At 63.9% G+C, this 57,671-nt stretch carries 44 protein-coding genes and 2 pseudogenes (2 of these 46 cut by a window edge); 22 read left to right on the plus strand and 24 right to left on the minus strand.

The annotated features are described in order from the left end of the window. The 3 genes from ACVJGD_RS33915 to ACVJGD_RS33925 form a co-directional block, all read right to left on the minus strand. Positions 1 to 1,607: the 5' portion of a molybdopterin cofactor-binding domain-containing protein gene (locus ACVJGD_RS33915; RefSeq protein ID WP_456638281.1), read on the minus strand. The gene continues 583 nt to the left of window position 1, outside the view; 1,607 of the gene's 2,190 nt are visible here — the first part of the coding sequence; it begins with the start codon at positions 1,605 to 1,607; its stop codon lies off the left edge, out of view. Between the two features lie 10 nt (positions 1,608 to 1,617). Beyond that, complete coding sequence (locus tag ACVJGD_RS33920) at positions 1,618 to 2,082, minus strand: (2Fe-2S)-binding protein (protein WP_027579314.1); 465 nt, start codon at positions 2,080 to 2,082, stop codon at positions 1,618 to 1,620. 383 nt (positions 2,083 to 2,465) lie between these two features. Then, positions 2,466 to 4,229 (minus strand): methyl-accepting chemotaxis protein, encoded by a 1,764-nt coding sequence (locus ACVJGD_RS33925; RefSeq protein WP_456638282.1) that lies wholly within the window; start codon positions 4,227 to 4,229, stop codon positions 2,466 to 2,468. A gap of 200 nt (positions 4,230 to 4,429) precedes the next feature. Between ACVJGD_RS33925 and ACVJGD_RS33930 the strand changes: the two genes are divergently transcribed. Further along, entirely contained in the window at positions 4,430 to 5,176 is a 747-nt protein-coding gene (locus ACVJGD_RS33930; RefSeq protein WP_456638283.1) for a YebC/PmpR family DNA-binding transcriptional regulator, read from the plus strand. A 97-nt stretch (positions 5,177 to 5,273) separates the two neighbouring features. Here ACVJGD_RS33930 and ACVJGD_RS33935 read toward each other — a convergent pair whose 3' ends face one another. Further along, a complete protein-coding gene (locus tag ACVJGD_RS33935; RefSeq protein ID WP_456638284.1) occupies positions 5,274 to 5,882 on the minus strand; it encodes a TetR/AcrR family transcriptional regulator in 609 nt (202 codons plus the stop codon). A gap of 229 nt (positions 5,883 to 6,111) precedes the next feature. Between ACVJGD_RS33935 and ACVJGD_RS33940 the strand changes: the two genes are divergently transcribed. Next, a complete protein-coding gene (locus tag ACVJGD_RS33940; protein ID WP_456638285.1) occupies positions 6,112 to 7,170 on the plus strand; it encodes a hypothetical protein in 1,059 nt (352 codons plus the stop codon). Beyond that, a pseudogene (locus tag ACVJGD_RS33945) lies at positions 7,167 to 8,365 on the plus strand (hypothetical protein). Before ACVJGD_RS33940 ends, ACVJGD_RS33945 begins: the two are co-directional and overlap by 4 nt. 45 nt (positions 8,366 to 8,410) lie before the next feature. On the opposite strand, the gene ACVJGD_RS33950 reads toward ACVJGD_RS33945, so the two are convergent. Both ACVJGD_RS33950 and ACVJGD_RS33955 read right to left on the minus strand, forming a co-directional pair. Next, a complete protein-coding gene (locus ACVJGD_RS33950) occupies positions 8,411 to 8,959 on the minus strand; it encodes a hypothetical protein (RefSeq protein WP_456638286.1) in 549 nt (182 codons plus the stop codon). A 197-nt stretch (positions 8,960 to 9,156) separates the two neighbouring features. Next, positions 9,157 to 10,003, minus strand: a pseudogene (locus tag ACVJGD_RS33955) (SDR family NAD(P)-dependent oxidoreductase). A 205-nt stretch (positions 10,004 to 10,208) separates the two neighbouring features. Between ACVJGD_RS33955 and ACVJGD_RS33960 the strand changes: the two are divergent. The 4 genes from ACVJGD_RS33960 (at position 10,209) to ACVJGD_RS33975 (ending at position 15,716) form a co-directional block, all read left to right on the plus strand. Continuing rightward, on the plus strand, positions 10,209 to 11,705 hold the full coding sequence (locus ACVJGD_RS33960) for an aldehyde dehydrogenase family protein (RefSeq protein WP_456638287.1): 1,497 nt from the start codon (positions 10,209 to 10,211) through the stop codon (positions 11,703 to 11,705). Between the two features lie 295 nt (positions 11,706 to 12,000). Further along, a complete protein-coding gene (locus ACVJGD_RS33965; RefSeq protein WP_456638288.1) occupies positions 12,001 to 13,128 on the plus strand; it encodes an alkene reductase in 1,128 nt (375 codons plus the stop codon). 109 nt (positions 13,129 to 13,237) lie between these two features. Next, positions 13,238 to 13,720, plus strand: coding sequence for a GFA family protein (locus ACVJGD_RS33970; RefSeq protein WP_456638289.1), 483 nt, complete (start codon positions 13,238 to 13,240; stop codon positions 13,718 to 13,720). A 331-nt stretch (positions 13,721 to 14,051) separates the two neighbouring features. Then, the gene (locus ACVJGD_RS33975) at positions 14,052 to 15,716 is read left to right on the plus strand and encodes a thiamine pyrophosphate-binding protein (RefSeq protein WP_456638290.1); all 1,665 of its coding nucleotides are present in this window, start codon (positions 14,052 to 14,054) and stop codon (positions 15,714 to 15,716) included. Positions 15,717 to 15,922: 206 nt separating this feature from the next. On the opposite strand, the gene ACVJGD_RS33980 is transcribed toward ACVJGD_RS33975, so the two are convergent. Beyond that, positions 15,923 to 17,311, minus strand: coding sequence for an LLM class flavin-dependent oxidoreductase (locus ACVJGD_RS33980; protein WP_456638291.1), 1,389 nt, complete (start codon positions 17,309 to 17,311; stop codon positions 15,923 to 15,925). Between the two features lie 150 nt (positions 17,312 to 17,461). Here ACVJGD_RS33980 and ACVJGD_RS33985 point away from each other — a divergent pair, with 150 nt between their 5' ends. Together ACVJGD_RS33985 and ACVJGD_RS33990 are read left to right on the plus strand one after the other, a co-directional pair. Further along, on the plus strand, positions 17,462 to 18,847 hold the full coding sequence (locus ACVJGD_RS33985) for a M20 family metallopeptidase (protein ID WP_456638292.1): 1,386 nt from the start codon (positions 17,462 to 17,464) through the stop codon (positions 18,845 to 18,847). A 90-nt stretch (positions 18,848 to 18,937) separates the two neighbouring features. Then, on the plus strand, positions 18,938 to 20,224 hold the full coding sequence (locus ACVJGD_RS33990) for an MFS transporter (protein WP_456638293.1): 1,287 nt from the start codon (positions 18,938 to 18,940) through the stop codon (positions 20,222 to 20,224). Positions 20,225 to 20,233: 9 nt separating this feature from the next. Here ACVJGD_RS33990 and ACVJGD_RS33995 read toward each other — a convergent pair whose 3' ends face one another. The 3 genes from ACVJGD_RS33995 to ACVJGD_RS34005 all read right to left on the minus strand — a co-directional run bounded on the left by ACVJGD_RS33995 (position 20,234) and on the right by ACVJGD_RS34005 (position 23,284). After that, complete coding sequence (locus ACVJGD_RS33995; protein WP_456638294.1) at positions 20,234 to 21,742, minus strand: tripartite tricarboxylate transporter permease; 1,509 nt, start codon at positions 21,740 to 21,742, stop codon at positions 20,234 to 20,236. Between the two features lie 7 nt (positions 21,743 to 21,749). After that, positions 21,750 to 22,235 (minus strand): tripartite tricarboxylate transporter TctB family protein, encoded by a 486-nt coding sequence (locus tag ACVJGD_RS34000; protein WP_456638295.1) that lies wholly within the window; start codon positions 22,233 to 22,235, stop codon positions 21,750 to 21,752. Positions 22,236 to 22,312: 77 nt separating this feature from the next. Then, on the minus strand, positions 22,313 to 23,284 hold the full coding sequence (locus ACVJGD_RS34005; RefSeq protein ID WP_456638296.1) for a tripartite tricarboxylate transporter substrate binding protein: 972 nt from the start codon (positions 23,282 to 23,284) through the stop codon (positions 22,313 to 22,315). Between the two features lie 420 nt (positions 23,285 to 23,704). On the opposite strand from ACVJGD_RS34005, the gene ACVJGD_RS34010 reads away from it, so the two are divergent. The 5 genes from ACVJGD_RS34010 to ACVJGD_RS34030 all read left to right on the plus strand — a co-directional run bounded on the left by ACVJGD_RS34010 (position 23,705) and on the right by ACVJGD_RS34030 (position 28,050). Beyond that, on the plus strand, positions 23,705 to 24,616 hold the full coding sequence (locus ACVJGD_RS34010; protein ID WP_456638297.1) for an amino acid ABC transporter substrate-binding protein: 912 nt from the start codon (positions 23,705 to 23,707) through the stop codon (positions 24,614 to 24,616). 208 nt (positions 24,617 to 24,824) lie between these two features. Then, a complete protein-coding gene (locus ACVJGD_RS34015) occupies positions 24,825 to 25,556 on the plus strand; it encodes an amino acid ABC transporter permease (protein ID WP_456638298.1) in 732 nt (243 codons plus the stop codon). 1 nt (position 25,557) lies between these two features. After that, a complete protein-coding gene (locus tag ACVJGD_RS34020) occupies positions 25,558 to 26,250 on the plus strand; it encodes an amino acid ABC transporter permease (protein WP_456638299.1) in 693 nt (230 codons plus the stop codon). A 10-nt stretch (positions 26,251 to 26,260) separates the two neighbouring features. Next, positions 26,261 to 26,992 carry an amino acid ABC transporter ATP-binding protein gene (locus ACVJGD_RS34025; RefSeq protein ID WP_456638300.1) on the plus strand — a complete coding sequence of 244 codons (732 nt, stop codon included), beginning with the start codon at positions 26,261 to 26,263 and terminating at the stop codon, positions 26,990 to 26,992. A 200-nt stretch (positions 26,993 to 27,192) separates the two neighbouring features. Beyond that, entirely contained in the window at positions 27,193 to 28,050 is an 858-nt protein-coding gene (locus ACVJGD_RS34030) for a D-amino-acid transaminase (protein ID WP_456638301.1), read from the plus strand. A 206-nt stretch (positions 28,051 to 28,256) separates the two neighbouring features. Here ACVJGD_RS34030 and ACVJGD_RS34035 read toward each other — a convergent pair whose 3' ends face one another. Both ACVJGD_RS34035 and ACVJGD_RS34040 read right to left on the minus strand, forming a co-directional pair. Beyond that, a complete protein-coding gene (locus ACVJGD_RS34035; protein ID WP_456638302.1) occupies positions 28,257 to 29,870 on the minus strand; it encodes an MDR family MFS transporter in 1,614 nt (537 codons plus the stop codon). Positions 29,871 to 30,055: 185 nt separating this feature from the next. Beyond that, complete coding sequence (locus tag ACVJGD_RS34040) at positions 30,056 to 31,207, minus strand: HlyD family secretion protein (protein WP_456638303.1); 1,152 nt, start codon at positions 31,205 to 31,207, stop codon at positions 30,056 to 30,058. Positions 31,208 to 31,350: 143 nt separating this feature from the next. Here ACVJGD_RS34040 and ACVJGD_RS34045 point away from each other — a divergent pair, with 143 nt between their 5' ends. The 3 genes from ACVJGD_RS34045 to ACVJGD_RS34055 all read left to right on the plus strand — a co-directional run bounded on the left by ACVJGD_RS34045 (position 31,351) and on the right by ACVJGD_RS34055 (position 34,949). Beyond that, positions 31,351 to 32,262, plus strand: a complete 912-nt coding sequence (locus ACVJGD_RS34045) for a LysR family transcriptional regulator (RefSeq protein WP_456638304.1) — start codon at positions 31,351 to 31,353, stop codon at positions 32,260 to 32,262. A 196-nt stretch (positions 32,263 to 32,458) separates the two neighbouring features. Further along, positions 32,459 to 33,733 (plus strand): serine hydrolase domain-containing protein, encoded by a 1,275-nt coding sequence (locus tag ACVJGD_RS34050; protein WP_456638305.1) that lies wholly within the window; start codon positions 32,459 to 32,461, stop codon positions 33,731 to 33,733. Positions 33,734 to 33,764: 31 nt separating this feature from the next. Further along, positions 33,765 to 34,949, plus strand: a complete 1,185-nt coding sequence (locus tag ACVJGD_RS34055) for an acyltransferase family protein (RefSeq protein WP_456638306.1) — start codon at positions 33,765 to 33,767, stop codon at positions 34,947 to 34,949. On the opposite strand, the gene ACVJGD_RS34060 is transcribed toward ACVJGD_RS34055, so the two are convergent. Continuing rightward, the gene (locus tag ACVJGD_RS34060) at positions 34,946 to 38,386 is read right to left on the minus strand and encodes an indolepyruvate ferredoxin oxidoreductase family protein (protein WP_456638307.1); all 3,441 of its coding nucleotides are present in this window, start codon (positions 38,384 to 38,386) and stop codon (positions 34,946 to 34,948) included. The two genes, ACVJGD_RS34055 and ACVJGD_RS34060, sit on opposite strands and share 4 nt — an antisense overlap. A gap of 150 nt (positions 38,387 to 38,536) precedes the next feature. Here ACVJGD_RS34060 and ACVJGD_RS34065 point away from each other — a divergent pair, with 150 nt between their 5' ends. After that, entirely contained in the window at positions 38,537 to 39,016 is a 480-nt protein-coding gene (locus ACVJGD_RS34065; protein ID WP_456638308.1) for an Lrp/AsnC family transcriptional regulator, read from the plus strand. A 94-nt stretch (positions 39,017 to 39,110) separates the two neighbouring features. On the opposite strand, the gene ACVJGD_RS34070 is transcribed toward ACVJGD_RS34065, so the two are convergent. Genes ACVJGD_RS34070 through ACVJGD_RS34080 form a run of 3 tightly spaced genes read right to left on the minus strand, consistent with a single transcriptional unit; the run spans position 39,111 to position 42,345 of the window. Then, positions 39,111 to 39,896, minus strand: a complete 786-nt coding sequence (locus tag ACVJGD_RS34070; RefSeq protein WP_456638309.1) for a fumarylacetoacetate hydrolase family protein — start codon at positions 39,894 to 39,896, stop codon at positions 39,111 to 39,113. 12 nt (positions 39,897 to 39,908) lie between these two features. Continuing rightward, entirely contained in the window at positions 39,909 to 41,276 is a 1,368-nt protein-coding gene (locus ACVJGD_RS34075; RefSeq protein ID WP_456638310.1) for an LLM class flavin-dependent oxidoreductase, read from the minus strand. Positions 41,277 to 41,292: 16 nt separating this feature from the next. Next, positions 41,293 to 42,345, minus strand: a complete 1,053-nt coding sequence (locus ACVJGD_RS34080) for an Ldh family oxidoreductase (protein ID WP_456638311.1) — start codon at positions 42,343 to 42,345, stop codon at positions 41,293 to 41,295. A gap of 374 nt (positions 42,346 to 42,719) precedes the next feature. On the opposite strand from ACVJGD_RS34080, the gene ACVJGD_RS34085 reads away from it, so the two are divergent. Beyond that, positions 42,720 to 46,283: a bifunctional diguanylate cyclase/phosphodiesterase gene (locus tag ACVJGD_RS34085; protein ID WP_456638312.1), complete on the plus strand. Its 3,564-nt coding sequence runs from the start codon at positions 42,720 to 42,722 to the stop codon at positions 46,281 to 46,283. Here ACVJGD_RS34085 and ACVJGD_RS34090 read toward each other — a convergent pair. Next, positions 46,257 to 46,598 carry a hypothetical protein gene (locus ACVJGD_RS34090; RefSeq protein WP_456638313.1) on the minus strand — a complete coding sequence of 114 codons (342 nt, stop codon included), beginning with the start codon at positions 46,596 to 46,598 and terminating at the stop codon, positions 46,257 to 46,259. The genes ACVJGD_RS34085 and ACVJGD_RS34090 overlap by 27 nt on opposite strands. A gap of 65 nt (positions 46,599 to 46,663) precedes the next feature. Then, positions 46,664 to 46,903, minus strand: coding sequence for a DUF2171 domain-containing protein (locus ACVJGD_RS34095; RefSeq protein ID WP_028168725.1), 240 nt, complete (start codon positions 46,901 to 46,903; stop codon positions 46,664 to 46,666). Between the two features lie 259 nt (positions 46,904 to 47,162). On the opposite strand from ACVJGD_RS34095, the gene ACVJGD_RS34100 reads away from it, so the two are divergent. Beyond that, entirely contained in the window at positions 47,163 to 47,756 is a 594-nt protein-coding gene (locus ACVJGD_RS34100) for a 3-keto-disaccharide hydrolase (RefSeq protein WP_456638314.1), read from the plus strand. 336 nt (positions 47,757 to 48,092) lie between these two features. Here the strand turns inward: ACVJGD_RS34100 and ACVJGD_RS34105 are convergent, their stop codons facing one another. From ACVJGD_RS34105 to ACVJGD_RS34125, 5 genes are all read right to left on the minus strand, one after another. After that, positions 48,093 to 50,399 (minus strand): exopolysaccharide transport family protein, encoded by a 2,307-nt coding sequence (locus ACVJGD_RS34105; RefSeq protein WP_456638315.1) that lies wholly within the window; start codon positions 50,397 to 50,399, stop codon positions 48,093 to 48,095. Positions 50,400 to 50,555: 156 nt separating this feature from the next. Next, positions 50,556 to 51,308 carry a polysaccharide deacetylase family protein gene (locus ACVJGD_RS34110; RefSeq protein WP_456638316.1) on the minus strand — a complete coding sequence of 251 codons (753 nt, stop codon included), beginning with the start codon at positions 51,306 to 51,308 and terminating at the stop codon, positions 50,556 to 50,558. Between the two features lie 4 nt (positions 51,309 to 51,312). After that, complete coding sequence (locus ACVJGD_RS34115) at positions 51,313 to 52,119, minus strand: class I SAM-dependent methyltransferase (protein WP_456638317.1); 807 nt, start codon at positions 52,117 to 52,119, stop codon at positions 51,313 to 51,315. Positions 52,120 to 52,125: 6 nt separating this feature from the next. Continuing rightward, positions 52,126 to 53,568 (minus strand): lipopolysaccharide biosynthesis protein, encoded by a 1,443-nt coding sequence (locus tag ACVJGD_RS34120; RefSeq protein WP_456638318.1) that lies wholly within the window; start codon positions 53,566 to 53,568, stop codon positions 52,126 to 52,128. Further along, on the minus strand, positions 53,562 to 54,515 hold the full coding sequence (locus tag ACVJGD_RS34125) for a DUF6492 family protein (RefSeq protein WP_456638319.1): 954 nt from the start codon (positions 54,513 to 54,515) through the stop codon (positions 53,562 to 53,564). Before ACVJGD_RS34125 ends, ACVJGD_RS34120 begins: the two co-directional genes overlap by 7 nt. A gap of 395 nt (positions 54,516 to 54,910) precedes the next feature. On the opposite strand from ACVJGD_RS34125, the gene ACVJGD_RS34130 reads away from it, so the two are divergent. Further along, positions 54,911 to 55,897 (plus strand): glycoside hydrolase family 26 protein, encoded by a 987-nt coding sequence (locus ACVJGD_RS34130; protein ID WP_456638320.1) that lies wholly within the window; start codon positions 54,911 to 54,913, stop codon positions 55,895 to 55,897. A gap of 15 nt (positions 55,898 to 55,912) precedes the next feature. On the opposite strand, the gene ACVJGD_RS34135 is transcribed toward ACVJGD_RS34130, so the two are convergent. After that, positions 55,913 to 57,046, minus strand: a complete 1,134-nt coding sequence (locus ACVJGD_RS34135) for a radical SAM/SPASM domain-containing protein (RefSeq protein ID WP_456638321.1) — start codon at positions 57,044 to 57,046, stop codon at positions 55,913 to 55,915. A gap of 403 nt (positions 57,047 to 57,449) precedes the next feature. Between ACVJGD_RS34135 and ACVJGD_RS34140 the strand changes: the two genes are divergently transcribed. Continuing rightward, positions 57,450 to 57,671: the 5' portion of a glycosyltransferase family 2 protein gene (locus ACVJGD_RS34140; protein WP_456640460.1), read on the plus strand. The gene runs 780 nt beyond the window's last position; only the first 222 of its 1,002 coding nucleotides appear in the window; its start codon is at positions 57,450 to 57,452; the stop codon falls past the right edge of the window.

The raw sequence follows: 57,671 nt of genomic DNA on the forward strand, positions 1-57,671 counted from the left end.
TCCATCGCGCATTCGACCGCGAACACGTTGTTGTTCGGGCCGACGCCGCGCCAGAAGCCGGTCGGCACCGCCAGCGGCTCGGCGCGGACATATTCGACATGGAAGTTCGGGATGTCGTAGGGCGCGTCGACGGCGGCATCGACCGCGTCGATGTCGATGCCCTTCTGGAACGCCGGCGGCAGCCAGCGCGCCAGCACCGCCGAGCCGGCGACCTTGTATTTCCACGCCGCCACCTTGCCGTCGACCAGCGTCGCGGTGACGGTGTCGCGATAAATAGGGCGGTAGACGTCGTGCTGGATGTCCTCCTCGCGCGTCCACACCACCTTCACGGGATAATCGACCTGCTTGGCGATCTTCACTGCGGCGACAACCATGTCCGGCTCCAGCTTACGGCCGAAGCCGCCGCCGAGCAGATGGTTGTTGACGATCACTTTCTCGACCGGAAGTCCGGCGGCCTTCGCCGCTTCCGATTGCACCCGGGTCATGATCTGCGTGCCGGTCCAGATCTCGCAGGAGTCCGGTTTCACATGGACGGTGGCGTTGATCGGCTCCATCGACGCATGCGCCAGGAACGGCATCTCGAAGCTGGCTTCGAACTTGTCGCCGGTGGCAAGCCCCTTGGCGATGTCGCCGACGGATTTCGCAACGGCGCCATCCTTTTCGCTGGCGGTGCGCAGATGCTGCCAGATTTCCTTCGAGTCGATCTTGGCGTTCGGCCCTTCGTCCCACTCGATCTTGAGTGCCTCGAGGCCCTTCTTCGCCGCCCACATGTGATCGCCGATCACGCCGACCATATCGTCAAGCACGACGATCTTGCGGACACCAGGCACTTTCTTCGCAGCGGTATCGTCGACCTTGGCGACCTTGCCGCCGAATACGGGACAGGCCGCGACGGTCGCGAACTTCATGTCGGGCAGCAGCGCGTCGATGCCGTAGACCGCCTTGCCGTTGACCTTCTCCGGCGTATCCAGCCGCTTCAAGGACTGGCCGATATAGACGAAGTCCTTGGGGTCCTTGAGCGGGACGTCTTTCGGCGGCGTCTGGCTCTGCGCGGCGAGCGCCAGCGTGCCATAGCCGAGCTTGCGCCCGCTGGCGGTATGCGTGACCTCGCCCTTGGATGTCGTGCAGCTTGCCGGATCGACCTGCCATTCGGCGGCTGCGGCCTGCACCAGCATCGCGCGGGCGCTGGCGCCGGCGGTGCGCAGCGGCTTCCACCAGGCGCGGATCGAATTGGAATTGCCGGTCACCTGCAGGCCGAAGGTCGGATTGCCGTAGAGCTTGTCGTCCGGCGGCGCGTGCAGCAGCGCGACCTTGCTCCAATCGGCATCGAGCTCCTCGGCGAGGATCATCGAAATCGAGGTGTAGGTGCCCTGGCCCATCTCGACCTGCGGCATGATCAGCGTGGTGTTGCCGGTCTCATCGATGCGGATGAAGGCGTTCGGCGCGAACTTGCCCGCGGTCACGTCGGGCGGCTGCACCGGCTCGTTCATGGCATAGCTCGCCGCGCGCAGCGGCAGATGGAAGGCGAGCAGGAAGCCGGTGGCCAGCCCACCGGTGAGAAGCGCGCGTCGCGAGACGCCGTCGGAATTCTTTTCAATCGTCAGCATGATGCGCCCCTTACGACTGACGTCCCGAGGCGGCCTGCTTGATGGCCTCGCGAATCCGCACATAGGTGCCGCAGCGGCAGATATTGCCGGCCATCGCTGCATCGATATCGGAATCATCGGGGTTCGGCGTCGCGGCCAAGAGCGCGGCCGCCGCCATGATCTGGCCCGACTGGCAATAGCCGCATTGGATCACTTCGAGATCGAGCCAGGCCTTCTGCACCTTCGCGCCGGCAGGCGAATTGCCGACCGCCTCGATCGTCGTCACAGCGCGGTCGCGCACCGCACTCACCGGCAGCACGCAGGAGCGCACTGCCTTGCCGTCGATATGCACCGTGCAGGCGCCGCATTGCGCGATGCCGCAGCCGAACTTGGTACCGGTCATCCCCAAGATGTCACGCAGGACCCAGAGCAGCGGCATTTCGGGCGGCGCATCGAAGGATTTCTGTTCGCCATTGATGGTGAGTGTCGTCGCCATAAGCATTCCCCAGATCGAGCGGCCGCGCACAGCGGACGCGTCAACGAAACCGTATCGCATCGCAACGAGCTAGGAAGCGAAGACATGATTCGCAATGCCAATTCGTGCTAACGATACATAAAATGACGATCATCATGGTATCATCGTGTATGTCATTCTAGGGTGCGGGTGTCGAAAATCGATGACGATCGCACGACAGAACCGTGCGTTTTTGAAAAGATAAAGTCGATTGAGGGCGCCTCACCTCCCCGCTTGCGGGGGAGGTCGGCGCGTAAGCGCCGGGTGAGGGCTCTCTCCACGCAAAAGAACAGCGCGACTCGTTGAGAAACGCTCACTCCAACCCTCTCCCGCAAGCGGGAGAGGGAGCGCAGATCCGATCAGACTCAGAGTTTGTAGGCCGTGCGGAAGCCGCCCCAGTGTCGGCCGCGCACGCGGACCGGCACGTCGATCTCGCGCATCATCACCATGTTGCCGTTGCCCATGTCGCGGGCGTAACTCTGAATCAGATAGGCGCGCTGGTTGCGCCCGGCGGCGAGCCCCGCCGCGTCGTTGAAGATGCGGCGGTTGCGGCTGTTGGCGGTGTTGAAGGCGACATCGCCCGGCCGCTGCGGATGCGAGTAGACGCGATTGTGCACCGGCAGGTAACCGTTGCGGTCGATCATGGCGCAGAACGCCGTCCGCGGATCCTTGGCGAGGAAGGCTTCCTGGAATGGCGGCAGCGCGCGGTCGGCCCAGTCGAGTATTTTCGTGCGGTACTGCACCGGATTGGTGCCGGATATCTCGACGTAGTCGGTGTCGAACATGTCCTCGATCGTAACAGCGCCGCTCGCGATCCCGTCCTCGAAAATCCTGGTCAGCGCCACGCCGGCTTCCATCGCACGCATGACGAACTCGGTGTTCTCGTCGCGGATTGCCCACAACTTGTCTTCGATCTTTTCGCGCAGCCCCAAGGTCAACGCCTCGAACCGCGCCTGCGCGCCGGCCTTGGTCTTGTCGACGATCCGGATCTTGACGGCGCCGACATCCTCCAGCGTGGCAGTAAGGCTCTGGTGCAGTTGCAGCCGTTCGGCCTCCGGCCCCGAGATCAGGAAGCCGTCCATGGCTATCTCGTAGACCGGCGCCGTGATGAGGCCGCCGCGTGCTGCCATCTCGAGCTTGAGGCTGCAGGGCAGCCGCTCGCCTTTGCGCGGGTCCTCACGCTCGCCCTGCCGCAGCAGCACCGCGCAGCGCGATTTCAGTTTCTGCGCAAAGCTGGTCACCGCCCGGCCCGCCTGGGCGACGTCTTTGCCATGCGCTTCGGCGTCCCTGGTCGCTTGGTCGATCTCGACGGCGCTGTCGCCGACGGCGACGATGAAGCTCGAGGCAGAGGCTGCGTTCTGCGCGATCTCTCCAGTGGTCTGGTGCTGCTCGGCCACTGCGCCGCTGACATGCTCGAACACCGGGCGGATCGCCTCGATCGCCTGCGCGATGCGGTGCACGGCGTCGGCCGAGCCTGCGGCGTCCTTCTGCAGCGCCTCGATCTTTTTGGTGATCTCTTCGGTCGCGCCCTGGGTCTGCACCGCCAGCGCCTTCACTTCGGTTGCAACCACAGCAAACCCCTTGCCGGCGGCGCCGGCGCGCGCGGCCTCGATGGTCGAGTTCAAGGCAAGCAGGGTAGTCTGCCGCGCGATCTGCGCGATCAGGTTGACCACGTTGCCGATCGCGGCGGAGGATTCGCGCAGGCGGTCGACATTGGCGCGGGCCTCGCGCGCCGCAGCTCCGGCCTCGTCGGCGAGTCGGCCGGCGTCGCGCACCTGCGCGCCAATCCCTTGCGCCGAATCGGTGAACTTGTCCGCGGCCTGCGAGAAGGTCTCAGCCGTAGTCTGCGCCGCATTGGTGCGGCCGGTCAGCGCGTCCGTGCGCTCGCGGATCGTCGCAAGCGTGGCCGCCGTTGCCTCCGCCCCGCCCGCCACCGATTGGGCGGCGCGCTCAAGCTGCCGGATCATGCCGCCGAGCTCGAGTTCCAGCAATTCCAGGATCTCTTGGGCCGAGCCGGTATCCGGGGAGGCGCTATCGACTGGCATTGCCGCGGCGGCGGCCGGAGCCTTCGACTCGACAGCCGCTGCGACCGGCTCCGGCACTCGCTTACGAAACAAACCGAAGGCCATGGTTGCTCTTGAAAGTTGAAATGGATGGGTAGATTCTCTCATCAGGGGATGAAATCGCGGTTAACAACTGCCTGATTTTCCGGCAGGCGGTACGACCGGCGGGGCGACACGGCGCCGCAAGTCTTTGATTTCGGGCCGTCGGGGGCCTATAAGGCCGCGCTTCACCCCCTATTTTAGAGACGATTCCCAAGGGACCTCGCATGGCCGGCCATTCCCAATTCAAGAACATCATGCACCGCAAGGGCCGGCAGGATGCCCAGAAGTCGAAGCTGTTCGGCAAACTGGCCCGCGAAATCACCGTCGCGGCCAAGCTCGGCACCCCCGACCCTGCCATGAACCCCCGGCTGCGCGCCGCGATCGTTGCCGCGCGGGCGGAAAACATGCCGAAGGACAATATCGAGCGCGCCATCAAGAAGGCGGCCGGCAACGAGGGCGAGAACTATGACGAGATCCGCTACGAGGGCTATGGCCCCGGCGGCGTCGCCGTGATCGTCGAGGCGCTCACCGACAACCGCAATCGCGCTGCCTCCGATATCCGCTCCTACTTCACCAAGTCCGGCGGCAATCTCGGCGAAACCGGCTCGGTGGCCTTCATGTTCGACCGCACCGGCATCATCGAATATGACCACAGCGTCGCCTCCGACGACGCGATGCTGGATGCCGCGGTCGAAGCCGGCGCCGACGACGTGGTGTCGAGCGAAAGCGGCCACGAGGTCTATGCTTCGCAGGAATCCTTCCGCGAGGTCGCCAAGGCGCTGGAAGCGAAGTTCGGCGAGCCGCGCAAGGCGGCGCTGACCTGGAAGCCGCAAAACACCGTCGCCGTCGACGACGAGACCGGCGAGAAGCTGTTGAAGCTGATCGACATGCTGAACGAGCACGACGACGTGCAGAACGTGTTCGCCAATTTCGAGATCTCGGATGCGCTGATGGCGAAGATGGGCGGGTAGCTCCATCCTCTCGTCGTCCCGGCCTTGAGCCCGGGACGAAGAGGTCGTCATTGCTGTGCAATGACGGGGAGCCGTGAATGCGACCACCCCATAGGATCTACGCGGTCTTCGCTGTCAATCCATCCACCATTGCGCGGACGACGGTGGCGACTTCGCTGCGCAAGGCATCGATGGGTACGGCGATCAGCTTGTGCTCCAACCCCAGCGCGACCATGCCGTGGACGGCGGAGAACAGGCTGCGCGCGGCGATGGCGAGCTGCTGTGATGAGCGCTCGGGAAAGAGCGCGGCGAGCGGGCGGTAGATGTGGCGGAACAGGTCCATCTGCTCGGAGATGGCCCAGTCCGGGACCGGCTTGCCCGGCGCCATCCGGTGCTCGAACAATGCGCGCCATAACTCGAGATTGTCGGCAGCGAAATCGCAATAGCCGACCGCGACGCGGACCAGCGTGTCGGCCGGATCCGCCGGGCCGTCGCGCTCTGCCGCGGTGAGAGCCGCGTCGAGCCGCGCCAGCGTGCGCGATCCGACCCGCAGGATCAGTTCGTCGACATCCTCAACCAGATTGTAGACCGCGCCATTGGCGATGCCGATTTCGCTGGCGAGATCGCGCGTCTTCAGGCCGGCCAATCCGGTCGCGGCGATCGATCGCTCTGCCGCCTCGATCAGCCGTTCGCGGTTTTTTGCTCGTCGTTCCAGGGCCTTGGACATCTGCTAACCAATTTCTTGCGCGTTGTTCGCAATATTGAGCCGCATTGAACCGCGCCCAAGCCGGCGCTACAAAGACATTGTGAGCAATGCTCATAACAGGGAGCAGGCGAATGTTCAAAGCCGTTTTCACGCTTTTCCGCGGGGCGTGTTCGTCCTGCTGTCGATCCCTGGATGGAAGGCTATCTCACTGCGAGCGTTGATTGGTGGAGCCCGATAACGGGCAGGCGGCATGGCGTCCTCTCGGAGTGCAATTTCAGCCTCGCGCTTGCGCGAAGGTTTTGGCAGAGCCGGCGCGGCACTGGTGCGCCTGCCCGGCCACGCCATCTTCTGGCTCAAGGCGTTGTCGCAGCCGAACATCGATCTCACCTTGCGCACGCACGCGGGGCTGCGCACGCGGATCGTCGAACGTCCGGGCATCTCGCTGCCGCCGGAAGATCTGGAGGCGCTGGTCTCGCAGCTGCGCGCCGTCGCCGCCAAGACGCTGCCGCAGCAGAGCCTGACCTACGGCATCTTCTCCGGCGAGCCCGAGCGTCTCGCGCGCGCCATTGTCACGCTGATCTGTGAGGAGGACACCGGGCGGCCGATCGCCTTCAATGCACTGTCGGTGATGGAGGTCGAACTCGACGGTGCGCCGATCGATGTGACGCATCTGGGCCTCGTCATGGTCGACCCCGACGTGCGCGGGCAGGGGCTGTCCTGGGTGCTCTATGGACTGACCGCACTGGTGCTGTTCGCGCGCGACGGGTTGCGTCCGAAATGGATTTCCAATGTCACGCAGGTGCCCGCGGTGGTCGGCATGGTCTCTGAGACATTTTCCGATGTGTATCCGTCGCCCCTGTCGGGCGCGCGGCGGAGCTTCGCGCATCTGCAACTCGCACGCGGGATCATGGCGCATCACCGCGCGGTGTTTGGTGTCGGCTCTGAGGCCGGCTTTGACGAAGAACGGTTCGTCATCACCAACGCCTATACCGGCGGCTCGGATGCGCTGAAGAAGAGCTTCGACATCGCGCCAAAGCATCGCAACGAAATCTATGGCGAGTTCTGCGCCCGCGAGCTCGACTATGCGCGCGGCGATGACGTGCTGCAGCTCGGCCGCATCGATCTGGCCGGTGCCCGGCGCTATCTCATGAGCGAGGTACCGGCGGGCTCGCTGCCGGCGCTGATTGCCGCCTCCGCCATGCTGGCGCTGCAGCGGCTGGTGTTGCCGTTCTTCTATTGGATGGACGATACGCGTGCGTTCGGCTCGCTGCGGCCGCGTGGGCGCGACCAAAAGGGCAGGCGCCGATGAATCCCGGGATCATCGCCGATTCCATCGTCAATCTCTGCGGCGCGATCGGGCTCTGCGTCGCGATGATGACGTTCTACTGGCGCGACCCGAACAGCCCGCTGACGCGGCGTCTCTTGTTCGCGCTCGGCGTGATCGCGCTGCTGTTCCTGGTGCGTGGCGTGGCGTGGTGGAGCGGCAGCGACGTGCTGGATCGCCTCTCGCTCATTCCGGCGGCGCTGATCCCGCTCGGCGCGCTTGTCGTGACCGAGGGCATGCTGCGGCGGCATGCGCCGCGCGCGGTGAAGATGCTGGCCGTCTTCGGCGGCATCCTGCTCGGCCTTGGGGGCGCGCTCGGGCTCACGCAGTTCACGACGGCCCATGCCGTCTCGCTGTCGCTGTTCCAGCTCGCCGGCTTTATCGTGTGCGCGTGGCTGCTCGCGAGCCGCGATCGCGCTTCGCTGATGGCATCGGAGAACCGCAGCATCGGGCGCCTTGCGGCCGGTGCGCTGATCGTGATTCCATTCGTGATCACGGATTTCCGCACGCTGTTTCCGGACATCCCGGTCCGGCTCGGTGCAATCGGCGCGCTCCTGACCGTGACCGTGATCCTGATTGAAGGCGGCGGCGCCGAGACGCGGCGTCACGGGCTTGCGCTGATGGCCTTGCGGCTTGGCAGCTCGGCGCTGCTCGGCATCGCCGCCGCCTTCATTGCTGGCGATGTCGATGCAGCGCAGATCGTGCGCTTCTGTGCGGTGGCGATCGCCGGCGTGCTCACGATCGCCCTGATGACGGATACGCTGCGCGCGCTGTTCGAGGCGCAGGAACCGGGGTGTTGAACGCGGCCGCGCTGTCGCGGGCGAGGACACGCGACGAGCTGATCGCCGAGCTTGCGCGGCATCCGATCTTCGAGCACGCGCGGCGCTACCGCGAGATCGAGCTTGCCAATTACGATCCGCCGCTATTGCGGGAATTCTTCGCGGCGCAGCGTGTGCTGCGCCGGTCCGACGCGCCCTGGGGATATCAACCTGACGACGCTGTGGTCGAGCGCGTGCTGTCGCTGATCACGGCCAACAGCGCCACGCATCTGATCGTGCTGTCGCATGATCCGGTCGACCTGATCGTACTCGCCGTGCCCGTCACGTCAGCCGACCCCGCCACCGAAACCGCGCTCGCACTGGTGCGGCGGTTGCTGGCGCTGACGCCGGAAACAGTTTGAGGTCCGGCGGAGATCCGCCGGCCTCCTTAGGTGCGCGTTGGCTTATCAGCCGCAGACCTGCACCGGCTGCGTGCGCCAGCCATGAGTGGTGTGGACGCGACGATTGACGACGTAGCAATTGCCGTTGTCGTAGTAGGTGTCGCCATAGCCGTAGTACGGATAGTCGTAGCCGTAGTACGGATAGTCGTAGGCATAGTCGTCGTAATAATATGGGTCGTACAAACCGAGCCCGAAGCCTGTGCCGAAGGCGAAGCGCCGTCCGTGGAAGCCGTGGCCGTGGAATCCGCCGAAGCCGTGGTGAATGCCGCCGAAGCCGTTGTGGAAGCCTCCGCCGGCAAAGCCGCCGTGGAAACCACCGAAGCCGCCATGGAATCCACCACCGCCAAATCCGCCACCGTGGAATCCACCGCCGCCAAAGCCGCCGCCATGGAATCCGCCGCCACCAAATCCACCGCCGTGGAAGCCGCCGCCTCCACCAAAGCCGCCACCATGGCCGCCGCCGCCTCCGCCACCACGCGCCAACGCCACCGTCGGCGCAGCCGCAAGACCAACCGATGCAGCCGCCAACAATGCGATAACCATCTTGCGTAACATCACACGACACTCCGTCAGAATCGCACCCAGCCCGCGACACTGTTCAGGTGGCGATCATTTGCTAGATCGCGATGCGCACGCCGCTCAACTCCGTGAGAGCGGTGTTTAAATTCTAGTTTAGAGATACTTGCTGCACGTCATTCGTGGCGTACAGTTCGAGTGCGGTATTACATCCGAAACAAAAACGCCCGTGTCGGCTATTTTCCCTTCACGAACGCGGCAAAAGCATCCGCATAATCCGGATGCCAGCGCGACAGCGCGGGACGGTTCTCGACGATGTCGCCGACGGCCCAGAGGATGCGACGTTCGTCGAGCTGCCGCGGCACGTCATTGTCGGGGCAGAGGATGTAGAAGTCGCCGGCGTCCAGCCGCTCGATCATGAAGTCGATCGTCTGCTCAGCCGTCCAGGCGCTGGCCGGCTTCTCGGCGCGGCCGCGCGCGGTCAGGCCGGTGAAGACGAAGCCGGGGATGAGCAGATGCGCGGTGAGGCGGCAGCCCGGTGTGTTGCGCAATTCATGCTGGAGCGCCTCGGTGAAGGCCTTCGCGCCGGCCTTGGACACGTTGTAGGCGGGATCGCCCGGCGGCGTCGTGATGCCCTGCTTCGAACCGGTGTTGATGACGAGGCCCTCGCGCCCGCGCTCGATCATCCGCGGCACGAAGGCCTGCGTGCCATTGATGATGCCCCACGAGATTGACGCCGAGAATCCGCTGCCAGTTCTCGCGCGGACCGAACATCTGGCTGCCCGGCTGAATGCCGGCATTGTTCATCAGGATGTCGGTGCCGCCGAACCGCTGTTGCACTGCGCTTTCCAGCTTCACGAGATCCTCAAACCGGCTGACGTCGACGGTTTCGGTCATGATGCCGTCGGCGGGCGCGATCGATGACAGTTTTGTGGCGGCTTCCTTGAGACTGTCGGCACTGACGTCGGCGACACAAACCTTCATGCCCGCAGCAGCGAAGCGCATGGCGGCGGCAAGCCCGATGCCGGACGCGCCTCCGGTGATCACGGCGACATGATTTGGCGACATGGCGGGATGGGGCATGGTTTCTCTCCGACAAATATGTGGCAGGCATCTCTACGTTAGCATGGCGGGCGCGCCACGTACGAAGGCGCATGGGAGGTCTTCGTTGCCGCGCTGCCCGCTATGAGGCTGGCTGCTTTACGGTTGCGCGCAACCGTTGTAGAGTTCCGCATATAACGATTTTGGAACCTTTCGAAATCCGAGGCAACATCAAGGGAGTGCAAACATGGCTGTCACGCAGGCGATTCCGATCACACGCCATCCCTATGCGGACGGTTCCTACAAGAAGATGCTGATCGACGGCCAATGGGTCGATGCCGCCTCCGGCAAGAAGTTCGAGACTCACAATCCCGCGACCGGCGAATTGCTCGCGACCGTGGCCGAAGGCGACGCGGAAGACATCGACCGCGCGGTGGCGGCGGCGCGCCGTGCCTTCGAGGGTCCGTGGAGCAAGGTCAAGCCGTTCGAGCGGCAGAATATGCTCCTGAAGCTCGCCGATCTGGTGGAGAAGAATTTCGAGGAGCTGTCGCAGCTCGATACGCTCGACATGGGCGCGCCGATCAGCCGCACCCGCGGCAACCGCCTGCGCGTGCTCGGCATGCTCCGTTACTACGCAGGGCAGGCGACCGCGCTGCATGGCGAGACTATCGAGAACTCGCTGCCGGGCGAGATCTTTTCCTACACCTTGAAGGAGCCCGTCGGCGTGGTCGGCGCGATCATTCCCTGGAACGGACCGCTGGCGGCGAGCGTCTGGAAGATCGGCCCGGCGATCGCAACCGGCTGCACGGTGGTGCTGAAGCCTGCGGAGGAAGCGCCGCTGACGTCGCTGCGGCTTGCCGAGCTCTGCATGGAAGCCGGCATTCCGCCCGGTGTCGTCAATGTGGTGCCCGGCTATGGCGAGACTGCAGGCGCAGCGCTCGCCTCGCATTCCGGCGTCGACAAGGTCGCCTTCACCGGCTCACACATCACGGGGCAGGCGATCGTGCGGGCGTCGGCCGGCAACCTCAAGCGCGTCTCGCTCGAACTCGGCGGCAAGTCGCCCGACATCGTGTTCGCCGATGCCGATCTCGACCAGGCGGTGCCGGGCGCGGCGATGGCGGTGTTCGCCAATTCCGGGCAGATCTGCAGTGCCGGCACGCGCCTCTTTGTCGAACAGAAGGTCTATGACGAGTTCGTCGGCCGCGTCGCCGAGTTTGGCAAGAAGCTGCAGGTCGGCAACGGCATCGATCCGAACACGCAGATCGGCCCCTTGGTGTCGCAGCAGCAGATGGACCGCGTCTCCGGCTATCTCGAGATCGGCCAGAAGGAGGGCGCGAGGGCGGTAGCAGGCGGCGCGCGGCTGACCGAAGGACCGCTCGCTAAGGGTTATTTCGTGCAGCCCACGGTATTCGCCAATGTGCAGGACAATATGCGCATTGCGCAGGAGGAGATATTCGGGCCCGTCATCTCCGCGATAGCCTTCAAGGACACCGACGAACTGATCAAGCGCGCCAACGCCACGATGTTCGGGCTCGGCAGTGGAGTCTGGACCACCAATGTCAGCAAGGCGCACCAGGTTGCGCGGGCGCTGCGCGCCGGCTCGGTCTGGGTCAACTGTTACCAGGCGATGGACCCGGCTGTGCCGTTCGGCGGCTACAAGATGAGCGGCTATGGCCGTGAATCCGGCAAGCAGCACCTGGAGGAATATCTCAACGTCAAGGCGGTCTGGATCAAGACGGCCTGAACTCAGCTTTGTCCACGTGTTCACCTCTCCTGCTTGCGGGAGAGGCGTAGGCCGCCTTCGGCGGCCGTTCTTAGAGAACGCCGAAGCGAAGCTTCGGCTATGGCAAAGCGCCGGGTGAGGGCTCTCTCCCCACGGGGAGTCCCGATGCGGAAACACCCTCACCCCAGCCCTCCCGGAGCGAGCTATGCTCGTCTCCTCCCGCAAGCGGGAGAGGGAGTCCACTCGCCACTTGCTTTTCAGCGGCGCGCGCCTCCCCTATAGTGCCGGCAACGACAACACAAAATCCGGGGCAGGCATGAAATTCCCGTCGCTTTTCTCTCCTCTCAAGATTGGTCCCTACCAGCTCCAGCACCGCGTGGTGATGGCGCCGCTCACGCGGATGCGCGCGGAAAAGCCATCGCTCGCGCCGCGCCCCTTGAACGTGGAATATTATGCCCAGCGCGCCACCCCTGGTGGGCTGATCATCGCGGAAGCCTCGCCTGTGGTGAATACCGGGTTCGGCAGCCCTGGCATTCCCGGCATCTACAGCGAGCAGCAGATTGCCGGCTGGCGGAAAGTGGTCGACGCCGTGCATGCCAAGGGCGGCATCATCTTCCTGCAGCTCTGGCATGTCGGGCGCGTTTCGCATTCCTCGTTCCAGCCCGGCGGCGCGCTGCCGGTCGCGCCTTCGGCGGTGGCGATCTCCTCCGAGTTCAAGGCGATGACGGCGGATGGCAAGGTGGTCGACTACGAGACGCCGCGGGCGCTCGAGACCTCTGAGATTCCCGGTGTCATCGAGGCTTACCGCGAGGGCGCGAAGAACGCGCTGAAGGCCGGGTTCGACGGCGTCGAGATCCACGGCGCCAATGGCTATCTGATCGAGCAGTTCCTGCAGTCGCGCAGCAACCTGCGCACCGACCAGTATGGCGGGTCGATCGAAAACCGTGTGCGCTTCCTGATGGAAGTGACCAAGGCCGTGATCGAGATCTGGGGCGCCAGCCGCGTCGGTGTACGGCTGTCGCCTTATGGTATCGCAAACGGCAGCGGCGAGGCCGACCCGATGCCGCTCTACAGCCACGCGATCAAGTCGCTCGATCCGCTCGGGCTTGCCTATCTGCACTTCATCGAGCCGCGCTCCTCTGGCGCCGGCCGCGCCGAGGTGAACCACCAGAACGTGCCATCGGCGATGGTGCTGTACCGCCCGATGTGGAGCGGCGTCCTGATCACCGCCGGCGGCTTCACCGGCGAGACGGCGGATGCCGCGCTCGCTGCCGGTCATGCCGATGCAATCGCCTTCGGCCGCATCTTCATCTCCAATCCGGATTTGCCGCGTCGGCTGCATCGTGGCTATCCGATAACGCCGTATAACCGCGCGACGTTCTACGGCGGCGAGGAGAAGGGATATACGGATTATCCCGCACATGACGAGATGGCGCAGGCTTGAGACGTTTGTCATTGCGAGCGAAGCGAAGCAATCCATGCCTCCGCGCGCGGAGAGATGGATTGCTTCGTCGCTTCGCTCCTCGCAATGACGAAGGAGACGGAAGACGACAATGGCCAAAGCAGCCGCTGCAGGAGGTATCGCGTCGGGCCAATGCCTGTGCGGCGCAGTTCGGCTCGAGATCGATGTGCCGGCGCGCTGGGCCTGGCACGATCACTCCGCACTAAGCCGCCGTGCGCATGGCGCGGCCTATGCGACCTATGTCGGGAGCTGGCGCAAGCGGTTCCGCATCGCCGCCGGCGAGGATGCGATCACGCGCTACGAGGATGAGGCGACGAAGACCGTGCGCAGCTTCTGCGCGACCTGCGGCACGCCATTGTTCTATGAGCGTGCGCGGTCGCCGCACATGGTGAACATTCCGCGCGCGCTGTTTTCGGGGCGTACCGGCCGGCAGCCGCTCTATCACATCGCGATCGAAGAGCTGCAGGAGTGGGCCTATACCGGCGAACCGCTGGTGCCGCTGAAGGGTTATCCTGGCGTGGTCTGGCATCGCTCGAAAAAGAAGAAGCGATCCGATCGCGAGGGGATGTTTTAGAACGTGATGCGATAGGTCAAGTACATCCGCGATGGACACTGCGCTCCCTCTCCCGCTTGCGGGAGAGGGTTGGGGTGAGGGTGTCTCCACGATGGGACTTTCCGTGGGGAGAAAGCCCCCACCCGGCGCTTACGCGCCGACCTCCCCCGCAAGCGGGAGAGGTGAAGTAAACTCGCGGCGAGACCGATTCAACTGGTTGACACAGCTATAACCCGCTCCGCCATTCCGCGCGCAAGGCTGCCATGAGCGCAGGCGCGATTGCCCCTCGCGTGCAAGTTTGGTCATGATGCTCCCATCCCGCGCGCCAACGAGCCCGAGGGTAGGAGGAGACATGAAGAATCGCATTACCGGTCGCTCGGCGTTCCTGGCGCTGTTGAAGGACGAGGGCATCACGCATCTGTTCGGCAATCCCGGCACCACCGAATTGCCGATCATGCACGCGCTGAAGGACCATCCCGACCTCACCTATGTGATGGCGATGCAGGAAAGCCTGGTGGTGGCGATGGCTGACGGATTCAGCCGCGCTTCCGGCAAGCTCGTCGCCTGCAACGTCCATGTCGCGCCCGGGCTTGGCAACGCGATGGGCTCGCTGTTCAACGCCAAATTCACCGGCACGCCGTTGATCCTCACCGCCGGCCAGCAGGAGCAGGGCCACGGACTGACGGAGCCGGTGCTCTACGGCCCGCTGGTGCAGATGGCGGAGCCGCTGGTGAAATGGGCGGTCGAGGTGACGCGCCTGGAAGACCTGCCGCGCATCGTGCGCCGCGCCGCGAAGGTCGCGACCACGCCGCCGACCGGGCCGGTGTTCATCTCGCTGCCCGGCGATATCCTCAATTCCGAAGCCGGCATCGAGCTCGGCTGGGCGACCCGCGTCGACACGCGGGTGAAGCCGTCGGATGAATCGCTGCAGGCCCTCGTCGCGCGCATCCTGAAAGCGGAGCGGCCGGTGATCGTCACCGGCGACGAGATTGTCAAAAGCGATGCGCTCAAGGAAGCGGCCGAACTCGCGGAAACGCTGGGCGCGCCGGCCTATCAATCGTCGACGCCGTACGGCGCGCACTTCCTGTCCGAAAGCCCGTGCTTCATGGGCGCGATCGCGCGGGTGCAGAAGCTCGCGCGCGAGACGTTGGCCCCTTACGACCTCATCATCGCGCTCGGCGGCGATCCGCTGCGGATGTCTGTTTATAGCGAGATCGATCCGCTGCCGGATGGGCTCGGGATCGTGCAGGTCGGCCTGGTCGACTGGGACCTCGCCAAGAACTACGGCGCGGAGATCGCGCTGAAGGCGGACGTGAAGGAAACCTTGCGCGCGTTGATCCCGGCGCTCAAGGCGGCCGGCGGCAGTGCGCTGGAGGCGCGGGCGAAGCAGGGCGTTGCGGCGCTGGTTTCGAAGAACTGGACCACGAAGCGCAAGGCGCTGGTCGAGCAGATTTCGAAAGCGGAGGGCGCCTCGCCGATCGATCCGGACTGGCTGGCGCTGCAGGTGGTCGAGGCGATGCCTGACAATGCGATCCTGGTCGACGAAGGCCTGACCTCGTCGCGCCAGATGATCGCGCTGCGGCCGCACCGCGATCGCTATGGCTATCACGCGCTCGCCTCCGGCGGCATCGGCTGGGGACTGCCGGCCTCGGTGGGCGTCAGCCTCGCCAATCCGCAGCGGCCGGTGGTGTGCTTTTCCGGCGACGGCAGCGCGATGTATTCGATCCAGTCGCTGTGGACCGCCGCCAACCACAAGCTGCCGCTGACATTTGTGATCGTCAACAATGGCGGCTACCGCATCATCAAGCAGCGCCTGCTCGCCTTCCACGGCGACGATCATTACGTCGGCATGGATTTCGTCGATCCGCCGGTTGACTTCACCGGGGTGGCGAAGTCGCTTGGATTGGAAGCGATACGGATCACTGATCCCCGCGAGTTGAAGGGCGCGATGCGCTCGGCATTCGGCCGGCCCGGCACGAAGCTGATCGAAGTGGTGGTGAGTAATTCCGTGAATTGAGCCACGATTTGTAGGGTGGGCAAAGCGAAGCGTGCCCACCATTGCGAGTGGAGTGCTTGATGGTGGGCACGCTGCGCTTTGCCCACCCTACGATTTGATGTCGTCATTGCGAGCGAAGCGAAGCAATCCATCTCTCCGCGTATATGGAGGCATGGATTGCTTCGTCGCTTCGCTCCTCGCAATGACGGTGTGAGACGCTGTCGCTCCTACTCCGCCGCCGCAGTGTGCGGCTTGATGCGGTAGCGGCTTGCGGGGTGCTCGTCCGTCAGCCGCGCGCGGCCTGCGCCGAACAGTTTCTCGCGCAGCGTGCCTTGCGCATAGTCCTGCTTGTATCGGCCGCGGCGGGTCAGCTCGGGCACCAGCATGTTGGCGATATCCTCGAAATCGCCGGGCGAGATCGCAAAGGCGACATTGAGGCCGTCGACATCGGTCTGGTCGAACCAGCGCTCGATGTCATCGGCGACCTTTTCCGGCGTGCCGACCACCACGGGGCCGATGCCGCCGATGCCGACATGCTCGGCGACCTCGCGCACGGTCCAGTTGCGATCGGGATCGGCGCGGGTGATGTTGTCCATCGCAGTGCGGCCGGCGTCATTGTGGACGTGGCGGACCTCCTGGTCGAGGCCGTAGGTGGAGAAATCGACGCCGGTCCAGCCGGACATCAGTGTCAGCGCGCCCTCGTGGCTGATGTGGCGGCGATAGTCGGCATGTTTCGCTTTCGCCTCGGCCTCCGTGCGGCCGAGGATGACGGTCATCATGCTGAACATCAGGATCTCGGCCGGGTTGCGGCCGTGCTGCTGGGCAAGCTCGCGAATGGCGGAGACCCGCTGCGCGATCACCTTGGCCGAAGGTCCTGACATGAACACGCATTCGGCATGCTCCGCGGCGAACTGCCGGCCGCGCGGCGACGTGCCGGCCTGGTAGAGCACGGGCGTGCGCTGCGGCGACGGCTCGCTCAGATGCAGCGCGTTGAGGCGGAAGTTCTTGCCCTCGTGCTTGACCGGATGCACCTTGGTGGGATCGGTGAAGATGCTGCGCGCGCGATCGCGGATCGCGGCGTCGTCTTCCCAGCATCCTTCCCAGAGCTTGTAGACCACTTCCATATACTCGTCGGCGACGTCGTAGCGGTCGTCATGCGCCGTCTGCCTGTCCTTGCCGGCGCCACGCGCGGCCGAGTCGAGATAGCCGGTCACCACGTTCCAGCCGACGCGGCCTTCGGTCAGATGATCGAGCGTCGACATCCGCCGCGCGAATGTGTAGGGCGGCTCGAAGGAGAGATTGCTGGTGATGCCGAAGCCGAGATGCTTGGTCACCGCGGCCATCGCCGGAACCAGCAGCAGGGGATCGTTCACCGGCGTCTGCGCGGCGTTGCGCAGCGCAGCGTCGGGGCCGCCGCCGAACACGTCGTAGACCCCGAGCACGTCGGCCAGGAACAGGCCGTCGAACCGGCCGCGCTCCAGCGTCCTGGCAAGATCGAGCCAATAGGGCAGCCGGTTGTACTCGGCGGTGCGGTCGCGCGGATGGGTCCACAATCCCGGCGACTGATGCGCCACGCAGTTCATAGCAAAGGCGTTGAGCCGGATCTGTTTCGTCATTTGGAGGGCTTTCGATATTTATTTTTGTGGCGTGCCGGATGCAATTTTAGCAGAGCCCGACGTCGCTGCGCCACTTCCAGCATACGGCGTATCCCGATAATGAGGTCGGGAGAATAATTCGGTCGACAAGGCGCGACGAAAGGGAAAGTTATGGCCGACAGAAGCGATGCGATTGCTCGCGTTCGACAAGATTTTCAATCGGGCGAGTTCCTGCGCGAACTCGACCAGCGTGTCGGCTACCGGACCGAAAGCCAGAATGCCGCCAGCGGCGCCGCGCTGCGTGCTTATCTGACCGAAAACCTTCAGCCCGCGCTGGCCGCGCTCGATTTCACGACGCGGTTGATCGAGTCGCCGACAGGCAAAGGGCCGTATCTGCTGGCCGAGTATCTCGAGGACCCCTCGCGCCCGACCGTGCTCACCTACGGCCATGGCGACGTCGTCGATGGCATGGTCGGCGAATGGCGCGACAAGCTCGATCCCTGGAAGACCACGATCAAGGGCGATCGCGTCTATGGCCGCGGCACCGCCGACAACAAGGGCCAGCACAGCATCAACATCGCGGCGCTGCGTGCGGTGCGGGAGACCCGCGGCGGCAGGCTCGGCTTTAATGCAAAATTCATCATCGAGACCGGGGAGGAAATCGGCTCGCCCGACCTGCGGGCGGTCTGCGAAGCTCACCGTGAGGAACTCAAGGCCGATCTGTTCCTGGCATCCGATGGGCCGCGGCTTTCGGCCGAGCGGCCGACGATCTTCCTCGGCTGCCGCGGCGGCAACCGTATCCATCTCGACGTCAATTTGCGCGAGGGCGGGCATCATTCCGGCAATTGGGGCGGCGTGCTTGCCAATCCCGCCACCATCCTGGCGAACGCGATTGCGAGCCTGGTCGACGGCAAGGGGCGGATGAAGCTGGAGGCATTGAAGCCGCCGCCGATCTCGAACCGGGTCCGCGCGGCGCTGGCGGACGTGAAGATCGAGCCCACGGCCGATGAGCCGGCGCTATCGCCGGACTGGGGCGAGGATGGGTTGTCGCCAGCGGAGCGGCTCTATGCCTGGAACACGCTGGAAGTGCTGGCGATGTCCTCGGGCAATATCGCAAGCCCGGCAAATGCGATTCCGGGCCATGCAAACGCGGTGCTGCAACTTCGCTTTGTCGTCGGCACCAAGCATCAGGAGATCATCGACGCCGTGCGCGCGCATCTGCACGCCAACGGTTTTCCGATGGTCGAAGTCAGCGGCGCCCAGCGCTTTGCGGCGTCGCGGACCGACATGGACAGTCCCTGGATCGACTGGACCGCGGAGTCGATCCACAAGACCACGGGCAAGGCGCCGGCGATCCTGCCGAATTTCGGTGGCTCGCTGCCGAACGACGTGTTTTCGGAAGGCCTTCGCCTGCCGACGATCTGGGTGCCGCATTCCTATCCCGGCTGTTCGCAGCACGCACCCGACGAGCACATCCTGCTGCCGGTCACCGAGGAGGCACTCGCCATCATGACCGGCCTGTTCTGGGATCTCGGCGAGATGGCGCAGAAGTTCTAGCGGGACGGTTCCACTTGCGTAGTGCCCGGGACAAGTCCGGGCATGGCGAGTTGCGAAGCAACACCCAATTCCCTCAGAAAGGCCGTGGTGATGACCGTATCTGCGTCGCTTGACTCGCGTGCTGGCATTGAAGCGAGAAAGAAGAACATCACGCGCCTGATCGTCGCGACCTCGATCGGCAACGCGCTGGAATGGTATGACATCTCGGTCTACGCCTATTTCGCGGTGTACGTTTCAAAGGCATTCTTCCCGAACGACGATCCGACGACATCGCTGCTCCTGACCTTCGGCACCTTCGGGTTGTCGTTCCTGATCCGGCCGATCGGGGGCGTCATGCTTGGCACCTATGCCGACCGCCATGGCCGCAAGGCATCGCTGATGGTGTCGATCATGCTGATGACGGCGGGCACGCTCACGCTGGCCTTGATGCCGACCTATGACAAGATCGGCATCCTCGCGCCGATCGGGGTCCTGCTCGCCCGCCTGGTGCAGGGCTTTTCGGCCGGCGGCGAGTTCGGCAGCTCGACGGCGTTCCTGGTCGAGCATATGCCGGAGCGGCGCGGTTTCGTCGCGAGCTGGCAGTTCGCCAGCCAGGGATTGAGCGGGTTGCTCGGAGCAGGCTTCGGCGCGCTGCTGACGTTGTGGATGACTCCGGCCGATTTGCAGTCCTGGGGCTGGCGGCTGCCGTTCCTGTTCGGCGTGCTGATCGGGCCGGTCGGCATCTACATCCGCAATCATATCGATGATGCGACGCCGCCACCGGCCGGTGAGCAAACCTCGCCCGTGAGCGAAGTCTTGCTGCGTCAAAAGCTGCCGGTGCTGCTTGCGATCGGCGCGCTCGCGGTCTCGACTGCCGTCAACTACCTCATCGTCTACATGCCGACCTATGTGGTGAAGACGCTCCATCTGCCGCCATCGGTCGGGTTCATCGCCTCGCTCGCCGCGCAGACGGCCGTGATGCTGCTGGCGCCGATCGCCGGCTTGGTCTCCGACCGGATCGGGCGCACCACGCATATGATCGCGTTCGGCGTATTGCTCCTGGTCTCGATCTTTCCGGCATTCCTGCTGCTGACGGGAAGCCCGACGCCGGGCTTCATCCTGCTCGGCGTGCTCTGGCTCGGCATCTTGAAGGCGCTCTATTACGGGCCGCTCGCCGCGTTGATGTCGGAACTGTTCCCGCCGGCAACGCGCGCCACCGGTCTTGGCCTCAGCTACAACATCGGCGTCACCGCATTCGGCGGGATGGGGCCGGCGATCATGACCTGGCTCGGCGGGTTCGCGCTGATCGGCGAACTGGCGCCGGGATATTATCTCACGGCCGTTGCCGTCCTGAGCCTTGCGGCGCTGGTGACGACACGCCGGTTGGCGCTGGCGTAGCGTTGTGTGTCACGCGCCCTCATCCAGTGCGACCAGTTCACGCTTCCTGCGCAGCGCCGGCAATAATGGCCCGATCAGCAGCACCAGTGCGAACGCGAGACATGCCGCCGAGATCGGCCGCTCGACGAACGTCATCAGGTCGCCTTGCGAGAGGATCAGCGATTTGCGCAGATTGTTCTCCAGCATCGGCCCGAGCACGAAGGCGAGCACCAGCGGTGCCGGCTCGTAGCCGAGCTTGCGCATGAAATAGCCGATCACGCCGAAGGCGATCATCACGTAGACGTCGAAGACACTGTTGCTGGAGCAATAGACGCCGATGATGGTGAACAGGATGATCAGCGGGAACAGGACGTTGTAAGGCAGCTTTAGTAGCTGCACCCACATGCCGATCATGGGCAGGTTGAGCACGAGCAGCATCAAATTGCCGATATACATGCTGGCGACGATGCCCCAGAACAGTCCGGGGTTCTGCGTGATCAGGAGCGGGCCCGGCTGCAGGCCGTGAATCACAAAGGCGCCGAGCAACAGCGCCATCACCACGTTCGGCGGGATGCCGAGCGTCATCAGCGGAATGAAGGCGCCGCCGGCCGCCGCATTATTCGCCGATTCCGGGCCGGCGACGCCCTCGATGGCGCCCTTGCCAAACCGCTCCGGCGTCTTGGAGAGGCGCTTCTCCAGTGCGTAGGATGCAAAGGACGAGATCACCGCGCCGCCACCCGGCAGGATGCCGAGGAAGAATCCGAGGACTGTCCCGCGCGACACCGGCCCGGCGCTGGCCTTCCAGTCCGCCTTGTTCGGCAGAAGGTGCGTGATCCTGGTGTTGATGACATCGCGCTTGATCACCTGCTCGGTGTTGAGCAGCACTTCGGCGATGCCAAACAGGCCCATCACGACCGGAACGAGCCCGATGCCGTCGATCAATTCCAGGCGGCCGAACGTCAGTCTCGGCTGAGCGGTGATACTGTCGAGACCAACCAGGCCAAGCACGACGCCGATGCAGGCCATCAGCAGAGCCTTGGCCATCGATCCCTGGGTCAGGAAGGTCAGGACCACCAGCCCCAGCACCATCAGCGAAAAATATTCGGCCGGACCGAATGCAATCGCGATGCTGGCGAGCCTTGGCGCGACCAGCATCAGTGCGATCAACGCAAATGTGCCGGCGATGAACGAGCCGAACGCAGCAATGCCGAGCGCGGGGCCGGCGCGGCCCTGCTTGGCCATCTCGTGGCCATCGATGCAGGTGACGACGGAAGCGGCTTCGCCGGGAATGTTGACCAGGATCGAGGTCGTGGAGCCGCCGTACATCGAGCCGTAGTAGATGCCGGCCATCATGATGATGCCGGATTCCGGCGTGCCTGACAGCGTCACCGGCAACAACAGCGACATCGCAGAGATCGGGCCGATGCCGGGCAGCACGCCGACCAAAGTGCCGATGAAGACGCCGATGAAGCAATAGAGCAGGTTGATCGGCAAAAGCGCGACGCCGAACCCATGGGCGACATTGAGGAGCGTTTCCATGACGCGCTCAGCCGATCTCGAACACGCCCGCGGGCAGTTGAATGCCAAGCAGGTGCTTGAGTATCCACCACATGCCGAGCGGGGCTAGAATCGACAGCGGAATGGTCAGCGACCAGCGCACGGGATCGATCACGCGCAGCAGCAGCGCCATCAGCGGGATCGCCGAGAGCAGAAAGCCGAACGTGTCGAGCGCGAAGGCAAACAGCGTGAGGCAGGCGATGATCAGAAGCGGCTTGGTCCAGCGCGTGTTCTCCCAGCGCGAGGCAAGGGTCGGCCCGCCCTCGGTGACGGCAGAGACAATGATCGTGACGGCGAACAGGCAGATCAGCATGCCGGTGTAGAACAGCACGTAGCCGGAGCCGGGATCGTTGATGGTGCCGAGCTTAAGCTTCAGGCCCGACCAGATCACGAAGCCGCCGAAGGCCAGGCCAACCACCCCGCCCCAGAGTTCGGAATTGCTGAGGCGGAATTTTACGTTCGCGTCGTTGCTCATGTGCCGTTCTTCCAGATGCATCCTTCGAGGCGCGCAGGCGCGCGCCTCATGACGATGCTGCTGCCCTCCGGCAGGACCTAGTTCGTCTTCTTGGCGAGACCGAGCGACTCGATCACCTTGCGCTCTGACGCGGTGACCTCGACGACGAACTTCTTGTAGTCCTCGGTGCTCTTGTAGTTCGGGACCATGTCGTACTTGGCGAGCGTTGCGATCACCGCCGGATCCTCGATCGCCTTCTTGAACGCGTCGTGCAGCTTGGCCACGATCTTGGGATCCATGCCCTTCGGTCCGGCGATGCCGAACGGGGAGTCATAGACCATGGGATAGCCGAGTTCCTTGAGCGTCGGCACGTCGGGATAGTTCGGCGAGCGCGCGGCGGTCCACACCATCAACAGGCGCAGCTTTCCGGCGTCGACCAGCGGCCGCCAACCGGTGGAATCCGCCTGCAGCATGGTGTGCTGGCCGAGCACCGCGGCGTTGGTCTCCGCACCGCCCTTGAACGGCACCTGCGTCAGCTTGATGCCGGCCAGCGCTGCGATCTGCTCCATCCCAATGTGCAGCGAGGTTCCGGCGCCCGGCGTCGCGTAGGTGACCTTGCCGGGATTCTTCTTGGCAAAATCGATCACGTCCTGCCACGTCTTGAACGGCCCTTCGGCGCTGGTCGTGACGCCAAAGGTGTAGCCGGTGAGGTGGACGATATAGGTGAAATCCTTGGCCGGGTCCCATGACACTTCCTGCATCAAGGGCAGGCGGAATACGGTGATCGGAATCTGGGCGATGGTGTAGCCGTCCGGCTTCGCGGCGGCCGCCATGGTGGCCGGGCCGACCGTGCCGGCGCCGCCGGCCTTGTTGTCGATCGCGATCGGCTGGCCCAGGACCTTCGAGGCGCTGTCGGCGATGGCGCGCATCGAGATGTCGGTCGATCCTCCCGCCGGCCACGGCACGATCAGCGTGATCGGCTTTGTCGGATAGTCCTGGGCGGTGGCGTGGGTTGCCATCAGCATCCCGATGGCCGCGACGGCAAACAGCAAACGATTGATACCAGGCATCTTCAACTCCCTCTGCGGTCCCGTTGGCGCCGGGCCGGATTTGTTTTGTCTTTTGATGCGGCGATCTTTCCCGAAAACGAAACAGAAGAAAAGCGTGTTGGAGGAAAGGTTTGTCGATGCCGCCGGTTGAAACGGGGCGTGCGACAATTCGCCTATCAAGGTATACCGAGCCGCGGAATTGGAGCGGCGGCCGGTCGCGGGGCGAATGCCGGCAGGCGGCGGCAACCTGTGCGGGCGGGGGAGACAATCGAGACTAAAGTAGGCCCGCTCTATTCTCTCGCGGGCGAGTATGATTTCCTTTGCACGCTGGGGACATGGGCGGGACGGCTGCGGCGACAGCGGGCGCGCGGCCACGTTGCGCCGGTGCCAGCCAAGAGACATTCTGACACAATCGAACCTATCCAAACGAGGAGACCACGCATGAAACGCCTTCTTTCGATCGGCTTCGCGCTCGCCACCGCGCTCGGCGCGGCTGAGGCCGGCGCCCAGGAGCTGACGGGGACGTTGAAGAACATCAAGGAGACCGGCACGATCACGCTCGGCCACCGCGACTCCTCGATCCCCTTCTCCTATCTCGACGACAACCAGAAGCCGATCGGCTATGCGATGGACATCTGCTACAAGATCGTCGATGCCGTGAAGAAGGAACTGAAGCTCGACAAGCTCGAGGTGAAGCTCAACCCGGTGACGTCATCGACCCGCATCCCGCTGCTCGCCAACGGCACTATCGATCTCGAATGCGGCTCGACCACCAACAATGCCGAGCGCCAGAAGCAGATTTCCTTCACCAACACCCATTTCCTCACCGCGAGCCGCTACGTCTCGAAGAAGTCGAGCAAGATCAACTCGATCGACGATCTCAAGGGCAAGCCGGTGGTCTCGACCGCCGGCACCACCAACATCAAGCAGCTTACCGAGGCCAACGCCGCGCGCGGGCTGAACGTCAACATCATCCCGGCCAAGGACCATGCGGAAGCGTTCCTGATGGTCGAGACCGACCGCGCGGTTGCTTTCGTGATGGACGACATCCTGCTCGCAAGCCTGGTTGCGGGGTCGAAGACGCCCAACGACTACGTCATCTCCAAGGATGCGTTCTCGAAGCCCGAGCCCTACGGCATCATGCTGCGCAGGGACGATCCGGCCTTCAAGAAGGTGGTCGATGCGGCAACCGCCGCGCTCTACACCGGCGGCGAGGGCCAGAAGATCTACGACAAATGGTTCACGCAGAAGATCCCGCCGAAGGGACTGAACCTCAATACGCCGATCGCGGCCGAGTTGAAGAACGAGTTCGCAAAGCCGTCGGACTCGCCGGATCCGGATTCGTATAAGTAGGTACACTGTCGCCCCTCATGGTGAGGAGCGCGTAGCGCGTCTCGAACCATGAGGCCCGGCCGGTGGCCTCATCCTTCGAGACGCGGCGAAGGCGCCGCTCCTCAGGATGAGGGGTGAGAACGTCAGGATGAGAGACTAGCAAGGCCCGGCCATCCTAGGTGGCCCGGCCATTGCATGGGCGGGCCCGCGGGTGGCGTATGGGGGACCTGTGAACTACCACTGGAACTGGCAGATCTTCTTCGAGCCGAACCCGACGGGCAGCGGCACCTACCTGGACATGCTGGTGTCGGGGCTGGCGCTGACGATCAAGACCGCGCTCATGGCCTGGATCATCGCGCTGGTCTTCGGCTCGGTGATCGGCGTGCTGCGGACGCTGCCGTCGAAGGCCGCAGGCTGGATCGGCTTCGCTTACGTCGAATTCTTCCGCAACATGCCGCTATTGGTTCAGCTCTTCCTCTGGTTCTTTGTGCTGCCGGAACTGCTGCCGCGCGCGGCAGGCCTGTGGCTGAAGCAGATGCCGAACGCGCCGTTCTGGACGGCGTCGATCGGCGTCGGGCTGTTCATGTCGGCGCGTGTCGCCGTGCAGCTTGCGGCCGGCGTCGCCTCATTGCCGCGAGGCCAGAAACAGGCAGCCACCGCGTTGGGGCTGACGACCGCGCAGACCTATCGCTACGTGCTGCTGCCGATGGCCTATCGCATCATCCTGCCGCCGCTGACGTCGGAATTCCTCAACACCGTGAAGAACACGGCCGTTGCGATCACGATCGGCCTGATCGAATTGACCGGGCAGGCGCGCGCCATGCAGGAATTCTCCTTCCAGGTGTTCGAGGCCTTCACCGCCGCGACCATCATGTATCTCCTGGTCAACATCGTCGTCGTCACCGGCATGCGCTTCCTGGAGCGCAAGGTCGCGATCCCCGGCTATATTGCGGGGAAATAGCATGCTCGGCAGCTTCGATTTCGACGTCATCCGCCGTTCGCTACCCTATCTCTTCGTCGACGGCATGACGTTCACGCTGACGCTGACGGCGCTGTCGGCGCTGGGCGGACTGGTGTTCGGCACGCTGATCGCGCTGATGCGCTTGTCCGGGTTCAAGCTGCTCGGCCGCATCGCCGGGCTTTATGTTGACTTCATGCGTTCGCTGCCGCTGGTGCTGGTGATCTTCTGGTTCTATTTCCTGGTGCCCTATATCGGGCAGTGGCTGACCGGCGCGTCGCGGCCGATCAGCGTCGGCGCGTTTGCCTCCTCGCTCATCACCTTCATCATGTTCGAGGCGGCGTATTTCTCCGAGATCATGCGCGCCGGCATCCAGTCGATCCCTCGCGGCCAGCCGGCGGCGGCGAGCGCGCTCGGCCTGACCTATGCGCAGAGCATGCGCTACGTCGTGCTGCCGCAGGCGTTCCGCAACATGCTGCCGGTGCTGCTGACCCAGACCATCGTGCTGTTCCAGGACACCTCGCTGGTCTACGTCCTGTCGATCCCGGATTTCCTCGGCGCCGCCAGCAAGGTGGCGCAGCGCGACGGGCGGCTGGTCGAGATGTACCTGTTCGCGGCAGCGGTCTATTTCACCATCTCCTGCCTTGCCTCCTACGGCGTCCGCCGCCTCCAGGCGCGCATCGCCATTGTCCGTTGAAGAGTGTTGCATGATCGAACTTCGCCACGTCGACAAATGGTATGGGCCGACTTTCCAGGTGCTGAAGGATTGCACCACCAGCGTCGCCAAGGGCGAAGTCGTGGTGGTCTGCGGCCCCTCCGGATCGGGCAAGTCGACGCTGATCAAATGCGTCAACGCGCTGGAGCCGATCCAGGGTGGCGAGATCATCCTCGACGGCATCAAGGTCAACGACCCCAAGACCGACCTGCCGAAACTGCGTGCGCGTGTCGGCATGGTGTTCCAGCATTTCGAGCTGTTTCCGCATTTGCGGATCATCGACAATCTCTGCCTGGCGCAGGAGAAGGTGCTGGGCCGCAAGCACGATCAAGCGGTGGCAAAGGCCATCAAGCTGCTCGATCGCGTCGGGCTGAAGGGGCACGCGAAGAAATATCCGGCGGAGCTTTCCGGCGGGCAGCAGCAGCGCGTCGCTATTGCCCGGGCGCTCGCCATGGACCCGGTCGCGATGCTGTTCGACGAGCCGACCTCGGCGCTCGATCCGGAAATGATCAGCGAAGTGCTTGACGTGATGGTCGACCTGGCGCGCGAGGGCATGACGATGATGGTCGTCACCCACGAGATGGGCTTTGCCAGCAAGGTCGCCCATCGCGTGATCTTCATGGACCAGGGCGAGATCGTCGAGGATGCGCTGAAGGCGGATTTCTTTGGCAAGCCGCGCAGCGACCGTGCGCAGAAGTTTCTGTCGAAGATCTTGCAGCATTAATACCGCTGTCATTCCGGGGGCACGCGAAGCGTGAGCCCGGAATCCATTGGGCCACTTGCGCTGGCGGAAAGATGGATTCCGGGCTCGATGCTGCGCATCGCCCCGGAATGACGGCGAGGGTTGATGGGATAGAAGGCCTATCGGCATCAACGAATTGCGTATAGAAACCTGATCGCATCATCACGTCCGGGAGACTTCGCTTGGAAAAGATCGCTTACGTCAACGGCTCCTATGTGCCCCTTTCGGAGGCCAAGGTTTCGGTCCTCGACCGCGGCTTCCTGTTCGCCGATGGGATCTACGAGGTGGCCGCCGTGCTTGATGGCAAGCTGGTCGACAACGCCTCGCATCTGGCGCGACTGGAGCGCTCGGTCGGCGAGATCAGGCTGGAGCTGCCGGAAACCATCGCGCGCATCCAGGAGATCCAGAAGGAACTGGTAGCGCGCAACAAGGTCGTCAACGGCCTGGTCTATCTGGAGGTGACGCGCGGCGCTGACACCGGTCGTGACTTCGCCTTTCCGAAAGGGGTGAGGCCGACGCTGGTGATGTTCACGTCGGAAAAGGACATCATCGGCGCGCCTTCGGCGAAGACCGGGATCAATGTCATCACGGTGCCCGACATCCGCTGGGAGCGACGCGACATCAAGAGCGTGGCGCTGCTCGCGCAGGTGCTGGCCAAGCAGGCGGCGGCTGAAGCCGGCGCCGGCGAAGCCTGGATGATCGAGGACGGCAAGGTGACTGAAGGTGGCTCGTCCTCCGCTTTTATTCTGACCCAGGACGACGTCATCGTGACCCGGCAGAACGGCAGCGAGATTTTGCCGGGCTGCACCCGCAAGGCGGTGGTCGCGCTCGCCGAGGAGCGCCAACTCCGTGTCGAGGAGCGCGCCTTCTCGATCGAGGAGGCGCTGGCCGCCAAGGAAGCCTTCGTCACCAGCGCCAGCCTGTTCGTGCAGGCGGTGGTCGCGATCGACGGCAAGAAGGTCGGCAATGGCAAGCCCGGCCCGATGACGGACCGCCTGCGCGAGATCTATGTGGAGTTCGCCAAGGCGACCGCGGTGTAGGCGCATTCCAACCTATCCCCTCACCCTGAGGAGACCGCGCAGCGGTCGTCTCGAAGGGCGAGGCCACCGGCGGGGCCTCATCCTTCGAGACGCGGCCAAACGGCCGCTCCTCAGGATGAGGGTCTAGCAGACGCCCGCGCTTAAGCCGAGAGGCTGCGGCTTACTGGATGCCCGCCTGCGCGGGGCATGACAGCCGAGAACCAACGTCAATGCGCGCCGCCGCCGGCAAGTGCACCCGGCTTCTTCAGCAGCGCCGCGGCGAACAGGGCGACGATCAGCGCAACGCCCATCACGTAGAAGGTATCGCTGAAAGCCAGGATGTAGGCTTGCTTCTGCACGATCCTGCCGATCGCGACGATGGCACGGTGGGCGGCATCGGCATGATCGGCGACGCCATGGCTCATGAAATATTGCGTGAGCTGCTCGATCCGGGTGCGGGTCGCCTGCTCCAGCAGGGAGACCGACTGCATCAGCACGTTGGAGTGATACTGCTCGCGTTTGGTCAAGAGCGTCTGCAATAGCGCGATGCCGACGGCGCCGCCGAGGTTGCGCATCATGTTGAAAAGCCCCGACGCCGAGCCGGCGTTCTCGGCTTCGATGCCCGCTGTCGCGACCGCCGACAGCGGCGCCATCACCAGCGCCTGGCCGATGGCGCGCACGATGTTCGGCCAGAACAACTGGTCGGTGGCGTAGTCGTTGCTCATGTAGATGTTCATGAAGTTCGAGGCGGCGAACAGCGTGAAGCCGACGCCGATGATGATGCGCGGGTCGAAGCGCTGCATCAGCCGTGGCACCAGCGGGATCAGCACGAGCTGCGGCAGCCCGGTCCACGCCAGCACCATGCCGATCTGCTCGGCGTTGTAGCCCTGGATCCGTGACAGATATTGCGGCAGGATGAACACCGAGCCATAGAGCGCGGTGCCAAGCAGGAAATTGGCGAGCATGCCGAAGCCGAAATTGCGGCGGAGCAGCAGGCGCAGGTTCAGTAGCGGCTTGTTCGCGGTCAATTCGATCACGATGAAGGCCACAAGCGCCACCGCCGCGATGACGGAGAGGCGGACGATGAAGGGCGAGCCGAACCAGTCGTCCTTGTTGCCTTCCTCCAGCACCGTCTGCAGCGCCGACAGGCCGATCGCCATGGTGATGATGCCGGGCCAGTCGCCCTCGCGCAAAAGCGAAAGCTTCATCGGCTTTGCTTCCAGCGAGAAATAGAGCATGCCGACCATGATCGCGCCGGGCACCAGGTTGACATAGAAGATGTACTGCCAGCCCCAGTTCTCGGTGAGATAGCCGCCGATGGTCGGGCCGATCGCCGGCGCAAAGGTCGCCGACAGCGCGAACAGCGCCAGTCCTATCGGCTGCTTTCCCTTCGGCAGCAGCGTGATGATCAGCGTGAACGCCATCGGGATCAGCACGCCGCCGGTGAAACCCTGCACCGCGCGCAGTGCGATCATCTGCGGCAGGTCGTGCGCCAGCGCGCAGGCCGCGGAGAAGACGAGGAACAGGACAGCATTGGTCAGAAGATAGCGGCGGATCGAGAACACCTGCGCAAGCCAGCCGCTCAAGGGAATCACCACGATCTCGGCGACCAGATAGGAGGTCGAGATCCAGCCGCCGTCATCGATGCCGGCACCGATCGCGCCCTGGATGTCCGCGAGCGATGCGTTGACGATCTGGATGTTGAGCACCGCCATGAAGGCGCCGAGATTGGCGCCGACCACCGCGATCCAGGTTGTTGCGGGGATGGCCGGTGCGGCGGTGGGTTTTGGGCTGAGGTCCGCGGAGGACGCGGCATTGAGTGTGGGCTGTAGCGTGGTCATTGGTCTCGTCCGCTAGCGCATGATGAATCCGAATTGCTTCCGCGATCGATGCTCTGCTCCCTCTCCCGCAAGCGGGAGAGGGCTGGGGTGAGGGTGTCTCCGCATAGGGACTCCCCGTGGGGAGAGAGCCCTCACCCGGCGCTAAGCGCCGACCTCTCCCGCAAGCGGGAGAGGTGAACTCGCCACTAGCCTCCGTTCGGACGCGCGGTGCCGGAGGCGAGCCGGCTCCTGGCCTCGCGCTCGGCCAGCACGGTGGCTTTGGTGTCGACGGTCGGCACGGCCGACATGCCGGGGCGCAAGAGGCCCTTTAGACGCGGGTCGTCGAGCACGATCTTGACCGGCACGCGCTGCACGATCTTGGTGAAATTGCCGGTGGCGTTGTCGGGCGGCAGCAGCGCGAATTCGAGTCCGCTCGCGGGCGACAGGCTGTCGACATGGCCGCGAAGCTTGGTGCCGCGGAAGCTGTCGATCTCGACCTCGACCGGCTGGCCGCCCCGCACATTCGTGAGCTGCGTCTCCTTGAAGTTGGCGACGACATAGACGGCATCGAGCGGCACGACTGCCATCAACTGCGTACCGGCCTGCACATATTGTCCGACCCTGAGCGAGCGCGCGCCGACGGTGCCGTCGACCGGCGCGGTGATGCGCGTATAGGAGAGGTTCAGCGACGCCTGCTGCTCCATTGCGCGGGCGCGGTCGAGCTGTGCGACTGCCTTGGCGCGATCGGTGGTGAGCACATCGACCTTGCGCTGGGCGGCGAGCAGGCCGGACTTGGAGTGCTGCAATTGCGCGTTGCTGGCGCGGAGCGCTGCGTCGGTCTGCTGCGCGCGCTGCACCGTGCCGGAGCCGCTCTTCATCAGCCCCTCGTAGCGAGCCTGCTCCTCCTGCGCGAATTTCAGATTGGCTTCGGCGGCGGCGACGTCGGCCGTGCCCTGCTCGATGATCGGTTGCTGCAGGGCGAGCTGGGCATCGAGGTTGCGCACCGCAGCCTCGGCTGCCTCGACATCGGCATGGGCCTGGGCGAGCGCGGCACGGAAATCGCGATCATCGATTTCGGCCAGCAATTGCCCGGCCTTGACCGGCTGGTTATCGCCGACCAGCACCTGCGCGATATAGCCGGAGACCTTTGGCGAGACGATCGTGGAATCGGCCTTCACATAGGCGTCATCAGTCGATTCCAGGTAGCGGCCGGTGGTGAGGTAGTCGTAGCCGAAATCGGCAATGCCGGCGACGCCGAGCATGGCAACCAGCGCCAATGCCGCCCGCTTGATCGCCTGCCGCGATGGGCGCAGGCTGATTTTTTCTTTTGTATCAGTGACATAGGATGTCGTCGACATGGCTACCCCAAATGCGTTCAGGCGCGCCTCCTGGGCAGGAGGGCGCCAAATCCGAGAGGTAGATGCGATGTCTCCGGCGCTGTGATAATCCGGCAAGAACTGGAAGGATTATCCAGTAAGAGCAAACAATCGGGAACTCGATCATGGACCGGTTGACCAGCCTGACGGCCTTTGTCCGGGTGGTGGATAGCGGCGGCTTTTCGGCCGCCGGGCGCCGCCTCAACATGTCTACGACCATGGTGAGCAACCATATCCAGGCGCTGGAGGACCGGCTCGGCGTGCGGCTGCTCAATCGCACCACGCGCAAGGTGAGCGTCACCGAGGTCGGCCGCGCTTATTACGACCGCTGCGTCCAGATCCTCGCCGATATCGAGCAGGCCGATGACATCGCGGGCGCGCTGCATTCGACGCCGCGCGGCACGTTGCGGGTCTACACCCACACCCACACGGTGCCGTATGTCGCGCCCGTCGTCGCCGAATTCCTGAAGACCTATCCCGACGTCAGGGTCGATCTCTCGATGGGCGAGCGCACGGTCGACATGATCGACGAGGGCTTTGACGTCGCCGTGCGCATGACGCCGCCGCCGGATTCGAGCCTGATCGTGCGCAGCCTCGCCACCTGGCGCCATGTGCTGTGCTGTTCGCACGACTATCTCGAGCGGCATGGAACGGTGCATGAGCTTGCCGAGCTCAGTGAGCGCGACTGCGTCCGCCATATGAATTATCCATACCAGGACGAATGGCGGTTCATCGATCGCAGCGGCGAGCCGGCATCGGTGAAGGTGTCCGGCCGGTTCACCACCAACAGCGGCGAGGCGCTGCGTATGGCGGCGCTGCAGGGCGCCGGCATTTGCCTCGCGGCTGGGTTCATGGTTCACGGCGATCTCGAAGCCGGACGGCTGGTGCGGCTGTTGCCGGAATACCGGCCGGTCGAGCTTTCGATGAACGCGGTCTATCCGCACCGCCATCATTTGTCGGCGAAGGTGCGGACCTTCATCGACATGCTGGTGACCCACAGCGCCGAGCAGCAGAAGCTGATCGACCCCTATTCGTGATATCGCGTAGGGTGGGCAAAGCGAAGCGTGCCCACCATTCACGGGTGGTGGTGGATGGATGGTGGGCACGCTGCGCTTTGCCCACCCTACGATTCGTTGCCCTTTTCCTATTCGCCCGTCGATAAATCAACCGGGTGATGGCGCAGCGAAGCGTAATCCAATAGATTGCATGCGAACAGGGCAGGGAGGGAGCAGCATGTTTGCGCTGAAGCGGGCGTCATTGTGCCAAATCATGACGCCGCTTGCCGCGATGCTCGCCTGCTTGATCGCGCCGCTGCCCGCCGTCGCGTTCGGACCTCCACCGAATGCGCCGCTGTCGATGGAAAAGCTCTCGCGCCTGGATGACTTTCTCACCGAACAGAGCGCGACCGGAAAGATTCCGGGCGCGGTGCTGCTGATCCAACGGCACGGCAAGCCGATCTATTTCAAATGCTTCGGCAAGCGCGACGTCGAAGCGAACATCAGCATGACTGCGGACACGATCTTTCCGCTGCACTCGGTGACGAAGACGGTCACCAGCGTAGCGGCAATGATCCTGATCGACCGTGGCAAGATCGCGCTCGATGATCCCGTCAGCAAATACATCCCCTCCTTTGCCAACATGAAAGTCGGCGTCGAGCGCAAGGACGAGTCGGGCCGTCCGGTGCTGGACCTGGTGCCGCTGGTCCGTCCGATTACGATCGAGGACCTGCTGCTGCATACCTCGGGCATCACCTACGGCTTCTATGGCACGGGGCTGGTGAAGGCGGCCTATGACGGCATCTATCTCGGCGACTTCGACAATGCCGAATTCGCCGAGCGGATCGCGAAGCTGCCGCTCGCCGAGCAGCCGCGCACGCTGTGGGACTACGGCCATTCGATCGATGTGCTCGGCCGCGTCATCGAGGTGGCGTCGGGACAATCGCTCTATGAGTTCGAGAAGACGGCGCTGTTCGAGCCGCTCGGCATGACCACGACCAAATATTTCCTGACCGATCCGGCGGAGCGCGCCCGCTACGCGCGGCGGCTGCGCAGTGACGAGCGCATCGAGCGCAATCCGCTCGACGTCACGCGCTGGGAATCCGGTGGCGGCGGCCTGGTGTCGACGGTTGCCGACATGGCGCGTTACGGCCAGATGCTGCTCAATGGCGGTACGCTCGATGGCAAGACCATTCTCGGCCCGAAAACTTTCAAGGCGATGACGACCGACCACATTGGGCCGGGATCGGGCGTGGCCCGCAACTATTTCTACTATCCGGGCGACGGCTTTGGCTTCGGCTACGGGTTCGGAATACGCACCGATGCGGGCCATGCCGTGCCGCCGCCGCCGGGCTCGCCCGGCGAGATCAAGTGGGACGGCGCGTCGGGGGCGTATATCGTTGTTGACCCGTCGCAGGACATGTTCTTCGTGCTGCTCCTCAACGCGCCCTCCGGACGGTGGCACGTTGAGGTCAATGTCAAGAAGATCGTTTACGATGCGTTCGAAAAGTGATCGAACAGAAGCCTGATCCGGAACAGCCCCGATGCTGCGCAAGACCGATGGAACCGATCAAGGCGCAATCGCGACGACCCGCATCGTCGCGCTCGACCGCGCGCGCACCTTCATCATACTGCTGGTTCTGATCCACCATTCGGTGGTGAACTACACCCATTTCGGCAGCGGCGACAAAGCGCGCTGGCTCGGCTTCGACCTGGTCGTCCTGTTCAACGACAGTTTCTTCATGGCTTGCATGTTCCTGATCTCGGGCCTGTTCGTGCACGACAGCCTGACGCGCCGAAGAGGAGCGAATTTCATCGCGAGCCGCGCCTGGCGGCTTGGCATCCCCTACCTCGTCTCGATCTTCCTGCTGATGCCGATCGCCTATTATCCGACCTTCCTGCGCTATCATCTGCCTGATACCACCGATTTCAACTTCTTCCATTTCTGGTGGCGCACGCTGACGGTCGGACCGTGGCCGTCAGGACCGGCGTGGTTCCTGTGGGTACTGTTCGCGCTCAATATTCTTGCCGTCGTCGTGTGGTCGCTTGGGCCGCGGCTGCTCAAGGGCTTGGGTCAGGTGATCTTTGCCGTGCGCGACCGCCCGATGACGGCGTTCGCGGCATTCCTGGTGGTCTCGCTCGTCTCCTACGTGCCGATGCGCCTGATTTTCGGCGACGCGAGCTGGCTCGAGCCAGGCGGCTATCCCCTGCCGATCCAGACCAGCCGCATCCTGCTCTATGCCACCTATTTCTTTACCGGCGTCGGCATCGGCGTTGTCAGCCTGCGCACCGGCATTTTCGCGGAGGACGGCGAAGTGGCGAAGCGCTGGTCGGAGTGGCTCGGCTATGCGCTGGCTTTCTATGGCGCGATCCTGTTCCTCGTCTACGCCCACCACAACTGGGTCGATTTCAATAATCCGCCCTCGTGGTGGGAAGTGGCTTACGCTGTTGCGTTCGCGTTATTCAGCGCCGCGATGGCGTTCGCGCTGCCGGCGATCTTCCTGCGTTTCGCAAAGGCCAAACTATCGCTGCTCGACGCAATGCGGCCGTCCGCCTATGGCATCTATCTCCTGCACTACATCTTCATCATCTACCTGCAATATCTGGTCTACAATCATACATGGCCCGCCGGCGCGAAAGCAGCCGTCGTGTTTGCCGGCACGCTCGCGGCAAGTTGGGCGCTGACAGTCGCGCTACGCAGGATTCCAGTCGTCGCACGGATGATCTAGCGCTCGCCGCGACGCTCGGCGAGCTGCGCCGACAGGCGCGCGACCTCCGCCTTTACCTTGGCGATTGCGGCGTCCTTCACCGGGCCGTAGCCGCGGATCTCCATCGGCGCGCTGGCGATCGTGAGGAGGTCGAGCATGCTGCGCGGATCGAGCCTGCCGAGCAGGATATCGATCTGTCCCTCATACCAGGCGATGAGCTCGCGTTCCGCGCGGCGCTCGGCGGTGTAGCCGAAGACGTCGAACGGCGTGCCGCGCAGCGCCGTCAGGCGCGCGAGAATCTTCAACGGCGTCCTGATCCACGGGCCGAAGCTGCGCTTGCGCGGCCGGCCGCGTGCGTCCTTCTTGGCCGGCAGGAGCGGCGGGGCCAGATGGTATCGCACCGAGAAGTCGCCTTCGAACTGCTCGCGCAGTTCGCCGAGGAACCCGGTCTCCATGTGAAGCCGCGCCACCTCATACTCATCCTTGTAGGCCATCAGTTTGAACAAGGCGCGCGCGACGGCGTCCGTCAATGCCTCGGTTCCGAGCGAGGCCTCGGCATCACGCACACGCTTCATCGTTTTCTGGTAGCGCGCAGCATAGGCTACATCCTGGTAGGCCGTCAGAAAGTCAGCGCGGCACGCAATCACCTGATCGAGCGTTTCCGCTTCGATCGTCTTCATCGTTTCCGCCCCGGGCAGCAAGTTCGGATCGGCGCTGGCGATGCGTCCCCAAGCGAAGGCCTGCTTGTTGTGCTCGATCGCGACGCCGTTGAGCTCGATGGCGCGGAGCAGCGCGTTCAGCGAGACCGGGACGAGTCCGTCCTGCCAGGCGAAGCCGAGCATGATGATGTTGGCATAGACGGTGTCGCCGAGCAGCCGATCGGCCAGCGCATTCGCGTTGATTGTTCGAAGATTGCCACAGCCGATCACGTTCTCGATCGCGCGCAGCCGAACTGGTGCGGCGAGGTTCGCATCACGGAAGCGCACGACGTCGCCGGTCGGCATCTCCGCGGTGTTGAGCGCAGCACGCATGCCCCGCCGATAGGTGCCGGATGCCTTGGCCGAGGAGCTGACGACAACATCGCAGCCGATCAGCGCGTTGGCCGCGCCCTGGTCGATGCGAACCTGGTGCAGCTCGTCCGGATGGGCTGCGATGCGGATATAGCTCAACACCGGGCCGAACTTCTGTGCAAAGCCGGTGAAATCGAGCACCGAGACGCCGCGGCGTTCGAGATGTACGGCCATGCTGATGAGCGCGCCGACGGTGATGACACCGGTGCCGCCGACGCCGGTCACCAGGAGATCATAGGGACGGTCGAGCGGCGCGAGCGCCGGCAGCGGCAGCATGGCTGCCTGCGCTTGCGGATCGATACTGCTGGCAGGTTTCGCGCGGCGCTTGGCGCCCTCGATCGTGACAAAGCTCGGGCAGAAGCCGTTGAGGCAGGAAAAATCCTTGTTGCAGGTAGAGAGATTGATGCGGCGCTTGCGGCCGAACGGTGTCTCCTTCGGCTCGACGCTGAGGCAGTTCGATTCGACTGAACAGTCGCCACAGCCTTCGCAGATGAGGTCGTTGATATAGGCAAAGCGCGGCGGGTCCTCGATCTGGCCACGCTTGCGCCGGCGGCGCTTTTCGGTGGCGCAGGTCTGCTGATAGATCAGCACGGAGACGCCGGAGATTTCGCGCAGCTCGCGTTGCACGGCATCCATCTCCTCGCGCGGATGGATGGTGACGCCGACCGGGAAATCGGCCGGCGCAAACTGCGAGGGATCGTCCGACACCAGCGCGATGCGCGACACGCCCTCGGCGCGGACGCTATGGGCGATGGCATGCACGCTCACGGGACCGTCGACCGGCTGGCCGCCGGTCATGGCCACGGCATCGTTGAACAGGATCTTGTAGGTGATGTTGGCGCCGGCCGCGATGGCCTGGCGGATCGCCATCGAGCCGGAATGATAGTAGGTGCCTTCGCCGAGATTCTGGAAGATGTGCTTGTTGCCGGTGAATCGCGACGATGCCGCCCAGTTGACGCCTTCGCCGCCCATCTGGATCAGGGACGAGGTCTCGCGATCCATCCAGCTCGCCATGAAATGGCAGCCGATGCCGGCGAGCGCCTTGGATCCCTCGGGCACTTTGGTCGAGGTGTTGTGCGGGCAGCCGGAGCAAAAATAGGGTGTGCGGGTCGCGCCTGCGACCGTGATCATGCGCTGCGCATCGGGCGCGAGCGCGGCGGCGCGTTTGGCAAGATCGAGGCCGGGAAACATCGGATCGAGCCGCCGCGCCAGCACGTCGGCGAGGGCGCGTGGCGACAATTCGCCGATCCACGAGATCAGGCGCGCGCCGGTCTCGTCATGCTTGCCGACCATCCGCTCCGGCTTCGATCCCGGATAATCGTAGAAATATTCCTTGAACTGGCTTTCGATGATGCCGCGCTTTTCCTCCACCACCAGGATCTCGCGCTTGCCCTTCACGAACTCCATCGCATCGTGCAGCGCGAGCGGCCAGACCATGCCGACCTTGTAGATGTCGATGCCGAGCCGGCGGCAGGCGGCCTCATCGAGGCCCATCAACCGCAGCGCTTCCATCAGGTCGAGATGCGCCTTGCCGGTCGTGACAATGCCATAGGTCGCGTGGGGGATGTCGTAGATGTGGCGATCGATCGGGTTGGCTTTTGCAAAGGCGTAGACCGCGTGCTTCTTCGCCTCCAGTCGCTCCTCGATCTGCGGGCCTGGAAGATCTGGCCAGCGATAGTGCAGGCCGCCCGGCGGCGCCGTGAAATCGGGCGCGCGGAAGATGCGCGGGGGGCGCAGTGCGACAGAGGCGCCTGACTCGACGATCTCCGAGATCGCCTTGAAGCCGACCCACATGCCGGAGAAGCGGCTCAGCGCGTAGCCGTATTCGCCGAATTCGAGATATTCGGCGACGCTGGCCGGATGCAGCGTCGGCATGAACCAGCTCATGAAGGCGACGTCGGACTGGTGCGGCATCGAGGAGGAGACGCAGCCATGGTCGTCGCCGGCGACCACCAGTACGCCGCCATGCGGCGACGAGCCATAGGCGTTGCCGTGTTTCAGCGCATCGCCGGAACGGTCGACACCCGGGCCTTTGCCGTACCAGAGGCCGAACACGCCCTGCACCGTGCGATCGGGCTGGGTCTCGACCTGCTGCGAGCCGAGCACCGCGGTTGCCGCGAGGTCCTCATTGACCGCGGGCAGGAATTCGATGCGCTCCGACTTCAAGCGATCGGCGATGCGCCAGAGTTCAAGATCGACACCGCCGAGCGGCGAACCGCGGTAGCCGGAGATGAAGCCGGCCGTGTTCAGCCCCGCCGCGCGGTCGCGTCTGGCCTGGTCAAGCACGATGCGGACGATGGCCTGCGTGCCCGTAAGGAAGACGCGGCCGTGGTCGCGTTCGTAGCGGTCGGAGAGTTGGTAAGTGTCGAGGGAGGGAATGGCGTCCATGGCCGGCCTCGCATCGGATTCGAGTCGGCCGACGGTAATCCCGTCCGCCTGGCAAGTGTTACCAATCCATCCCTCTAACTGGGTATGATTCGGTAGGATTTTGTCGGAAATCGTCGTTTTTGGTAGAGTCTACCAAACGGAGGTGTCCCCATGGTCGAAGAGCAGGACGAACGTATCCTCGCCGAGCTGCAGAAGAACGGACGCGCGACCAACCAGGAGCTTGCTGAGGCGGTCGGCATGTCGACCTCCGCCTGCTGGCGGCGTGTGCGTGGGTTGGAAGAGTCCGGGGTGATATCGGGCTATTCGGCGCTGGTGGAGCGCGAGCGCGCCGGCTTTGCGACCTCGGCGATCCTTCATGTCTCGCTGGAGCGGCATGATGCGAAATTCGTCGACGAGTTCGTGGCGCGGGTGAAACGGCGCAGCGAAGTCCTGGAATGTTTCGCGACCACGGGAGACGCTGACTATCACCTGCGCGTCGTGGTGCGCGACATGCACGCCTATAATCAGTTCCTCGACGAATTCATGTTCCGCGTGCCCGGCATCCGCTATGTCCGCACCAACATGATCTTGAAGGAGATCAAGACCGGCGTCGCGCTGCCGTTCGATACGAGACGGCCGCGCGCGGTATGAAGAAGTAGGGTGGGCAAAGCGAAGCGTGCCCACCATTGCGAGCGGAGTGCGAATGGTGGGCACGCTTCGCTTTGCCCACCCTACAATCTGCGATCTAGAGCTGCTCCTTGACGAACCGATTGCGAAGCGTGCCGATGCCGGTGATGTCGATCTCGACGACGTCACCTGCCTTCAGGTCCGGCGAGGCACCGTCGGTACCCATCCAGATCACGTCGCCCGGCCATAGCGTGAAATACTTGGTCAATTCGACGATGAAGGGAACGATGCCGAAGATCATGTCGTTGGTACGGAAGCGGTTGGTCTCCCTGCCGTTGACCCGTACCACCGTCTCCATATTGTCGAGATCGACGTCGGTTTCGATCCACGGACCCATCGGCTTGAAGGTGTCGGCGTTCTTGGAGCGCCACAGGCCGCGGTCGGCCTTCTGCCAGCTGCGCTCACTGACGTCATTGCCGATGGTGTAGCCGAATATGCAAGACATCGCGTTCGCCGCATCGAGGTGTTTTGCCTTCTTGCCGATGACGACCGCGAGCTCGCCTTCGTAGTGGATCTTCTCCGTTGCTGTTGCCGGGATCACCACGTCCTCGTCATGCGCGATCAGCGCGTTCTGCGCGCGGTAGCCGATCTCGGGCCGGTCAGGCACGGCCGGAATCTCGCCCCGCTTGTCGGCGGCTTCCTTCAGATGCCTCAGATAATTGAGTCCGACGCAATAGAAGGTGCGCGGGATCAGCGGCAGCTCGATCTTCACGTCTTGGAGCGCATGCGTCTGTGCGGTGCGATTCCATTCGCCGAAGGGATCGCCGTCCACGGTGATCACACGGTCGCCCTCGATAATGCCCCAGGAGGTTTTTCCCTGGGCAGTGAATTTGAGCCAGCGCATCTGTTCTCTTTCCTATTCAGCGGCAGCCTGCTGCTGTGTTTTCCAGGCGCCGGCGGCGGGACGGGGCAGGCCGAGATTCTCGCGCAGCGTCTTGCCGGCATAATCGCGATGGAACAGCCCGCGGCGCTGCAGTTCCGGCACGACGTGGCGGACGAAGTCGGCATAGGAGCCCGGCACATAGCTCGCCGCAATGACAAAACCGTCGCAGCCGCGCCCGACGAACATCTCCTCCAGCCGGTCGGCGATGTCCTTCGGCCCGCCGACGATCGCGTCCTGCACCAAGCCGCGGCCGGAGAAGGTGATGAAGTCGCGCGTGGTCGGGTTGGTCTTGCCGGAGGTCCTCAGCACGCCGTCGCGGATGCCGAGCATGCCTTGCATGCCCTGCAGCTCTTCCGTGGTCAGCGGCTCGTCGATGCTCTTGGCGCCGAAATCGAAATTCAGCCCCTCGGCGAGCAACGACAGCGCGTCGATCTCGAGCGGCAGCTTCTGGATCTGCGCCATCCGGTCTTCCGCCTCGGCCTTGGTTGCGCCGCAGACCGGCGTCGTCAGATTGCACAGGAACATCTGGTCAGGATCGCGGCCGGCCTTTGCGGCCTCGCTGCGGATCGCCTCATAGCCTTGCCTTGCGCTCGCAAGGTTGCGCGCGGCGGTGAAGATCACCTCGCCCCATCGTCCGGCAAAGCGCTGGCCGCGGCCGGACGCACCGGCCTGGATGATGACGGGATGGCCCTGCGGCGAGCGCGGCACTGTGAAGGGTCCGCGCGACTTGAAGAACTTCCCGTCGTGATCGAGCCGCTTCACCTTGGTCGGATCGGCGAAGCGGCCGCTCTTCTTGTCGATAAGAAGCGCGCCGTCCTCCCAGGAATCCCAATGGCCGAGCACGACCTCCATGAATTCGTCGGCGCGGTCGTAGCGCAGATCGTGTTCGAGATGCTGCGCGCGGCCCATGTTGAGGGCTTCGCCGTCATTGACCGAGGTCACCACGTTCCAGCCGGCACGGCCGCCGGTCATGAGGTCGAGGGTGGCGAAGCGGCGCGCGACGTCGAACGGCTCGTAGTAGGTGGTCGAACAGGTCGAGGCGAGGCCGAGCTTCTCAGTGACCATGCCCATCGTGGTCAGCACGATGATCGGGTCCATTTTCACGCAACGGATGCCGTATTCGACGGTATGAGCGTGATCGTTGCCATAGCGGTCCGGCATCGCCAGACGATCGTCGAAGAACGCCATGTGGAATTTGCCGGCCTCGAGGATCCGCGCGATCTCCTGGTAGTAGTCGGCCGACATCGAATCGTCGCGCGATTCCGGATGGCGCCAGGAACCCGGCAGATTGGTGCAGTTCTGCGCCTGCAGGAAGCCGACCAGTGCCATTTGCCGTGTCATGCCGCTTCCCCCCGTCTCACGTCAGATCGAGTTGTGTTGTCAGCCCGTACTCGCCGGCGAGCGCGCGGAGCTTGTCCCAGGTCGCATCCTCGATCTCGATGCCGTTCTTCCGCCGCTCCTGCTCGCGCAGATATTCGACCTCGCCCGGATAGAACACGCCCGGACTTCCTTCCGAGGGCGGCGTCGATTTCAGGTAGCGCGCGAACTCGGCAACCTCGCGCTTGAAATCCTGCAGCGGACGGAAGGCGGCGACATTGAACACCGCCATGAAGCATCCGTCATTGTGGCGCCCGGTCGGCTCGACGCCGAATCCAAGCCCGGTGAGCAGGCCGCATAGCACTTCCACCATGGCCGCCAGGCCAGAGCCCTTGTAGCCCTCGCTCCCGCCGAGCGGCAGCAGCGCGCCGCCCTTGCGGTAGCCGGTCGGGTCGGTGGTGTGGCGGCCCTCGGCGTCGATGATCCAGCCCGTCGGAATCCGTTCGCCGCGCGCGACCGCGAGCTGGATCTTGCCCACTGCGACTGCGGAAGTCGCCATATCCAGATAGAACGGCGCCTCGAGCTCGGACGGCACCGCGATCGAGATCGGGTTGGTGCCGAGCCGCGCCTCGCGGCCGCCGAACGGCGCGACGTGTTTTGGCGAACGGCCGGAATCGGCGGTGGCAATGCCGATCATGCCTTCGCGCATCGCCATCATGGGATAGTGCGCAAGCCGCCCGACATGGCTCTGCCGGAACACGGTGCAGGCGGCGACATTGGCGGTCTTCGCCTTGGCAATGGTCAATTCCATCGCCTTGGCATTGACGTGGAAGCCGAAGCCCCACTGGCCGTCGATCACGGTCGTGGTCGGCGATTCCTGGACGATGCTCCATTTCGCGCCGGGCACGATATGGCCGGCCTTGATGCGGTCGATATAGGTCGGGATCGCGATGATCCCGTGCGAATCATGTCCGGCGAGATTGGCGTTGACGCAGCCGACCGCGACCGCCTCGGCTTCCTCCTCCGACGCGCCGGCGCCGCGCAGCAGCGCCGCACCGATGCGGGTGAGACGATCGGCGTGGACGATCGGCATGGGGTTTCCTCTGACTTGAAGCCCGCGTCATGCGGCGGATCTTGCTGTGTAGAGCGCCATGGTCTCAAAGCGATGGGCGGCGAGCAAGGCCAGAATGTCCGGTCCGCCATGACGCCGGCGCGGCTTTTCAGCGTGCGGGTCTCATGGCAGGGAACCGGCGCCTTGCAGGCACGGGGGCGAGCCCTATTCGGCAGCTCTCTTGCGTCGGAAGAAATCGTCAACAAACCGGTAATTTTTCGGGGTTCTGTCCGACTTTGTTCGTCTCGCATTTACTTTGACTCGCAACTTATGGCTGTTCCTAACGTCCACTTAGGTCTCTGCTCCGCATAAAATCCCGCGGGGCCGGCCGAGACTGGCCGCAGGGAGTTGATCGCTTGGAGCCGACCATCGGAGGTACATCCGCGGCGTTGAACGTCACCAACGAAGCGATCCTGTACGCCAAATCGCCGGAGGAGCTGTACGCCAAGGTCTGCGAGGCCGCTTTTTCCAGCGGCGACTTCCTCGCGACGGCGGTCTTCTTGCTGGATGCCGAGACCGGCCTGCTCCGCGTTGCGGTCGGGTTCGGCGAGGATATCGCGCGGCTGCGCGGCATCGACATCTCGATCATGGCGAATACGCCTGAGGGCGACGGGGTGTGCGGACGGGCGTTCCGCGACCAGAAGGCCTGTGTCAGCAACGACTATCTGAATGATCCGCGCTCGCTCGCCTGGCGCGACGGTGCTCGCAGCAGCGATGTTGCCGCAGCGGCGGCAATGCCGCTGATCTGCAATGGCCGCAGCGTCGGCGTTTTCCTCGTCACCCGGCGCGAGGTCGGCTCGCTGGGCGACGAGCTCGTGTCCCTGCTGGCGCGCATGGCCGCGAATGTTTCGTTTGCGCTGGACAATTTCGAGCGCGAGCGCATGCGCAAGAGCGGCGAGCGGGCGATGCGCCGCCTGAACCAGATGTACGGCGCGATCAGCGCGACCAACGAAGCGATCCTTCGCGCCAAGACCGAGCACGATCTCTATCAGCGCGTCTGCGACGCCGCCGTCCATAGCGGGAAATCCGTCGCCACCGTGGTCCTGCTCGCCGAGCCTGACACCCATTGGCTCGAGCCGGTCGCCGGCACCGGCGACGCGATCGAGCTGATCACGCAGACGCGCTTCTCGACCGATCCCGACAATATCTACGGCAAGGGTGTCTGCGGGCAGGCGTTCCGGACGCAGCGGCCGTGTATCAATAACGACATCCCCCAGTCGGACGGTCCGTGGCGACAGATGGGACGCGAGACCGGCGTCATGGCCTGCATCGGGGTTCCCCTGACGAAGTTCGGCAAGAGCGTCGGGGTCCTGCTGTTTTTTGTCGGCAGGTCGTGGGCGGCAGACGAAGAGATCGTCGCGCTGATGGCGCGGATCGCCGAGAACGTCTCGGTTGCGCTCGACAATTTCGAGCGCGCCAATGAAAAGGCCAAGGCTGACCGGCAAAAGGACCGGTTGTCGCGGATGTTCGCGGCGCTGAGCGCGACCAACGAAGCGATCATGCGGGCGAGATCGCGCGAGGAGATGTTCGCGCTGGTGTGTCAGGCGGCCGGCAAGGGCGCCAGGTTCAACTCGACCAGCATCTTCCTGATCGCGCCCGGCAGCGATTATCTCGACATGGCGGCAACCGCAGGACCAACGTCCGAGAATGCCCGCAAGCTCAAGGTATCGATCAACGAATCCGTTCCGGAGGGACGTGGGCTTTGCGGGACGGCATTCCGCACCAGGCAGGCCAGCATCGACAACAATTTCCTGAAGGACATCGCAGCGAATGCGTTCCGGTACATCATCGAACGCGAGGGCGCGCGATCGGGCGCGGCGTTTCCGTTGTTCGTCGACGGTGAGCCGGTCGGTGTGATGCTCTTCATCTCGTCCGAACGCGACACCTTTACCGCCGAGTTCGCCGAACTGCTGCAGCGGCTGGCCGACAACGTGTCGTTTGCGCTCGGCAGCTTCGAACGCGCGGACGAGAAGGCAAGGACCGAGGATCAGAAGGAACGGCTGACCCGCATGTTCGCGGCGCTGAGCGCCACCAATGAAGCGATCATGCGGGCGAAGTCGCGGACCGAGCTGTTCCATCTCGTCTGCGAGGCCGCGGTCGTCGGCGGCAATTTCACCTCCACCGCGATCGCGCTGGAGCGGCCGGGCGACGATTATCTGGAAAACGTCGCCTCGGCGGGTCCCGACGCGGAGCGTGCGTTCAACGTGCGCCTGTCGGTCAATGCGGCGCATCCTGAAGGGCGCAGCCTCACCGGCATCGCATTCCGCACCCGGAAACCCTGCATCAGCAACGACTATCTCGGCGATTTCGGCGCCTCGAGCCCGTTCTTCCAGGTCCTGCGCGACGCCGGCACCCGTTCCGGCGCCGCATTCCCGCTGCTGAAGAACGGCAAGCCGATCGGCGCCATCATCTTCCTCTCCAGCGAGATCGGCGCCTTCAGCCCCGAGCTGATCGGGCTGCTCAGACGTCTCGCCGAGAATGTCTCGTTCGCGCTGGAAAATTTCGATCGCGCCGACGAGAAGGCGAGGGCCGACGAGAGGATCGAATATCTCGCCTCCCATGACGGCCTGACGCGCTTGCCTAATCGGGAAACCTTCAACGAATTGCTGCGACACGCCATCGAGGTGGCCGGCCGCCACCAGCGCCAATTCGCCCTGCTGTTCATCGATCTCGACCGTTTCAAGGTCATCAACGACTCGCTTGGCCACGACGCCGGCGACCTGCTACTCGTCAAGATCGCCGACCGGCTGCGCGGCACCTTGCGTTCGAGCGACGTCATCGCCCGGCTCGGCGGCGATGAATTCGTCGTCATCCTGGAAGAGACCGATCGTCCCGATGTCGAGACGATCGCCGAGAGCTTGTTGTCGGCGCTCAGCCAGCCGCTGCAACTGAGCGGACACGAATGCCACACCACGGCCTCGATCGGCATCGTGATGTATCCGGCCGATGGCTCGGACGCCAAGACGCTGACCAAGAATGCCGACATGGCGATGTACCTCGCCAAGGAGGACGGCAAGAACGGCTTCCGCTTCTACTCCAAGGAGATCAAGACGCAGTCGATCGAACGGCTGACGCTGGAGAATGCCCTGCGTCGCGCGCTGGAGCGCGATCAGTTCTCGCTCTACTACCAGCCGAAGATCGACATCGCGAGCGGCCAGATCACCGGCGTCGAAGCGCTGCTGCGCTGGACCCATCCCGATCTCGGGCAGGTCGCGCCGCCTCAGTTCATCCCGCTCGCGGAGGAGATCGGGCTGATCGTGCCGATCGGCCGCTGGGTGTTGAAGGAGGCGTGTGCGCAGAACATGGCCTGGCAGCGCCGCGGCTTGCGGCCGGTGACGATGGCGGTCAACCTCTCGCCGCGGCAATTCGCCGACGAGCATCTTCTGCAGGACGTCGACGAGGCGCTGCGCTCGAGCGGCATGTCGCCGGCGCTGCTGCAGCTCGAGGTTACCGAAAGCATGGTGATGCGCAACGTGTCGCGGGCGATCCGGGTGCTGGATGCGATCCAGAGCCGCGGCATTCGCCTGGCGATCGACGATTTTGGCACCGGCTACTCGTCGATGTCGCTGATGAAGCAGTTCCCGATCGACACCATCAAGATCGACCGCTCCTTCGTGCGCGACCTCGCCCGCGACAGCGAGGACCAGGCGATCGCGCAAGCCATCATCAGCATGGGCAAGGCGCTCGGCATGACCGTGATCGCCGAGGGCGTGGAGACGGCCGAGCAGGAACGCTTCCTGCGCGACCATGGCTGCGATGAGATGCAGGGCTTTCTGCTGAGCAAGCCACTGCCACCGCAGGAGCTCGCCGAGTTGTTGCGTTCTGCGCCGGCGCTTATTTCTCCGCCGCTGCAGCCGGCGGACGATGCCGCGGACGATCAGGCGGCGTCGGATTTAGGGTGGAAACGCGCTGTCATCTGATGGCTGCACATGCAGGTCGCGCACGTCCGAATCGGTCGATTTCACCTTGCGCGAGAAGTCATAGGGCCACGGCAGATTGGTCTGACCGGCGAGTGATTTCAGCAGCACGGCGGCGCCCGCTGCAAAAGTGGCGCCCTTGGCGAGTCTTAATCTGACGGTCCAGTCGGCTGGCAATTCCATAGCGGTTTCGCGTAGTTCGAACGCCGGCCCCCACCACCAGGCCGGCGCCGGCGGCCGTTCGCTTTCCGGAATGGCGCGCCAGCGTCCGTATTCATCGACGATGCGCTCAAATTGCAGTTTCGCGGCGGGATGCATCGGGATCCTCTGTTCTGCTCCCGATGATATCCACCTTCGCGGCCAACGCAAAGCCGCGTTGCCATCTATTGCCGGCCGTGTTGCCAGTGCGTGGTCACCTCGGTGCCCGTCTTGTTCAGATGGACATGCTGGTCGACATGGTCGACCCAGGACAGCGGGATGAAATGATGGTGCTGTCCGTCGGGTGAGCTTTGCTTGGTCAGCTTGATCTTGTCGGTTCCTTCGAGATGATCGACCTTTCCAACCGTCTTCCGGTCCGACGAGATGACGTCCATATGTTCCTTGATCTCTGCGGCCATTGCCATCGTTGATCTCCGTGGATGATGGAGACGATGAACGCGGCAGCCGGGCAAAGGTTGCTGCGTATCTCGTCCTCGCCATCTCTGATGTTACCAATGCAATTGGCGAGCTCCGGCAGCGGACAACATACGCGCATGCATGCGTGATCGGCGGATGCGTAGCTTCTCGCACAACGCAACTGCAGCATCGAAATCGATTTGCGCTCGCGCGCGGCAGTGATTAGTTTGCCCGCACAATCAAAACAACATCGGGAGGATGCTTTTGATGAAACATGTGTGGACGCTTGCTGCCGGTCTTTTGATCGGTGCCGCTCTGTCCTTTAATCTCGCTTCCGCCGAGGGAGACGGCTGGATCACATTGGTCGACGGCACCAAGAAGGGCGACTGGGACGAGGTCGGCAAGGCAAACTGGACGTTGAAGGACGGCGCGCTGGTCGCCGACAAGCTCGACGGCAAGGATCTGTCCTATCTCGTCAGCAAGAATTCCTACAAGGATTTCCAGATCAAGGCAGAGTTCTGGACCGATGAGGACGCCAATAGCGGCATCTTCATCCGTTGCGACACCAACAAGACCATCGATTCCAAGGTCTGCTATGAGGTCAATATCTTCGACAAGCGGCCCGATCCGACCTACGGCACCGGCGCGATCGTCGATGTCGGCAAGGTCAACCCGATGCCCAAGGCGGCGGGCAAGTGGAACACCTATGAGATCACGGCGCAGGGTCCGCATCTCGTCGTCGTGCTCAACGGGCAGAAGACGGTCGATGTGCAGGACAAGACGCACGCGAGCGGTCCGATCGCGCTTCAATATGGCTCGGGCGTGGTCAAGTTCCGGAAAGTGCAGATCAAGCCACTGTAACGGCATTCTCCCTCCCCTCCAGGGCAGGGCAATCGCGTATAGCTGTTTGGTGGCTGTGAACGAGGTGGGCCTCATGGTTCTCCGAGCGATGCGAGCATCGTCCGGAGATGCGCCGCAAGCGGCGCTCCTCACCATGAGGGTCTAAGATCTGCCGCGAAATCAGACCTCATCCTGAGGAGCCGCGCAGCGGCGTCTCGAAGGATGGGCCCCGAAGGGACTGCCCACCAAGTTCTATTTCATATGCGATAACCCTGCTTGAAAGGTGGAGGGTAGGGTGGGGGTCAAGCCACGTGCACCGGCGCTTGTGGAGAGAGATGATCCCCACCCGGTTTGCGCTCACGCATATTGCTTGTCTTGCTGACGGTTCTCCACCGTAGGATTGAGCTCGTTCAGGACGACACCGATCAGCTTGCGCTCGGCCCCACCGAGCGCAGTGATGATGTCTTCCATGCAGTCGTTGATGTCGAGATGGACCGGGAGGACGGCGAGGAGGCCGTCGGCGAGCTCGAGCAGCTTGCGGTCCGCTGCGCTCCACGGCATCGCCGGCCCGTCGAGAATGATGAGATCGTAACCGCCGACGGGCCGCGCTTGCGCGACCGACTTGCGGATGGCTTCCGCCGCTTTGGCGTCGCCGCCCGCGATGACGGGCAGGATGGAAATTCCGTTCGCCGTATTGATGGCGCGCGTCGCCTTGCTGCCGATGCTGAGCCAGCCGAGGCGGCCAGCGTCGCTCTTGCCGAGCCTGATGACCTTGCCTGACAATTCGCGATCGCGATGATCGGCATCGATCATCAGCACTTTGGCGCCGTCGCGCGCGGCCGAGAGCGCGACGTTCAGCGCCACGACGCTGCGGTCGGCGGATGGACCCGCGCCGATCACAGCCATGACCGGCGCGCCGGTCGCGGGCGCGCGCTTCTCGAGCGTCGCGCGCGCCTCGCGCATGACGTTGAGGAAAGCCATCAGCGGAAAGCCCGCGCGCAGTGTCGGCCAGCCCAGCCGGGTGACGTCGGCGACATGGCCTGCGGTGAGGATGCCGCCCAGCGTGCGCATCACGTCGGATTCCTGCAGCCGGACGATCACGGGCTTCTCGATGACGCTGACTGCTGCTTGTGGCGCGGGCCTGTTGGCGACCGGCTGTTTCGCAGGGACTGCCGTCGTCTGCTTCTCAGGCGAGGTCGACTTGTTCGGCCGAAGCGGGTCGGCGCCGGGCGCAAGCTGGTCGGCGGCAATGATCCAGGCGGCGGCCGCGAGCCCGCCGAGCACGAAACCGATCATGGCGAGCAGGCTCATCGCCGGGGGGAACGTGCGCCGCTGCGGCACGGTGGCTTCGCCGATGACGCGCGCGCTCGAGGTGTTCAGGCTTTCCTGCTCCTCCGTCTCGCGCGAGCGCTTGAGGAAGGACTGGTAGACGTCACGGCTGGCCTCGACGTCGCGCTCGAGTTCGCGCAAGTGCACCGAGGCCTGGCTCATCTGCACGCTCTGGCGCTTCTGCGCGTCCAGCGCCTTGTTCAGCGATGCCTCGTAGTCGCGGGCGCGGGTCAGGTCGTTCTTCGCGGCCTGCGCGAAGCGATCAATCTCTTCCTTGATGGTGCGGCGGAGATCCTCGACCTGCTGTTCGACTTGCCGGAGTGCCGGATGCCGCGGGCCTAATTCGCTCTGCAGTTCGGCCTGCCGCTTCTTGGCATCGGCATATTGCGCGCGCAGGTTCGCAATGGTCGGCGACTGCAGCGCCTCGGGGATCGCGCCGGGGTCGCTCGAATTGCGTCGGCTGGCCTCGATCTGGTCATACTTCGCCTGCGCATCGAGCGTCAGCGCCCGTGCGGCGGCGAGCCGCTGGTTGCTGGCGGAAAGCTGCTGGTCGGCGATTAGCGTGTCCTGCGTGCCGACGAAATTGTTCTGCGCCTTGTAGACCGCAAGCGTGTTCTCGGCGTTACGCAGCCGTTCCTGCAGCTCCTTCAGCCGTCCCGAGAGATCCCTGGTGGCGCGCCGTGCGGCGGCGGACTGCGATTGCTTGGATTCGGCGAGATAGGCGCTCGAAAGCGCATTGGCGAGCATCGCCGCCTTCGCGGGCTCATACGACCAGACGTCGATGTCGACGACGAAGGTGCGGTCGGTTTTGCGCACGTTGATGTGGCGACCGAGCGCGTCCAGCGCGCTCATCGTCGCCTGCTGCTGCTGTTCCGCGGTCGGACGCAGCTCGATCCCGACCAAGCCGAGCAGCGAGCCGAGGGGGCTCTTGCCATCGCCGCCGCCGAACTCGGGGTCCTTGTCGAGATTGGTATTCTTGATGACCTGCAGCAGCACGCTGTTGGAGGTGATCACCCGCGCCTCGCTGTCGACCACCATGGCGAGGCCCGAAACGTCCTGCGCGCGCGGGGTCAGTTCGCGCTCGACGAGCTGTAACTCGCGCGGGTCGACATAGAGCTGCGCTGTTGCGGTGTATTTCGGAGTAAGGCTCTTGCCGATCGCAACCGCGATGCAGGCGCAAAGCAGTGCGGCGGCCGCGATCGCGGCCTTGCGACGCCACAGCAGCGCGACCAGGTCGACCACGTTGAAGCCGTGGTTGAAGCCCTGGCTTCGGCGCGGCTCGCCACCGCCCTGGCTTTTGGCCTGGTTGTTTATCGGCTGGTTGTAATCAAGCATCGACCCCAGCTTCCATTCCAAACGCCGCACGCATCGGCTGAGGGGTTACTCTTCGGGCTGCGTGATGCGCGACAGCGGACCGCGCGGCAACAACGCAACAGGAAAAATTAACCATAGTCTTTGAGGGACTATTCACTGAAAAGGCAAACAAAGCGTTTAAGCGCTCGCGCATCGGAACGCCTTCGCCATCGTGAGCGCCGGAATATTCCGCCTCGCCGCCGTTTCCAGCGCGTGGTTCAGGAGCTCTGGCGAGCAGCCGTAGAAGCTGGGCTGCGTGGCAACGTCGTGACTGTAAAAAATTAACCAACCGTTATGGATTTGTGCTTCGTCGAACGCCCGCTCGATTGCATCGCGATCCATCTGGCGGTCGATCAGCGGCATCGCGCGCAGGAACTGCAGGTCGACGTCGCCGAAGTTCACGCCCTCCACGATCGAGCGGCAGGTCGCAAATCTGGACTTGAGCAGATATTTGTGCGCGAACGAGCCGTAGCCGAACGGATAGGCGAAGGTCTCGATCTGCATCGACGGATCGAGCAAGTCGAAGTAGCGGCGGTTACAGGCGATGTCGCCGGCAAGCGAGCTCTCATCGAGATCGCTGGTGCGCCGGTGCGAAAAGGTGTGGCAGCCGATCTCGTGGCCGCGGCGATGGAGCGACAGCACGTCGTCATCGTCGCCTGACCTCCAGTTCGCCGTATCGACGCCGACCAGGCCGCCCGACACATAGAATGTACCGTGGGCGCCATGCGCCTCCAGCAGGTCGGCGCCTGATGTCACCGCGCTCTTCGGCAGGTCGTCGAAGGTGAAGCTGACCATCGGCGTGGCATTGCGCAGCCGGACCCGACCGACCGGCAGATGCATCGCCAGCCGGTGGCTGAGCTTCACCACCGCTTCGGACCACAAGGCGTGCATGTTCTTACAGCTTCCGCAGGATCACGTGATAATCGCCGTGCCGCACGTCGGTCTTGCCGGGCAGGAAGAAGTTCATCGCCTTCGCGGCGACGTCGACCAGCGCGGCGAGCAGGGGCTTGCGCAGGCGCATCTCCGGATAGCGCGGGCTCTCATAGACCTTGCGGTAGATCACCTGCAGGCCGTGCGCCCTGGCGAAGGCTTCAAGCTTGCCCAGCGTGACCAGCGGATGGAAATGGGTCGGGAACGGCGCCTCGCCCGGCAGCCCGGCCTTCTTGTCGCCGCGCACATAGCGGTAGAACCAGACATGGAACCAATGCGGCGAGTATTTCGTCACCACGCCGGACAGCGAATGCGGATTAGGCGCGCCGATCAGGATCAAGCCGTTCGGCTTGATCGCCTCGCAGAAGCCGCTGAGCGCGGCTTCGACATCGGGTACGTGCTCGATGACGTTGTAGCAGACGATGAAATCAAAACTTTTCGGTGCGAAACGATAGGTCTGGATGTCGCCCAGGATCGTTGCTTGCGCGTACTGATTGTTTTTGACCTGGTCCTCATCGATGTCGACCACCGTGATGTGGCTGCGCCGCAGCACCTTGAGCGGAAGGAAGCTGGTGGAGCCGCCACCGGCCTCGTAGATCGCGAGCGGGCGCGCCGGCAGCGCCGCCTCCAGGATGCTGTGCACGGTGAGCAGGCTCTGCCGTGCCTCGCCCGGCGGCAGGTCGAGTAGCGACTGTGGGTGGACGGACGGCCCAGCCGCGTTGACATCGGAGAGCGCTGTATGGATGCGATCCAGGGTAAGAGTGTCGGTCATTGGCTGTCATCCAATGTTGCTGTTTGCGAATTTTGCTCTGAACGCCATCAAGCCATGCTTCAGCCGGCCGCGAATCCGGGCGATGTCGAATAGCCAGGCGAGGGCGGCGTAGGTGAGGATACCTGCCCCCGCCAGCACGATGCATGCGGCGAGATCCGGAATGCGCAGGATGCGATCGAGTGCCGCGACGGTCAGCGCCATCGCGAGCGCGGCGATCAGGACGAGCGCCAGCCGGCCGAGCGGCAGTGGAACGCGGAAGGCGTAACGGGTCAGCACCAGCGCACAGGCAAAGCCGATGATGTCGGCGCCGAGCCGCGCCCAGGCTGCGCCGACCGTGCCGTAGTGGCTGACGAGGAGGTAAGACAGGATCACGTTCGCTGCGATCAGCGACGCCGTGTTGACGAGATAGAAGCCGTTGCGGCCCGACAGCAGGAAGCTCGCATGCAGATATTGCTGCGTCAGGACCTGGAAGACCACTGCGATCGCGATCACCGGCATGATCTCCGCCGCGAGCTCGCGAAAATCCACGCCGAGAATGATGTTGGCGACATGCGCCGAGATCACGGCAAAGCCGAGCGCAGCCGGCAGCGTGACCGACAGCAATAGCTCGAGACATTCGGCAAGATGCGAACGCACCGCGCCGTCACCCTGCTTGGCGTGGATCTGGACGGCAAGCGGAAAGAACGCCGCCGCCATGCTCATCGCCGGCATCATCAGCGTCTGCCGGACCAGGTCGAGCGAGGCGACATATCGGCCGGCGTCGGCCGCGCCGACGAGGTTGGCGATCATGAAGCGGTCGGTGACGCTGGCGATGGCGAGCAGGGTCAGCGACAGCGTCAGCGGCAGGCCGGTCCTGGCCACGGCCATGAGCGAGGTGCGATCGAAGCTGACATGCGTGCCGCGCCAGGCGGTGCGCGACTGTACGAGCACCGCGAGCAGATAGGCGAGGGCAGAGGAAAGCAATAGCCAGAAGCCGTTCGGGCTGACGAGCGCGACGACAATGCCGAGGCCGAGCACGGCGACGGCGCGCACCAGCGTCGCCTTCATCACCGAAAGCGCCATCAGTCGCGCGCGAACCAGGTCCTGCGTCAGTTCGAATAGGCCGATAGCAACCGAGAGCACTACGGTGGCGAGTGCCGCAGTGCCATCCAGGCCGGCGAGCCGGGCCAGCACATAGGCGATCGGCGCCGTCAGGCAGCAGATCATATAGCCTGACAGCACGAGGTCGCGGACGTCGGTGCCATCGTTGCGGGCGTGCCCGCTCAGGATCAGATTTCTGAACCAGCCGACCAGGAATACGCTGATCACGGAAGCGAAGCCGATGCCGAGCAGATAGACGCCGTAATCATGCGGCGAGAACAGCCGTGTGAAAACGAACACGCTGAGCAGCCCGAGCAGCGCCGAGAGGATGTTGGCAGTCAGGTTGATGCTGGCTTGCCCGATCAGCATAACGCCGCGAACTCCACGCGTTCGCTGCCGGCGAGGGACAGAATCTCGTTGCTCTCGGCGATCGCTGCGCGGATGGTCCCGACCGGCGTGCCGGAGAAGGACGCGATCGAGAAGGCGACGTCGTCCTTGTTGGCGCGGCGCAAGAGATCCTGCAGCTCGCTCTTGCTGAGTCTCGGATCGTCCCAATAGCTGACGCAGGGCGTGCTTGGGACCTGGGTATGCCGCAGCGAGGCTGCAGCGTCGTTCTGCACGAAATAGCCGTACAGCATGTATTCGGAGAATTCGCGCGTCTTGCACAGCGCCTCGATCCAGTCGATGCCGGTGACAGCCTCGATGCGCTCGGCCAGGGCGCGAGTGGTCCGCTTGTCCCAGAAGATGATGTGCCCGATGAAATCGTCGGCCGGAAACGGCGGCGTCGGCAGCCCGAGCAACTCGTGGCTGGTCACGAGCCAGCGCGAATGCCGCGGCTGGTCCGCGGTCACCGCGTTCGACATGGTCAGCATCGGGATCGCGTTCGGATATTCGAACCGTGTCAGGTCGAAGTCGCGGAAGAACACGATGTCGGAATCCAGGATGCAGAAGCGCTGGTGAGGCAACGCGATGGTGGCGGCGATCTTGAGGATCTGCTGTACATGCCATCCGTTCACCGGCTTGGCCCGCAGCGACCACCAGAACTGGCGCCGCCGACGCTGGATGATGCGTGGCAGCGGCCGCAGCCAATCGGGCAGGAAGGTCGAGGCCGGGATGATGACGCGACGATCGCTGGCAAGCGGCGCGAACAGCGGCAGGTCGCAATCGGGAACCAAGAGATAGTGCTTGGAGAACGAAGTGACGTGCCGGTCCACGCTCTCGCAGAGCAAAGTACAGATTTCCAGGTCGCGCCCGTAAGTCGGGGTTAACAACGCAACTGGGTCCATCTCGTAGCTCTCTCTGGCGATCACGTTCACGGTTGTCGCTTTCCAGGCCGCCGTTCTTCCTCGGCAAGTCTTTCAGCAAGATCGATGCCGAACCGGGGCATCGGCTCTGGCCGGGATCCGCGGTGGTTAATTTTGCTTGCGGCTGATGCGTGAGGCGCGGCTGGCAGCGCGAAGTAACCATAAGAAGTCGTGCTTCGTGTCCGTCTGCACGGCTTGCCCGGATATTGCAGAGACGGACCCGCGCATCGCCGATGCTGTTCGGCGCGGGTATGAGTACATGCGAATTTACGGGTTTTCCGGGCGGGACCTCGCTGTGCATGATACGAAGGCTGTGCCGCCGGTCCGTTTCGGCACAGCCGTTCCGTCCGCGGTGTCCGCTTTTGAAACGACCGTAGGAACGGGCCGCAAGCTCGCAAGGACAGCAGATGGCTCGAACTGAACGATTGAGCCGGCGTCGCTTCGTCGGTGGGATGCTGACGGCTTCAGCCGGCGCGGTTCTCGGCGGGGTCACCGCTGCGCGGGATGCGGCCGGTGCGGCCTCGCGCTTGGGCGCCGATCCCGCGCGATTTGCCGGCGCCTTCGTGAACTGGGCGGGTGATGGCCGCGAGCATGTGCTGCAGGCTTGGGAGAAATGGCTGAAGCACAAGCCGGCATCCGTGCTCGGCGTCGACTTCTACGGCCAATCGACCTGGGAAGATTTTCGAAAAGTCGATTGGGTGCCCGGCATCTGGAGACGCCTCAATCCGAAACGCAACGTCGTCTGGTCGATGCCGCTGACGATCACGGGTACGCCGCTGGTTGATGTCGCGGATGGCTTGCACGATTCCGAGTTCGAGGCCGCGGCACGTGCGATCGCCGAAGCGCAACCGCGCGCGATCATCCGGCTCGGCTGGGAGATGAACCTTTCGCAGATGGGCTGGTTCGCCAAGGGCCAGGAGGCCGACTACATCAGGGCGTTCCGGCGCGTGGTGGATATCTTCCGCCGCGCGTCCAGCGAGTTCAAGTTCGACTGGTGTCCCGGCTGGGGTCCGCAGGAGATGCCTGCCGATCTCGCCTACCCCGGCGACGATGTCGTCGACTATATCGGGCTCGACGTCTACGACTTCAAATCGGAGGGCTCAGTGGAGGAGCGCTGGCAGACGCTTTTTCTCAAGGCGCCGTTCGGTCTCGAATGGCACCGCGATTTCGCCGCGCGGCACGGCAAGCGCGTCAGCTTTCCGGAATGGGGCGTCGGCCATGCCGGCGACAATCCTTACTTTATCCAGAAAATGTACGATTGGTTCGTCGAGAACCAACACAGCATTGCTTATGCCGCGTACTTCAACGTCGACGGCCTGTGGCCCACCCAGATCGACACCGGCCGTTTCCCGGAATCGGAGAAGCTGTTCCGAAAGCTGTTCGGAGCCAAGTGACGTCGTGGCCCCTGGTTACGCCGCCGCTTCACCCGGGCTAGGGTCGCGACTGCCCTCGTTCGCCTGCGCCTTTGTTCCCGTCAGCAGGGTCAGGCCCATCTTGAGCTTGTCCTGCAGCGTGCGCTGGGCGAGGCAGGTGAAGAGGCAGAGCTTGTCGCAGGCCACGGTTTCCTTGCGGCGCATGCGGGCTTCCTCGCTGTACCAGATTTCGCGCGCGGTCTGCGTACGGACGTTGCCGATCGGCTTGAAGAACCAGCAGACCTCGAGGCGGCCGTCGGAGCGGATGAAATAGTTGCGCATGCCGACCCGGCAGGGCATCACCTCCGGCGGCGCCTTCTCGCGGCGGAAATGATTGGGCCAGGCGTTCAGCACCGCCTCGCCGTTGAGGATTGGCGCGCCCTGGCGCTTCAGCCGCAGCAATTCGTCGCGAACGGCAATCAGATCGTCCATCTCCTTTTCGCCGATCCACAATTCGTCCTCGACTTCCTGCGTGCCCATCTCGACCGGCTGGAAGCTCAGCGCGGTGGCGCCGATCTGCTGGATCCAATCGACCATCTGCGGCAACTGACGGAAGTTCAGTCTGTGCACGACCGGCTTGATGATGATCGGAAAATCCAATCCTTCGGCGCGGCGCTTCTCGGAGACGTTCCGGATGCCCTGCACGATGTCGTTCAGCGAGTTCTCGATGCCGCGCGAATAGTTGTGGATCTTCGGATCCCGCGAGTCGATCGATATGTTGATGTTGAAGGGATGCGCCTCGACCGTCTGGGCGACGATCTTCTTGTTCAGATAGGCGCCGCCATTGGTGGTGACGCCCCAATGGATGTCGTTGTCGCGGCAGAAGCGGACGAGGTCGAGGAAACCCTTCTTGATATAAGGCTCGCCGCCGGCGAATTCGACATGATAGGCGCCGATGAATTCCTTCAGGCTCGAAAGCGCGCGCTGCCACTCCTCGATCGACATTTCCTCGCGGTAGTTCGGACGGCGCCAATAGTCGCAATAGCGGCACTTGTAGTTGCAGCGCTCGACGACCTCCGCGAAGATCGCGGCGGGCCGAGTGACGTCGCGGCCGGTGCGCAGATAGAGTTCTTCCGACAGCGCGTTGCGGACATGCCTTGTGCCCAGCGAGACGAGGTCTAGCGCTTTCAAGGTGAAACCTCAGACATTTGCGAGTGTTGTTGTTGCGATCTCGATCAATTTCTTCGTCGTACCGAGGACAGCAAATCGAATGCCAGTGGGGATGAAGGCTCTTCTGCCAGCGCTACGGACCGCGTTTAACCTTAACGAATTGCTGCCAATGCGCGGCGATCGCGCGCGCATCGATGCGGATCAGAGCGCAAAGCACGCAGAATGCCGCCCGATTAACCCTCGCAAGAGATCGTCGCGGCGCCACCTGCGGCTGGATCGGATTTTGCCATGAGCCAGCCATATCGTGCGAATCGCTAGCGTGCGGCTCCGCCCATCAACGATTTCGGGACGATTGCGTCCCATGATGGTGACGTGACCCGTTCTGGGACGGCGTGTCGCGGACTGGGAAAACGCCATGAACAAGATGTCGATTTCGACCGAGTTTCTTGCAACGGACCGCGCCTGGGTCGCGGCCTCGCCCGCGCTCGACTGCTCCGTTGAGACCGTGGTCTGCATCCCGAGTTTCCGCCGGCCGCAGCATCTGCGGCTGACGCTGGAATCGGTCGCCGCGCAGTGCACCGTGCGCCGCTTTGCGGTCGTGGTCGTCGAGAACGACGCCGCCAACTGTGAAAGCGCGCCGGTGGCC

The organism is Bradyrhizobium sp. USDA 10063, from assembly GCF_054063735.1.

Bases quoted from the DNA above. Each gene is read 5' to 3' on its own strand.
- ACVJGD_RS33970 (WP_456638289.1), top strand. From the start codon at position 13,238: ATGGCCAAAGCAGCCGCTGCAGGAGGTATCGCGTCGGGCCAATGCCTG.
- ACVJGD_RS34035 (WP_456638302.1), bottom strand. From the start codon at position 29,870: ATGACCACGCTACAGCCCACACTCAATGCCGCGTCCTCCGCGGACCTC.
- ACVJGD_RS34005 (WP_456638296.1), bottom strand. From the start codon at position 23,284: ATGCCTGGTATCAATCGTTTGCTGTTTGCCGTCGCGGCCATCGGGATG.
- ACVJGD_RS34050 (WP_456638305.1), top strand. From the start codon at position 32,459: ATGTTTGCGCTGAAGCGGGCGTCATTGTGCCAAATCATGACGCCGCTT.
- ACVJGD_RS34130 (WP_456638320.1), top strand. From the start codon at position 54,911: ATGGCTCGAACTGAACGATTGAGCCGGCGTCGCTTCGTCGGTGGGATG.
- ACVJGD_RS34100 (WP_456638314.1), top strand. From the start codon at position 47,163: ATGAAACATGTGTGGACGCTTGCTGCCGGTCTTTTGATCGGTGCCGCT.
- ACVJGD_RS34020 (WP_456638299.1), top strand. From the start codon at position 25,558: ATGCTCGGCAGCTTCGATTTCGACGTCATCCGCCGTTCGCTACCCTAT.
- ACVJGD_RS34000 (WP_456638295.1), bottom strand. From the start codon at position 22,235: ATGAGCAACGACGCGAACGTAAAATTCCGCCTCAGCAATTCCGAACTC.
- ACVJGD_RS33990 (WP_456638293.1), top strand. From the start codon at position 18,938: ATGACCGTATCTGCGTCGCTTGACTCGCGTGCTGGCATTGAAGCGAGA.
- ACVJGD_RS34105 (WP_456638315.1), bottom strand. From the start codon at position 50,399: ATGCTTGATTACAACCAGCCGATAAACAACCAGGCCAAAAGCCAGGGC.
- ACVJGD_RS34120 (WP_456638318.1), bottom strand. From the start codon at position 53,568: ATGCTGATCGGGCAAGCCAGCATCAACCTGACTGCCAACATCCTCTCG.
- ACVJGD_RS34115 (WP_456638317.1), bottom strand. From the start codon at position 52,119: ATGACCGACACTCTTACCCTGGATCGCATCCATACAGCGCTCTCCGAT.
- ACVJGD_RS33925 (WP_456638282.1), bottom strand. From the start codon at position 4,229: ATGGCCTTCGGTTTGTTTCGTAAGCGAGTGCCGGAGCCGGTCGCAGCG.
- ACVJGD_RS33935 (WP_456638284.1), bottom strand. From the start codon at position 5,882: ATGTCCAAGGCCCTGGAACGACGAGCAAAAAACCGCGAACGGCTGATC.
- ACVJGD_RS33980 (WP_456638291.1), bottom strand. From the start codon at position 17,311: ATGACGAAACAGATCCGGCTCAACGCCTTTGCTATGAACTGCGTGGCG.
- ACVJGD_RS34095 (WP_028168725.1), bottom strand. From the start codon at position 46,903: ATGGCAATGGCCGCAGAGATCAAGGAACATATGGACGTCATCTCGTCG.
- ACVJGD_RS33965 (WP_456638288.1), top strand. From the start codon at position 12,001: ATGAAATTCCCGTCGCTTTTCTCTCCTCTCAAGATTGGTCCCTACCAG.
- ACVJGD_RS34090 (WP_456638313.1), bottom strand. From the start codon at position 46,598: ATGCATCCCGCCGCGAAACTGCAATTTGAGCGCATCGTCGATGAATAC.
- ACVJGD_RS33985 (WP_456638292.1), top strand. From the start codon at position 17,462: ATGGCCGACAGAAGCGATGCGATTGCTCGCGTTCGACAAGATTTTCAA.
- ACVJGD_RS34075 (WP_456638310.1), bottom strand. From the start codon at position 41,276: ATGACACGGCAAATGGCACTGGTCGGCTTCCTGCAGGCGCAGAACTGC.
- ACVJGD_RS33950 (WP_456638286.1), bottom strand. From the start codon at position 8,959: ATGTTACGCAAGATGGTTATCGCATTGTTGGCGGCTGCATCGGTTGGT.
- ACVJGD_RS33960 (WP_456638287.1), top strand. From the start codon at position 10,209: ATGGCTGTCACGCAGGCGATTCCGATCACACGCCATCCCTATGCGGAC.
- ACVJGD_RS33940 (WP_456638285.1), top strand. From the start codon at position 6,112: ATGGCGTCCTCTCGGAGTGCAATTTCAGCCTCGCGCTTGCGCGAAGGT.
- ACVJGD_RS34040 (WP_456638303.1), bottom strand. From the start codon at position 31,207: ATGTCGACGACATCCTATGTCACTGATACAAAAGAAAAAATCAGCCTG.
- ACVJGD_RS33920 (WP_027579314.1), bottom strand. From the start codon at position 2,082: ATGGCGACGACACTCACCATCAATGGCGAACAGAAATCCTTCGATGCG.
- ACVJGD_RS34110 (WP_456638316.1), bottom strand. From the start codon at position 51,308: ATGCACGCCTTGTGGTCCGAAGCGGTGGTGAAGCTCAGCCACCGGCTG.
- ACVJGD_RS33995 (WP_456638294.1), bottom strand. From the start codon at position 21,742: ATGGAAACGCTCCTCAATGTCGCCCATGGGTTCGGCGTCGCGCTTTTG.
- ACVJGD_RS34025 (WP_456638300.1), top strand. From the start codon at position 26,261: ATGATCGAACTTCGCCACGTCGACAAATGGTATGGGCCGACTTTCCAG.
- ACVJGD_RS34080 (WP_456638311.1), bottom strand. From the start codon at position 42,345: ATGCCGATCGTCCACGCCGATCGTCTCACCCGCATCGGTGCGGCGCTG.
- ACVJGD_RS34045 (WP_456638304.1), top strand. From the start codon at position 31,351: ATGGACCGGTTGACCAGCCTGACGGCCTTTGTCCGGGTGGTGGATAGC.
- ACVJGD_RS34070 (WP_456638309.1), bottom strand. From the start codon at position 39,896: ATGCGCTGGCTCAAATTCACTGCCCAGGGAAAAACCTCCTGGGGCATT.
- ACVJGD_RS34055 (WP_456638306.1), top strand. From the start codon at position 33,765: ATGCTGCGCAAGACCGATGGAACCGATCAAGGCGCAATCGCGACGACC.
- ACVJGD_RS34060 (WP_456638307.1), bottom strand. From the start codon at position 38,386: ATGGACGCCATTCCCTCCCTCGACACTTACCAACTCTCCGACCGCTAC.
- ACVJGD_RS34010 (WP_456638297.1), top strand. From the start codon at position 23,705: ATGAAACGCCTTCTTTCGATCGGCTTCGCGCTCGCCACCGCGCTCGGC.
- ACVJGD_RS33930 (WP_456638283.1), top strand. From the start codon at position 4,430: ATGGCCGGCCATTCCCAATTCAAGAACATCATGCACCGCAAGGGCCGG.
- ACVJGD_RS34065 (WP_456638308.1), top strand. From the start codon at position 38,537: ATGGTCGAAGAGCAGGACGAACGTATCCTCGCCGAGCTGCAGAAGAAC.
- ACVJGD_RS33975 (WP_456638290.1), top strand. From the start codon at position 14,052: ATGAAGAATCGCATTACCGGTCGCTCGGCGTTCCTGGCGCTGTTGAAG.